The organism is Streptomyces sp. NPDC058335 (assembly GCF_042723915.1).
GTDB lineage: Bacteria > Actinomycetota > Actinomycetes > Streptomycetales > Streptomycetaceae > Streptomyces.
Window position 1 is genome coordinate 130,297 of record NZ_JBHXHX010000015.1, and the last position, 57,413, is coordinate 187,709.

Below are 57,413 nucleotides of genomic sequence, written 5' to 3' on the forward strand. Positions count from 1 at the left end.
AAGAGCTACGAGGGCCTCCACTCGGTCTCCACTCGGCTGCTGAGGGTGCTGGGGGTGGAGGGCAAGGTGGTCCGGGGCCGTCCGCTGGGCTCCTGGACCTCGTCCCAGTTCCGCTGGGCCCTGGCCCCCGAACATCCCGAACTCGACGCGGCCGCGGCCCAGGCGGAGCTGCTGCGCCACTGGCTCACCGCGTGCGGACCCGCGACCGAGGCCGACCTGAAGTGGTGGACGGGGTGGCGGGTGACGGACGTGCGGCGGGCGCTGGCGGCGATCGATGCGCGGGCGGTGTCGCTGGACGAGGGCACGGGGTACGTGGTCGAGGGCGACGTCGATCCCGTCGCCGCGCCGCCGGAGCCGTGGGCGGCGCTGCTGCCGGCCCTCGATCCCACGGCGATGGGGTGGCAGGCGCGGGACTGGTATCTCGCTCCGGAACTACGGCCCGCCCTGTTCGACAGAAGCGGGAACGTGGGGCCGACGGTGTGGTGGGACGGGCGGGTCGTGGGGACGTGGGCGCAGCGGGGGGACGGGGAGGTCGTGTGGCGGGTGCTGGAGAGTGGTGGTGTCGGGCGTGATGCGGAGGCCTTGATCGCGGGGGAGGCGGAGCGGCTGCGGGGGTGGCTGGGGGAGACGAGGGTGACTCCGCGGTTTCGGAGTGCGGGGGAGAAGGGCTTGGCGGGGTGAGGGTGGGTGGTTGGGGGGGCTGAGGTCGGCGTGGCTCGAGGGTGGCCGGGTCGGCGCTGCGGGGAGGTGGGTCGCGCAGCGCGACGCTGCCGGGATGCCGCCTGCGCCCACCCGCACCAGGCGGCACGGGTGGGCGCAGGCGGCGGGCCTACCTGCTGTAGCGCATCAGGGCCCGCACCATGTGACACGTCGTGTCCGACGGCGGGTGCACGCCGATGAGTTGGGCGGTGCTGCGGATCTTCTCGTTGCGGGCCTGGTTGGGCAGGTAGACGCCCAGGTCGAGGAGGGCTATCGCGAGGCGCATGGCCTTGAGACGGCGGTTGTGCGTGACGTACCAGTCGCGGGGTCGTCCGGGCGGCAGCGGCCGCTTCTCCACGGGCACGTAGGGAAGGTCGAGTTGGACAGGTCGCTTCGTCTTGAGTGCGGCAGCGGGCACGGGCATCCTCCTGTCGCGGTCAGGGCCCCGGCCGGCACCTCCGGCGGAACCCTCGAACACTGCTTCTATTCTACTGCCCCCCACTGACAATCGCCCCTGGCCAGAAGGGCTTTCAGGCCCCTTTCGAGCTACCGTGACCGGCATGGAGATCTGGATCAACCCCGCCTGTTCCAAGTGCCGCAGCGCCCTCACCCTCCTCGATGCCGAGGGCGCCGACTACACCGTCCGCCGCTACCTGGAGGACGTACCGAGCGAGGACGAGATCAGGGCCGTACTCGACCGGCTCGGGCTGGAGCCGTGGGACATCACACGTACTCAGGAGGCCGAGGCCAAGGAGCTGGGACTGAAGGAGTGGCCGCGGGACGACGCCGCGCGGGGGCGCTGGATCGCGGCGCTCGCCGGGCATCCGCGGCTCATCCAGCGCCCGATCATCACCGCCGAGGACGGCACGGCGGTCGTGGCCCGCACGGACGAGGCCGTACGGGACGCTCTGTCCCGTTAGTCCGGCTGTGGATGATTCGTCGGGCGGCGGGAGTTGGGGCGGCCGCGCTGTTACCCTCCGCCGCCATGACCTTCGGTGATCAAGGATTCGCGTACGGACCGCCCGATCCGTACGCCCAGTTCGCGGCCGAGCAGCATCGGATCGAGCAGGACCGAATACGCCGCCGCCGGCGCAACCGGCGCGTCGCGGTCGCCGGGACCGGCGCCGTCCTGGCGGCCGCCGTCGCGGCCGGAGTCGTGCTGGCGGCCGGCGGAGACGACGGTGGCGGTCCGGCCGCCGCTCCCCCGACGGCCACCACCACCCCGTCCGGCTCGGGCCCGGCCGTCCCGTCCGTCGACGCGAGCCTCCCCTCGGACGCTCCCAGCTCCCTGCCCTCGCTGCTGACCCGGCCGGCGATCCGGCCCGAGCAGGCGTTCCCGTCGAAGAGCGTCCGCGTCGAGGACGGCTCGCGGCACAGCCGCGTCGACCTCGCCACCACCACCGACTGCGCCAGAGGCATGTCGGCGGAGCTGGCCGAGCTGATCGAACAGGGCGAGAAGTGCTCACGGTTGACCGCGGCACTGTTCACGGACGCCGACCGGCGCTCACAGGTCACGGTGACCGTGCTGAGCTTCGCCCGCGTCGAGGACGCCTCGCGCGTGTTCATGATGGCCTCGATGGACCCGGTGACCTACCAGGTGGTCTCCCTCGACCCGCCGCCGGAGGCGGGCATGCCGACGGTGCCGCCTGGTTCGGCCGGGGTGTTCCGGCGCGTGATGACGGTCCGTTCCGTGGTGTTCGCCAACGGCCAGTGGGGCGACGGCGCGGAGACCGGTGAGGCGGAACTCACGGCCCAGACGGAGGGGTTGCTCGAGCGCGTCAGCGAGACGGTGGTGGCGTACGAGGACGGGGAGGCCGGGGAGAGCGGCTGAGGTGCCGAGCGGGAGCACTGAACACCCGTGTGACACACGCCACTTCCACTGGCTCCTGTAACCGCTGAGCAACCTCGTTCGGTATCTCGTACATAGCGGCGTACGCTCCCCTACCCCTCAGGAGGCGCGGATGTCGCGCAGGAGAACTCTCGGCACGAAGAAGAAGATCGCGCTGCTGGTGGGCGCCGCGACGGTGGCGGGATGTGGTGCCTTCGTCATGGCGGCCACCTCCAACGCCGCGCAGAGCCCGCAGACGGCGGCCGAGTCGACCGTCTGCCAGGGGCTCGCCACCGCCCTCGGCAACAACCAGCGGTTCATCGAGGACCAGCGGGCGAACCCGGACGCGCAGTCAGCGGCCCGGATCACCAACCGCGAAGCGGTCGTCGCGCAGATCAAGGTCCAGCAGGAGGCGTCGGGTTGCGTCGTTGGGGAGTCGGCTCAGGGCTCCCAGGCGACGCAGCCGGCGCAGAACGGCCAGCAGGGCGGCGGACAGCAGGCCACTCCGCCCGCCCAGCCGCCGCAGAGCGCCCCGGCCGACAACGCCGGGGACGCGGGAAACGGGGGCGGCGGCGCAGCGTCCGGCCGGCAGGTCTGCAACGGCTCGACCGTCACGCTCTCCGGTGAGGCGGGCGCCCCGGCCGCGTCCAGCAACCAGTTCCCGGTGGGGACGAAGCTGAAGGTGACCAACCTGGACAACAACAAGTCCACGACCGTCGAGGTGACCTCGGCCTCCGGCAGTTGCGCGCTGCTGAACAACGCTGCCTTCGAACAGGTCCGTGAGCCCGGCAAGTTCCTCATCCGCCGGGCCCTGATCGAGAAGGTGGGGTGACGCTCAGGAAAGGAACTCCCTGAGGCGGCGGCCCAGTTCGGAGGGTGCGCCGGGTGGCAGCGCGTGATGGGAGACGTCCGGCAGGACGACGGTCTCGACACGCGGCAGCAGCTCGCCGGCCCGGGTCGTCACCTGCCATGTGTCATGCGTCCTGCTGTTCGCGGCCACGAACAGCAGGACCGGCACGTCCAGGCCCCGCAGCCGCTCCGGCGACGGACGCGGCCCGGTGACCGGCTTCGCGGCCGGGAAGCCGGCGGCCGCCTCCTGGAGGCGCAGCCAGTCGGGGTCGAGGGCCGCTCCCCCGGTCTCCCAGGCGAGGAAGGCGCGGACCCGGCGCGGGGTGGGCCGCAGCAGCATCGGCAGCGCGTGGAGCAGGTACGCCGCCGTGTACCCGGCGAAGCACTGGGTCGGGTCGAGGAGGAACAGGCGGCGCACCCTTCCGGGCGCGCGCATGGCGTAGTGCAGGGCGATCCAGGCGCCGTAGGAATGGCCGCCCAGGGACACCTCCCGGACGCCCAGGCCGTCGAGCACCGCGTCCAGCCAGACCACCAGGTCTTCGACCGTGCGCGGGGCCGGTCCGCCGTCCGTGCCGCTGAGGCCGGCGGCGCCGACCAGGTCGACGGCGAGGACGCGCCGGTCCCGGCCCGGTTCCGCCGCCTGCGCGTACCAGGACGCCGAGGTCGCTCCCCCGCCGCCGGGCAGGAGAACCAGCGGGGGCGCGTCGCGCGGTCCGCAGGCGTTGACGTGGGCCGGCCCGAACGGGGTGGGGACGGTCACCGACTCCCGGTCGGCGGGCCACTTGGCCAGGACCTTGCCGTAGGCCGCGCGGAAGGCGTCGTGGTCGTACGTGTTCATCGAGCCCCCTATTATCTCGCCCAACGAGATGTCCGACGAGCGAGATAGTAACCCCGGAGGCCACCGCATGACCGACGAAGGCCCGGCGAGCGAAGAACCGAAAGGCGAAGGCCCCGCGAGCGGAGGCCCCGAGATGGAGATCGTCCATCTGCTGCGCGCGGTGACGGTCGAACTCGGCCTGCACAGCGCGCGGTTCGCGAATCGCAACGACATGCACCCGACCGACGTACGCGCGCTGATCGCCCTCATGGACGCCCGGCGGGCAGGCGAGGAGACGACCGCGGGGCGGCTCGGCGCGGCGCTCGGCCTGAACTCGGCGGGCACGACCTCCGTCATCGACCGGCTGGAGCGCGCCGGGCACGTGCGGCGGGAGCGCGGCCGGGCGGACCGGCGGCAGGTGGTCGTCGAGGTGGATGAGCGGGCCGTGGCGCTGGGCCAGGCCTTCTTCGGCCCGCTCATCGGGCGCGCGGTGGAGCTGCTGGCTGGCTACGACGAGGGGGAGCTGGCGGCGATCCGCGGCTTCCTGGCCGGCGTACGGGAGGCGGCCGCGACGGCGGACTGACCACGGGCATGCCCCGCGGCGGCCCGGTCATTCCCATCGCATACGAGTGCTCGCGCCCCCGCGGGCACGCCCGCGTCTGCGAGCGCGAACGGCAACTCCCGTCCGGGCCGTCGTCCTCACACCGTGAGACGCACCACAGAACCCCCAGGTAACACGGGGTTCACATTCGAGCAATGACCGGGAAATCGCCTGTTGACAGGCTGCCGGGCATCGAGTGCGGCGCCCCAGTGCCGCAGCGCCGCAGCACCCGCAAGTGCGTCTGACCCACCCCCGAAGGAAGTGGCCCGTGACCTTCAAGGCTGAGTACATCTGGATCGACGGCACCCAGCCGACGGCCAAGCTCCGTTCCAAGACCAAGATCATGACGGGTGAGCCCGTGGGTCTGGACGCGCTGCCGATCTGGGGCTTCGACGGGTCGTCCACGAACCAGGCCGAGGGCCACGCCTCGGACCGTGTCCTCAAGCCGGTCTTCACCTGCCCCGACCCGATCCGCGGTGGCGACGACATCCTCGTGCTGTGCGAGGTCCTCAACATCGACATGACGCCGCACGAGTCCAACACGCGTGCCGCGCTGGCCGAGGTCGCCGAGAGGTTCGCCGCGCAGGAGCCGATCTTCGGCATCGAGCAGGAGTACACGTTCTTCAAGGACGGTTACCCGCTCGGCTTCCCCAAGGGCGGCTTCCCCGCCCCGCAGGGCGGCTACTACTGCGGTGTCGGCGCCGACGAGATCTTCGGCCGAGACGTCGTCGAGGCGCACCTGGACAACTGCCTGAAGGCGGGCCTGGGCATCTCCGGCATCAACGCCGAGGTCATGCCCGGCCAGTGGGAGTTCCAGGTCGGCCCGCTCGCCCCGCTGGAGGTCTCCGACCAGCTGTGGGTGTCCCGCTGGCTGCTCTACCGCACCGCCGAGGACTTCGACATCGCCGCCACCCTCGACCCGAAGCCGGTCAAGGGCGACTGGAACGGCGCCGGCGCGCACACCAACTTCTCCACCAAGGCGATGCGCGAGACGTACGAGGCGATCATCACCGCGTGCGAGTCGCTCGGTGAGGGCTCCAAGCCGCTCGACCACGTCAAGCACTACGGCGCCGGCATCGACGACCGCCTGACCGGTCTGCACGAGACCGCCCCGTGGAACGAGTACTCCTACGGCGTCTCCAACCGTGGCGCCTCGGTCCGCATCCCGTGGCAGGTCGAGAAGGACGGCAAGGGTTACATCGAGGACCGCCGTCCGAACGCCAACGTGGACCCGTACCTGGTGACCCGCCTGATCGTGGACACCTGCTGTTCCGCGCTGGAGAAGGCCGACCAGGTCTGATCCCGGCCTGAGCCAGGCTTGATCCGGGGCTTCCCGGATCTGGTCCCGGACTCTTCCCGGAAGGGGCGCCCGCCGACTCGGTGGGCGCCCCTTCTGCGTATCGTGCGCTGTCATGGGGACCGACGGGGTGGCAGAGGCGAAGGCGTACGGCTCGGCGGGGGACGTGTCCGGGTTGCTGCGGGCGATGGAGTCCACGGACCCGGACGTCCGCGAGGAGGCGATGGACTGGCTGGCCTCCGCGACCTACAACGAAGACGACCTCGCCGTGGCGACCGCGGGCGCCGTGCCGGAGCTGACCCGGCTCGCCCTCGAGGGGCCCGGCCACCGGGTGGACCTGCTGCGGCTGCTCGCCGGCCTGGCGCAGAGAACCGACTGGCCCGACGAACAGGATCCGGCCGAGCGGGCGGTGGCGGACGCACTGCCACCCCTGCTGCCCTTCGCCGACGACGCCGACACGGACGTACGGGACGCGATGGTGCTGCTGATCGGCGCGGCCGGCCGGCCGGACACCCTGCCGCTGCTGTGGGCCCGGCTGGAGCGGGAGACCGACCCGCTGGTGCGGGCCCACCTGGTGACCGCGCTCGCGCTCCTCGAACCGGGCGACGGCGCGTGGCGGCACTCCCTGCTCACCGACCCCGAACCGCGCGTCGCGCTCGCCGCCGCCGAGGACCTGCTGCGCACCGCCGGACTGCCGCTGCCCGCACCGCTGGTCGACCACTGCGCGCGGGCCTTCAGGGCCGATCCGCACGAGCCGGACATCACCCTGTGGCCCCAGCCGCACCGGGTGTTCACCGAGCGGCTCCTGGACGACGCCGAGGCCGCCCTGCGGGCTCTCGCCGGGGGTGTGCCGATCGCCTACGAGATCACCGGGCGCTGGCGGGACCTGGAGGCGGACGTGCTGCCGTGGGCGCTGGCCGAGACGGGTGAGCACGAGGACCGGGGGCTGAACCAGCTGGCGCAGCTGACCTGCGCGCTGCCGGCGGAGCTGCACGCGCGTGTGCGTGACCATGTGCTGCCGTGCCTCGCGTCCGGGGCCCCGGACGTCAGGGCGGAGGCCGTCACCGTGCTGGCCCGCGCGCGCGTGCCGGTGGCCGTCGGGGAGACCGTGCGGCTGGTCGAGGAGATGCCGGGCTCGTACGGAACCGTGCGGGCCGCCGCCGCGGTGGCCGACGAGTTCGGCGCGGAGGCCGTGACCGTGGCGCGGGCGATAGCCCGGCGGATGCCGGACGGCCACCCGCATCTGGTCGAACTGCTGGCCAGGTTCCCGGAGGTGGCGCTGGAGGCGGTCGACGACCTCACCGCGCTGCTCGCCCGCGCGGGCACCGGGTACCCGCCGGTCGTGGTCGCCCTGCTCGACCGGCTCGGTCCGGCCGCCGGCAACGCGGCCGGGCGGGCACTGCTGGCCTGTGTGACCGAACGCGCCCACTCCTCGGTCTCGGCGGTAGCGGGGCTGGCGTACCACCGGGTCACCGGGGACCCCGGGCCGGCGCTGGACTTCTTCCGGGAGGAGATGACCGCCTTCGGCCCGTCCACGACGATGGAGTGGGCGAGCCGGCTCGGTCCCGCGGCCGCGCCCCTGCTGCCGTTCATCGAGCCGTGCCTCACCCGCGACGGCGGGGCCGTCGCCGCGCTGGCCGTCTGGCGCATCACCGGCCGCACCGAGGACACCCTGGAACCGCTGGCCCGGCAGGCGCTCGAGTGGGGAAGGATCTACGCCGGCCTGACCCACCCCGTTCACACGCTCACCGAGATGGGGCTGCTCCCCCGCTTCGCCGTGGAACCTCTGCGCCGTGGCGTCGAGTCACGGCGGCGGATCGTCCACGACTTCATGTCCGGGCCCGAACTCCACGCGGACTACGTCTCGCGGACCGCCGTCCGGAACCTGCTGGAGACCGCCCGCATCGTGGATTGACGTTCCTTTCACGCCACGGACACACCCAGGAGCGGTCCCGGAGTCGCCCGCGCGTCGTCCAAGCAGTGAGAGGAGGCTCCTGTCCGGGGCGGGTGTCTGCTTCAATGGGCGCATGGCCAGCTTCCAGCAGCACACCGCGACGGGTCGCCATGACCTCGAGCCGTTCTGGCCTTCCCGTCAGCACCACGACTTCGACCGGGTGTGTTGCCGCGCGACGAACGCGCCGGCCCTCTAAAGCCGTTACCCCCGGTCTTCGGCCGGCGCGAACGACGTACGTCCCCCGACGAGCCCGACCACGAATCGCGGCCGTCGCCTCCTGACGAACCTCTCGCGTGAAAGAGCTGACCTCTCATGGCGACCACTCGTTCCCTCTCCGACGCCCCCGCCCTCCCCGCCCCGGCCCGGCACCGCCTCCGTGCGGTGGACCGCGACGAGGTCGTGGACGTGACGGACCTCCTGCCGCCGGGTGCCACCTGGCTGCCCGCTCCGCAGCACACCCTGCCCATCCTGCCGGGACAGCCGCCGATGATCGGCTACCTGGTGCTCGTCCCGGCCGACCAGCAGCCGCCGTTCCCGCCGGTGGCGGTGCCCGACCGGCCGGTGGCCTCCCAGCCGGTGGACGGCGAGGCCGCGGCCGACGGGGAGGCGCTCGTGCGGATCGACTCCGTGCAGCGCACCGCCTGGGTGAGCGGGCGTGAACTCGAACTGACCTACCTGGAGTTCGAGCTGCTCGCGCATCTCGTCGCGCACCCGAACCGGGTGCACACCCGCGACCAGCTCGTCACCACCGTGTGGGGCTACGGACATGTGGGCGACGGCCGTACCGTCGACGTCCACATCGCCCGGCTGCGCCGCAAGCTGGGCGCGGAGCACCGCCGGGCGATCCAGACCGTGCGCCGGGTGGGTTACAAGTACACCCCGCCGACCGGCCGCTGATCCTCTGCTGACGGCAGAGGACGGTTCCCTCCCGCCGTCCGGCCGGGCAGAGTCACCGGCATGAGACTTCTGGTGCTGGGTGGTACGGAGTTCGCGGGACGGGCCGTCGTCGAGGCGGCCCTCGGGCGCGGCTGGGAGGTGACCGTCCTCAACCGGGGGCGGCACGCTCCCGTCCCCGGTGCGCGGACCCTGGTCGGCGACCGGACCGCGCCCGGCGGTCTCGACGCCCTGACGGACGGCGAGTGGGACGCCGTCGTCGACACCTGGTCGGCGGCGCCCCGCGCGGTGCACGAGGCGGCGCGGCTGCTGCGGGGCCGCGCCCGCCGGTATGTGTACGTGTCGAGCTGCTCGGTGTACGCCTGGGCCCCGCCCGCCGGGTACGCCGAGGACGCGCCGCTCGTCGAGGGCGCCGAGCCCGACGCGGAGCAGACCGACTACCCCCGCGACAAGCGGGGCGGCGAGCTGGCCGCCGTCGACGCGTTCGGGGCGGCGGACTCCGTTCTCGTACGGGCCGGGCTGATCCTCGGGCCGTACGAGAACGTCGGCCGGCTGCCCTGGTGGCTGACCCGGACGGCCCGCGGCGGTCCGGTCCTGGCACCGGGACCGCGCGAACTGCCCCTTCAGTACGTCGATGTCCGCGATCTCGCCGAGTGGATCCTCGGGGCGGTGGAGCAGGGGCTCAGCGGGCCGTTCAACCTCATCAGTCCCCAAGGACACGCCACCATGGGTGAGTTGCTGGAGGCATGTGTGCGGGTCACCGGCGGTCCGGCCGAACTGCGCTGGACCGCGCCGGAGACCGTCCTCGACGCGGGCATCGAACCGTGGACGCAACTGCCCGTGTGGGTGCCGCCGGGCAGCGACATGCACGACGCCCTGCACTCGGCGGACGTCTCACGGGCGGTGGCCACCGGACTGACCTGCCGGCCGGTCGGGGAGACCGTCGCCGACACCTGGCGGTGGCTCCAGGAGATCGGCGGGGAGGCACCCCGGCGTCCGGACCGGCCGCAGAAGGGTCTGGACCCGGAGGTGGAGGCGAAGGTCCTGGCAGCGGGTGCGGAGTAGCCGTTCGGCTACCCCGCGGCGGCTAGGACTACGGGACAAGCAGCCCGTACGGAGCAGCCCTTCGGCCTCCCCACGCCAGCCAGGACTCCCGGCCAAGCAACGCGTGCGGAGCAGCCCTTGGCCTCCCCACGGCAGCCAGGACTCCCGGCCGAGCAGCCCGTGCGGAGCAGCCCTTGGCCGCCCCACGCCAGCCAGGACTCCCGGCGCAGGTGTACCTGACACCACCTCCCGACCCGGGGGTTCGGCCCAGTGCCGCCGGCCCGCCGGTCGGCCAGACTGACGGGCATGAACACCAACACGAAGGGCGACGGCGGCGGTTCGAGGGCTCGGGGCATGCTGCGGGCCGCCGGGCGCGGGTTCGTGCTGGCCGTGGTCTCCCTCCCGCTGGCCGTCCTGTGCTTCACCCTCACCGCCGTGTCGATCGCCCTCATCCCCATCGGCGTCGGCATCGTCACCACGCCCTACGTCCTGACCGGTGTGCGCATGTTCGCGAACTGGCGGCGGGTGCTCGCCGCCGAGTGGGGCGGGGTGCGCATCCCGTCGGCGTACCGGCCGATACCCGAGGGCGCCAACCCCTGGACGCGCACCTTCGCGATGCTGCGCGACCCGGCGACCTGGCGGGACCTGCGGTGGCTGCCGGTGGACATGACGGCGGGGTTCCTGACGGCGCTGCTGCCGGCGGTCCTGGTCCTCTACCCGCTGGAGGGGTTCGCGCTGGCGTTCGGGCTGTGGCGGGTGTACGACGACGCCCCCTACTGGTACGGGTTCGTGCCCGTGTCCGACCAGACCTCCGCGCTGGGCGCCGCGGCCCTGGGCGCCGTCCTGCTGGTCGTCGCCCACCGGTACACGGTGAGCGCCTTCCAGGCCCACTTCCGCCTGACCCGGGCCGTACTCACCCCCAGCCAGGCCGAACTGGCCGAGCGCGTACGGGTGTTGACGGAGACGCGGCGGGACGCCGTGGACACCTCGGCCTCCGAGCTGCGGCGCATCGAGCGCGACCTGCACGACGGGGCCCAGGCCCGCCTGGTGGCGATGGGCATGGACCTCGGGACGGTCGAGATGCTCGTCGACAAGGACCCCGAGCAGGCCAAGCAACTCCTCGCCCAGGCCCGCCGGTCCTCCGCGGACGCCCTCGCCGAACTGCGCGACCTGGTGCGCGGCATCCACCCGCCGGTGCTCGCCGAACGCGGACTGGGCGACGCCGTACGGGCCTTGGCGCTACGGCTGCCGACGCCCAGCGAGGTGACCGTGGAGCTGCCCGGCCGGACCGACGCCCCCGTGGAGTCGGCAGCGTACTTCGCGGTCAGCGAGGTGCTCACCAACGCCGTCAAACACTCCGGCGCCGACCGCGTCTGGGTCGATCTGCATCACGCGGACGGCCATCTGCGGATCTCGGTCACCGACAACGGCAAGGGCGGCGCGGCGATCGGGGCCGGCTCGGGACTGGCCGGGGTCGAGCGGCGACTGGGTACATTCGACGGCGTCCTGGCCGTCAGCTCCCCGGCGGGCGGTCCCACCATGGTGACCATGGAGATTCCGTGCGTGTTGTCCTAGCCGAAGACCTGTTCCTGCTACGGGACGGACTCGTCCGGCTCCTGGAGGCGTTCGGCTTCGAGATAGCCGCCGCCGTCGAGAGCGGACCCGAGCTGGAGCGGGCCCTCGCCGAACTGAAGCCGGACGTCGCCGTGGTCGACGTCCGGCTTCCGCCGACCCACACCGACGAGGGTCTCCAGTGCGCGCTGCGGGCCCGTCGGGAGCGGCCGGGCCTGCCGGTGCTGGTCCTGTCCCAGCACGTGGAGCAGCTGTACGCGCGCGAGCTGCTCGCCGACGGCAGCGGCGGGGTGGGCTATCTGCTGAAGGACCGGGTCTTCGACGCGGAACAGTTCGTGGACGCCGTACGGCGGGTCGCGGCGGGCGGGACCGCGATGGACCCGCAGGTGATCCAGCAGCTGCTGGCCCGGCGCGGTGACGACCGGCCGTTGGCCCGGCTGACGCCTCGCGAGCGGGAGGTGATGGAGCTGATGGCGCAGGGACGGTCGAACGCGGCGATCGCCCAGAAGATGGTCGTCACCGAGCGGGCCGTGGCGAAACACACCGCGAATATCTTCGTCAAGCTGGGTCTGGAGGTCTCGGACGACGACAACCGGCGCGTCCTGGCCGTGCTGGCCTATCTGGACCGTGATCGGTGACCGTCACAACGGCCGTTCCCTGTGCGGCTGTTGAGGGGGAATTGTCCCACGGGCCTCTCATCAATTTCTGGGACGGCTGAACGCCTTCGGGGCGGCGTGCGTATGGAGAGTCGCCGCTTCACTCCTGTCGGGCGCCTCGATGCTGCCCCGCAAGGAAGTCAGAGGAGTTCCATGGGACGCAACACACGTAAACGCCGTTCGTCGATGGCCAACAAGGCCATAGCCGCGTCGGCGGCCCTAGCGCTCGGTGGGGGCGGGCTGATCTGGGCGAACTTCTACGCTTCTGCGCACGAGTCGAAGAACTCGTCGCAGAACCAGACCAAGGCCGCTGCCGCGCAGGTGGCCACCATCTCCTGCCCCGATGTCGGGCAGAAGTTGACGAACGTGCCCAGCGGGGCACGCTCGGGGGTCGACAGGGAGCTGGCGAACCTCGACAAGCAGATCACCGAGGCCTACGCCCGGCTCGCCTCCACGCGCCAGGCGCAGACCAATGACACCGGTTTCGTCCAGAACGCGATCGTCGGCCCCCTCAAGGACAAGAGGACCGCCACGATCGACCGGATCCGCATCAACATCCAGCGCGCGGGCGGCCAGGTCCAGGACCTGAGCCAGCTCTCCGCCTGCACGACGCAGGGCGCGCAGACCAATGCCGGCGAGGCCGGCGGCGACCAGAACGGTGGCCAGCAGGGCGGCGGCCAGCAGGGCGGTGGCGACCAGAACGGTGGCGAGCAGGGTGGCGGCCAGCAGGACGGCGGCCAGGGCAACGGTCAGCAGGGCAGCGGTGGCCAGGCCGGTAACGGCCCGGCGGCGGCGGACTTCGTCGACATCACCAAGGTCCAGCGGAACGCCCAGCTCGGCGTGGGCGCCAACGGTCTCGCCGCGAACGGCAACGGCGGATCGCGCGGCACCTTCACCAGCGTCTGCGGCACCAACGGCAACGACAACCACAACACGGACAACGTGATCGTCGCCCCCGGTGTCACCAACGGCGCGCACCACCTGCACGACTACGTCGGCAACCAGAACAACGACGCGTTCGCCAGCGACCAGGAGCTGGCGGCTGCCGAGACCAGCTGCCAGAACCAGGGCGACAAGTCGTCGTACTTCTGGCCGGTGCTGCGTCTCCAGGACGGTTCGCAGGACTTCGACCAGAACAACGACGGCGGCGGCAAGGAGGGCAACGTCGGCAAGATCCTCCAGCCGGCCCAGGCCCAGCTGAAGTTCGTCGGCAACAAGCGGGGCAAGGTCGTCGCGATGCCGACGGCGCTGCGCATCATCACCGGTGATGCCAAGGCCTTCGTCAACGGTGTCGGCAACGCCAACGTCAACTGGAGCTGCACCGGCTTCGAGAACAAGGTGCAGCTGGAGGACAAGTACCCGATCTGCCCGCAGGGCAGCCAGGTCGTCCGTACGACCAACTTCCAGAGCTGCTGGGACGGCCAGAACATCGACAGCGCCAACCACCGCACGCACGTCGCGTTCGTCCAGGCCAACGGAAGCTGTGCAAACGGTTTCAAGGCGATCCCGCAGCTCCAGGTCCGCCTGGTCTACAACGTCCCGGCGCCCAAGCTCCAGAACGGCACGGTGGTGAACCCGTACGCGGTCGACTCCTTCCCGGAGAACCTGCACAAGCCGATCACCGACCACAACGACTTCATCAACTTCTTCTCCCAGAACACGATGAACAAGATGGTCAACTGCATCAACACCGGCAAGAAGTGCAAGTAGGTCCAGGTCTGACAGCACACTGAAAGGCCGGCGGTGAGGATTCCTCACCGCCGGCCTTTCGGTATGCGTTTCCCGGTACGTTTCCGTATCCGTAAGCGTTTCCGTCCGTGTTTCCGTCCGCCTCTCCGGAAATTCAGTGTCCGGAGTGCGTCGCGCCCTCCGACGGCTCGTGCGCGGAGTGGTCCGTGCCCTCCTCGATGTCACCGCCGAGCGTGTCCCGCAGCGCCGTGACGGTGCTGGTCTCCTCGCCCACGGCCACCCACTTGCGGCCGACCAGGTAGTGACCGCCGTAGTCCTTGGCGCCGTTGATCCACTCGCGCTGGCCGCGGTCGGTGGCGAACGTCAGCAGGATGAACTTGCCGTCGGCGTTCTTGCAGAGCGCCTGACGGAGTTCGTCGGCGTCGGTCTGCATGTCGGGCGTGCACTTCACCTCGGCGGCCAGGTGCTCCAGGCTGCCGGTCGCGGTCACCGGGACGCTGTTCTCCGTGCTGCCGTCGGAACCACAGCCCGTCAGCACCAGCGCCGCCGCCGCGGCGGCCGCCGTCACCGCGAGCATCGGTCGGGTCACCTTCATCTGTTCCTCCCTGCGAGAGCCTCGCTCTGGATACGGCTCCCGCGCGCGGTGCGCTCAAAATACCCGGTGCGGCCTCCGGGGCGGCGGGGCGAGGGTGACCCGGTGACCCGAGACCGGGAAGACCGCCCGGCCGCCGCCTGGGCCACCTTCGACGACCGTCCGGACACGAACACGGCCGCCTTCCGGGCCGTGCTCGACGCGCTCGTCGCCGAGCCGCCGCCGGACAGCCCGCTCGCCCGTTCGAGCAGGGCGGCGCGTGGGACTCCACCGGCCACTCGGAGACTGCGGTCCCGCTGCACCGGGAGGCGCCGGCCCGCGGCCTCGACGGCTGCCGGTGCAGGCGGGCGAAGATCCAACTCGCCGGTTCGCTGCGGAACTCCGGCCGGGCGGAGCACGGAGTCAAGCTGCCGACCCCGAACGGAACGCTCCGTCCGACGAGTTGCACGACACTCTGCGCGCCTGTCCGGCCCTGTGCCTGCCCGGCCCGGGACGCGACCGCGAGGGCCTCTCGCTGGTCCTGGAAGTTCTGGCCCCCCATCTGCCGCGCTACCAGCGGCAGATGGGGGGCCACGCGCGAGCGCTGGTGGCGGAGTAGCCGCGAAGAAGCGCGAAGAGGCCCCCATGGGTCCCGGAGCGAGCGGCCCGGCCGGGGTGACCATCCCCCGGCTCGCTCGTTCTGCTGGACGTGCAGTCACAGGATGTCGCCCCGCGCCCCGCACCCGGTTCCCCCGCCGACCGGATCGTCGACGTCGAGCAGGCCGAGGCCGCGCTCGTCGAGCACTACCCGCGTCTGGTCCGGCTCGCCTATCTGGTGCTGCCACCCCGCCTCGGCCGCGGCAGGCGTGTCCTCACCGCCCACGCCCTCGTCCAGCGCGCGCTGCCCCGGCGCCGCACCTCGGCCCCGGTCATCCCCTCCCAGTCCACCGCCCGCGACGGCGACCCGGGCTACGCCTACGTCCGTCTCCAGGTCGTCCGTACGGCGCTGGAGGCGGGCCTGCCGCTGCGGCGCCGGGCCCTGCCCAGGCGCGCCCAACTGCCGCCGCTGCTGCCGCAGGTGTGGGGGTTGCGCCTCTTCCCGCGCTCCGGCGGCGCCGACGAACTCGCCCTGGACCAGCGGCTGTCCGCGCTGTCGGGCCCGGCCCGCGCCGCCTACGTCCTGCGCGGCCTGGAGAAACTCCCCGACGGCGACGTGCGCGAGGTGCTGACCGAGGCCGGCGTCGACGACGTGGACGCCGCCCTGCGGGGGGCCGACACGGTCGCCGCGCAGTACGCGCTGCTCGACTCCCCCGAGTTCGACCCCTGCTCGCTCCAGGCCCGCCCCACCGACCTGATGCGGCGCCGCCAGCACACCAGGGCGGCGCTCGCCGCGGCGGCCGCACTCGCCGTGTGCGGCGCCCTGGTCGCGCTGCCCGGCGGCGGCTGGGGACCCGACGGAGCGGCCGCCCCGGTGTACGCGCAGAACCCGGCGGCCGAGGCCGCCCTCGACCCCGGGCGGCTGGTGAAGATCCCCCCCGCCGCCTGGAAGACCTCCGCGCGCACCGACTTCTCCGTCTGGCCCGCGCGCGGCGACCTCACCGGCGACGACGCGCTGCTGCGCCGCGCCCTCGCCGTCTGGGCCCGCCCCGGCGAGCAGGTCCGCGTCTCGTCGACGCCCGGCACCCCGTCCGGCGGCCCCGCCGGCCCGCCCCAGCTGCTGTACGCGGGCGATGTCGACACGGCCCGCGTGGTCATCCTGTACGACGGTCTGCGCATCGCCCGCTACGCCGAGCCGAAGAACGGCACGGCGGGGGCGGCGCTGGACTTCGCGCGGGTGGACGGCGCGACCGGCGCCGAGGCGGCGGCGGTGGTCCTGGACCGGGCCGACGGCAACGTCCGCTATCTGACGGCCCCCTGGGTGTCGAAGGCGGCCGAGCGGGACCTGTCGAAGCCGGGCGCCGGAGTGATGGACCTGCCCCTGACCGAGGGCATCACCTCGCCGCTGTCCAGCCCCGCCACCCGCCCCGGCGCCTGCACCACGTGGAACGTGCTCCAGGTGACCGACGCCTCCGGGTCGTATCTGCTGAGCGACCTCGGTGAGCTGGTGCCCGCCCGGCTGACCGCGGGCCGGCCCACCGCGCCGAAGGAGGCCACGGGCGCGGAGGCGCTGCGCACCTGGGCGCCGTTCGCCTGCTCGCTGGGCGAGGTCCGTGCGCAGGGTGTGCGGTCGGTCAACGCCTGGGCGTATGCGCGCCAGCCGCTGCCCGACGCGGGCGGACAGGCCGGGTGGGTGTGCACGCGCGCCGACACCTGGCGGGGCGACGGGAGCCGGGTGCTGGCCCAGTTCCACACGCCGGGCGGGCTGTTCGGGGCGGTCACGGCGCAGGCCGGGGACGTGCCGGCCTGCGGTCCGCGGGACCCGCATGTGCTGGCCGGGGTGCTGTGGAAGTCCGAGGCGGGCACCTGGTACCTCCTCGCCGCCGGTGACAAGGACACCGAGTCGGTGCGGACGACGGGCGGGGTGCGCGCGTCCGGGAAGGGCAGCCTGCTGGCCGTACCGACGAAGCAGGGCGCGCAGGCCGGGCTGGAGGGGACGCTGGAGGGCGGGCGGTCGATCCGCGGGCTGCGCTGAGGAGTCGGCCGTGCCGTCCGTCGTGCCGTCGTCCGTGCCGTCGTCCGTGCCGTCGTCCGTGCCGTCGTCCGTGAAGCAGTCCCCGAAGCAGTCCGCGAAGTTGAGCGTGCACAGGGGTTCACCCTCGCGCTACCCGTCAGTACATTGACGCCATGTCTAACAAGAAGGGCGTCCGGACGCCCCAGCCGGTCAAGGACGAAGGCGTCGCGCTCAAGGCGCGGAAGGTGTCCTTCTCCTGGGAGGACACCCCGCTGCACTGGGTGCCGGGGGATCCCTTCGCCACGCACACCATCAACGTGCTGCACCTGCTGCTGCCGGCCGGTGAGCGGTGGTTCGTTCACGTGTACAAGCAGGTGCTGCCGTACATCCGGGACGAGCGGCTGCGCGAGGACGTCATCGGGTTCATCGGGCAGGAGGCCATGCACTCCCAGGCCCACGACGAGGTGCTGCCGCACCTGAGGGAGCTGGGGCTCGATCCGACGCCGTACACCGCGCAGGTCGACTGGTTCTTCGAGAAGCTGCTGGGGGACCGGACGCTGCCGCCGGGGCGGGCGCGCCGCTGGTGGCTGCTGGAGCGGGTGGCGCTGATCGCGGCCATCGAGCACTACACGGCGTTCCTCGGCGACTGGGTGCTCAACGCCGGGGAGCTGGACCGGCGGGGCGCCGATCCGACCATGCTGGACCTGCTGCGCTGGCACGGCGCGGAGGAGGTCGAGCACCGCTCGGTCGCCTTCGACCTGTTCACGCACGTCGACGGCGGCTACCGGCGGCGGGTGCGGACCTGGGCGATCGCGTTCGCCGCGCTGGTGTTCCTGTGGCAGCGCGGGGCCAGGTTCTTCATGGAGAACGATCCGACGCTGGTCGACGGCCGCGCCTCCTTCAGGGCGTTCTACGTGCGCGGCCGGCGGGGCACGCTGCCGGCGACCGGCGCGCTGCTGAGGTCGGTCCCGCGCTATCTGAGCCGCACGTACCACCCCTCCCAGGAGGCGTCGACGGCGCAGGCGGTGGCCTATCTGGCCTCCTCCCCCGCCGCGCTGGCCGCCGAGGCCGCCACCGCGACGGTCGACACCGACACCGACACCGACACCGACACCGACGGCAGGGGAGCCGCGTGATGCCGAAGCCGCTGACCGTCGTCGCCGTCGCGGGTGCCGCGCTGCTGGTGCGGCGGGCGCTGCGGCGCCGTGTCCAGGGATCGCCGCTGTGGCCGATGCCGGCCCTCGACGAGCCGGTGTCCGGGCGGCCCCGGTCGCGGGCACTGCGGCTGCTGCTGGCCTCGCACGAGACCGTCGCCGAGGGGGTCGTCCAACTCCGGCTGGAAGGGCGGGGTCTGCCGCGCTGGGAGCCGGGAGCGCATCTGGACCTCGTGCTGCCGTCGGGGCTGGTGCGGCAGTACTCGCTGTGCGGGGACCCGGCGGACGGTTCGTCGTACACCGTCGCCACCCGGCTCGTCGAGGACGGGCGGGGTGGTTCCCGGGAGGTGCACGAGCTGCTCCAGGCGGGCATGGAGATCGAGGTGCGAGGGCCGCGCAACCGCTTTCCGCTCGTCGACGCCCCCGCCTATGTGTTCGTGGCGGGCGGCATCGGCATCACGCCGATCCTGCCGATGCTGCGGGCCCTGCCGGACGGCGCCGAGTGGCGGCTGCTGTACGGCGGGCGGACGCGGGCCTCGATGCCGTATCTGGAGGAGGTCCGCGCGCTCGGGGCGGGGCGGGTGACCGTGGTCGCCGGGGACGAGGACGGGCGGCCCGACCTGGACGCGCTGTTCGCCGGCCTGCCCGAGAAGGCCGCGGTCTACTGCTGCGGGCCCGAAGGGCTCCTGGCGGCCGTGGCGGAACGGGTGCCGGACGTCCGGTTCGAGCGGTTCACCGCCGGGGTGGTCAGCGGCGGCGCCTTCGAGGTCGAACTGCACCGTGCCGGCCGGGTGTTGACGGTCCCGGCGGACTCCTCCGTGCTGGCCGCGGTGCGGGCCGAGCTGCCGGACACGGCGTACTCGTGCGAGCAGGGTTTCTGCGGGACCTGCCAGCAGCGGGTTCTGGAGGGCGAGGTGGAGCACCGGGACGAGTTGCTGACCGACGCGGAGCGTGGCGACTCGATGCTGATCTGTGTGTCCCGGTCCCGGAGTGACCGTCTGGTGCTCGACATGTGAGAACGCCGTGCGAACACCACGGCCGGTCCGGTCCGTTCACGTCCGGATTCGATCGGTAAGGTGTTCGTATGACTACCGGGGTTCGCCGCAGAATGGGAGTGGAGGAGCGGCGGCAGCAGCTGATCGGCGTCGCTCTCGAACTCTTCGCCCGTCGTTCCCCCGACGAGGTCTCCATCGACGAGATAGCGGCGGCCGCGGGCATCTCGCGGCCGCTCGTCTATCACTACTTCCCCGGCAAACTCAGCCTGTACGAGGCCGCGTTGAAGCGGGCCTCGGAGGATCTGGCGAGCCGGTTCGCCGAGCCGCACGAGGGGCCGCTGGGGGCCCGGCTGCTGCGGGTGATGCGCCGGTACTTCGACTTCGTCGACGCCCACGGCCCCGGCTTCTCGGCCCTGATGCGCGGCGGCCCGGCGGTCGGCTCCTCCACCACGAACGCGCTGATCGACTCCGTGCGCCAGGCCGCCTACGAGCAGATCCTGGCGCATCTGGAGGTCGCCGAGGCGCCCCCGCGGCTCGAACTGATCGTCCGCTCCTGGATCTCGCTCGCCGAGTCGACCGCGCTGATCTGGCTGGACGGGCGGCGCATCCCGCGCGAGGAGCTGGAGGTCAAGCTCGTGCGCGACTTCGCCGCCCTGACCGCCGTCACCGCCGCCTACGACGAGGAACTGCGCGCCCTGCTGCGGCCGGCCCTGGGCAAGGAACCGGCCGACGGCCCGTTCGGCGACCTGATGACCCGGCTGATCGCGCTGGCGTCGTAGGACCGGCCGGCTGCCCGCCGCCTACTCCTCGTACTTGCGGTACGACGGGTCGAGGTCGCGTACCTCGGCGGAGGCGTGCAGGGCCAGTTCCGCGGCCGGCTTCACGTGTTGCCGCAGCAGTTCCAGTACCGCCTCGGTGAGCTTGGCCTTGGTCTCCTCGGTGCGGCCGGCCAGCAGTGCGATGTGGACGTGCACGATGGCGTGGCCCTCGGTGTCGGGGCCGACGGTGGCGTCCTCGGTGCGGCGGAACCGCGTCTTGCAGGCCGGCGGCTTCGCGGCGGCGATCTCGACCACGGCACCGTGCAGCGCGGTGGCGAAGCCGGGCCGGTCGAAGTCGTCGGCGAGCCGGTCGGAGTAGTCGACGGTGATCTGCGGCATGGGCACCCCTTCTGGACGGCCCGGTGGTGGGCGACGGAGGTCAGCCTATTGCGCGAGCCGCAGCGCCAGCATGGCGATGTCGTCCTCACGTTCGTGGCCGAAGCAGTCGAGCAGGGTGTCGCACAGGGCGTCCAGTCCGGGCAGCGCGCCGGTGGCGGCGGCGCGCAGGTGTTCCATCGACACGGCGAGGTCGGTGCCCCTGGTCTCGATCAGGCCGTCGGTGACCATGAGGAGCCGGTCGGTGGGGTCGAGGACCAGTTCGGTGGGCGGCGGGTGGGGCACGCCGAGGCCGAGGAGCGGGCCGGAGGCCTTGGCGTAGTCGGCGCCCTCTCCGTCGCGGATGATCAGCGGCGGGATGTGGCCGGCGTTGGCGATGCGGACGCGGCCGGTGCCGGGGTCGATCAGTACCAGGCAGAGGGTGGCGGTGACCTCGGGGTGGTAGTGCTGGAGCATCCGGTCCAGGCGCTCGGCGAGCACGGCCGGGTCGCTCTCCTCGACGCAGTGGGCGCGCAGCGCGTGCCGGATCTCGACCATGACGGTGGCCGCCTCCAGCGAGTGCCCGACGACGTCGCCGACCGCGGCCAGGTGCCCCTCGGGGGTGCGCAGGGCGGCGTAGAAGTCGCCGCCGATCTCGGCCTCCCGTGAGGCGGGCACATAGCGGACGGCGACCTCGACGCCCGGCAGTTCGGGCAGCCGGTGCGGCTGGGGGAGGAAGCTGTGCTGGAGGGTGAGGGCGACGTGCCGCTCGACCTGGTACATGAGGAGCGGTTCGGCGGCGAGGACGGTGGCCTGGGCGAGCCGGGCCACCAGGGCCTCCTTCTCCGGGTCGACGCGGCGTACGCCCCGGGTGGGGGTGGCCAGGCACACCGCGGCCCGGCCGTCACCGGTGGGGATCAGTGCGAGGCGGGCGTCGTGCTCCACGCCGGGCCGGAAGAACCCGGCGGGCCACAGCGGTGCGGGCACGGTGGTGATCTGCACCCCGGTCTGGCCGCGGGTCAGCCGGCGGAGCAGGGCGGCGACGGTGCGGTGGGCACCGGTGTCGGGCGGCGCGAGCGAGGTGCGGTCGCGGGAGGTGCCGCGGTACAGCTCGTCGTCGGGGCCGAGGACGAAGACGGCGGCGGGGCCAGCGGTGAGCCGGGCGGTGCCGTCGGCGGCGGCGTCGGCGAGTTCCTGAGGGGAACGGGCCGCCTGGACGGCGACGATCGTCTCCGACAGCAGGGACAGCCGCCGGGCCAGCGCCTGGTCGTCGGCGCGCAGCCGGGCGGCACGTACGGCGGCCCGGACGACGGCGTCGACCTCCCCGGGCTCGGCGGGCATCGCCAGATGGGCATCGCCGCCCGCGTCCAGTCCCTGCCAGCGGTCCCCCGGGGCGAGGGCGGCGGCGGAGAAGTGCACGACGGGCAGCCCGGCCATGTGCGGGCGGGCCTTGATCCGGCGGCACAGGTCGAAACCGCTCATGTCGGGCAGGTCGACGTCAATGAGGGCCACGTCGGGCAGCGTGCCCTCGCGCAGCCGTACGTCGAGTTCGGCGAGTGCCGCCCGGCCGGTGGTGGCGGTGACGACCTGGTGGCCGGCCCTTCGCAACAGCTTGGCCATGGCGAACCGGCCGGCCGTGGTGTCGTCCACGACCAGTACGGTCACCTCGGTCCGCCTGCCGTTGGCGTCCATCCCTCGACTCCCGGACACACCGGTGGAGCAGACCCGGTTCCCGGTCTGCTCCACCAAGGTAATGCGATGTCAGGAAGTGCGGGTGAAAACGGCGACGGTTCGTGCCGGAACGGTGAAGGTGCCGGTCGGCGCCGCGTAGGCCGCGGTCCGGACGGTGGGGTCGGCTCCGGCGGCCTGCACCGGGTGCAGGCGGTATCCGGTCCCGGCCAGTGCGGCGACGCGCTGCTCCTGGGCGTCGGGCGTCGCGTTGAACACGACGACCAGGTCACCGAGTTCCATGGTGATCACGCCGGGTGTCTCGTCCTTGCCGGACAGCGGGAAGGAGAGGGCCGACTGCACCTGGGCGGCCGTGCCGAGGGAGAACGCCTTCTCCGTCGTACGGATCCTCAGCAGGTCCTGATAGGCGGCGGAGGTGCCGTCGATCTGGGCGCAGCCGACCGCGACCTTGGTCAACAGGGGTTTGGCGTACGGCCACTTGGCGGCGTTGTCGGCGGCCGGGGGCAGTCCGCGGGCGAAGCCGTTGCCGTCGGCGCAGTTCCAGTGGATCGCGTTGAACCAGTCGCCGCTGTCGTAGGAGTTGCGGTCCAGGGACTTCGAGCGCAGCAGGTCGGTGCCGGCCTGGGAGAGCGCCGGGCCCTGCGAGAGGGTGGCCGTGGCCATCGCCAGGACCTGCATGCGGGCCCGCTCGGCGGCGGAGGTGTCCGCCGGGAGCTTGAAGGCGAGGGCGTCGAACAGTGACTCGTTGTCGTGGGCGTCGGCGTAGGCGAGGGCGTCGCCGGGGGCGTCCGCGTAGCCGGCCGGGGCGCCGTTGTAGTCGACCTGGGCGCCGGTGACCTCCTTGCCGCCGGTGTCGGTGAACCGGTAGGCGGCGAGGTTGCCGCTCAGCCCGACCTTGATGAGGTCCTGGTAGTGCAGCAGGCGGGCCTTCTGCTCCGCCGGAGTGCCGTTGTCGCCGGCCGGGTTGGGGTCGGTGTAGAGGCCGGACGCGAAGCCCTGCACGCCCGGGTCCTCGTCGAAGGGGCCGCCGCCGCGGACGGCGTCTCGGGCCCGGTCGGAGAAGGTGGCGATGCCCGTCCCGGCCATGTTCTTCTGCGTGGCCTGGACGAAGCGGGCGTCGTCGGCGACCTCGCCGAAGTTCCAGCCCTCGCCGTACAGGATGATCTTCTTGCCGTCGACGCCGTCCTTGGCCGGGGTGAGCGCGTCGAGCGCCTTCCTGACGGCGAGGATGTTGGCCTTGGGGTGGTGGCCCATGAGGTCGAAGCGGAAGCCGTCGACCTTGTACTCCTTGGCCCAGGTGACGAGGGAGTCGACGACCAGCTTGCCCATCATGGCGTTCTCGGTGGCCGTGTTGGCGCAGCAGGTGCTGTTGGCGACCGAGCCGTCGGCGAGGAGGCGCTGGTAGTAGCCGGGCACGACCTTGTCGAGCACGCTGGTGGACGCCTGTCCGGCGGCGGCGGTGTGGTTGTAGACGACGTCCATGACGACGCGCAGGCCGTCCTGGTTCAGCGCCTTGACCATCTCGCGGAACTCGACGGTACGGGCCGTGCCGTCGGGGTCGCTCGCGTAGGAGCCCTCGGGGACCGTGTAGTGGTAGGGGTCGTACCCCCAGTTGTAGGCGTCCTTGGCGGCGGCCCCGGCCACGCACTCCTGCTGCTTGTCGGAGTCGGCCGGGTAGGAGGCGAGGTCGCAGTCGACGGTCGCCTGGTCGGCCTTCCTCTCGGGGATGGTGGCGATGTCGAAGGCGGGCAGGAGGTGGACGTACGAGGTGCCCGACTTCGCCAGTTCCCGCAGGTGCCTGGAGCCGTCGCTGTCCCGGTCGGTGAAGGCGAGGTAGGTGCCGGGGTCGGCGGCCGTCCGGTCGGCCACCGAGAAGTCCCGGACGTGCAGTTCCTGGATCTGGGCGTCCTGGAGGGGGACGGCCGCGGGCTTCGCAAGCTTCGACCAGCCCTTGGGCGCGAGGGACTTGTCGGCCAGGTCGACGACCAGGCTGCGCTCGGAGTTCGCGGTCAGGGCGACCGAGTAGGGGTCGGTGACCTTGTTGGTGACGACCTGGCGGACGCTGGGCGCCCACACCGTGACGGCGTACCGGTAGGGCTTGTTCTTCCAGGACTTCGGGCCGGTCACGGACCAGACGCCGGTGGTGTCGTTCCGCTTCATCCTGACGGTGGAGCCGTCGATCTCCAGGGTCACCTTCTGCGCGGTCGGCGCCCAGACGGCCAGGGTGGGACGGCCGTCGCGGAACGTGGGGCCGAGGTGGGCCTTCGTGGCGGCCGCGTAGAGGTCGTCGAGGGCCCCCGCGGTCTGCACGCCGGTGGCCGCGAGGACGGCGCCGTTCACGGCCCGCTGGGAGGCGACGACCTGGCCGCGGAGGGCCTCGCGGACGCGGTCGCGGTCACGGGGGTCGACGGTCCAGGCGGTGTGGTCCTTCAGGTGCGGGTACTTCGCCTTCTGGGCGTCGGTGAGCGTGCTCCTCGTCAGCCGCAGCCAGCGCTGGTCGGCGCCGGTGAGCGCGCCGTCCTGCACGGTGATCGAGCCGGTGCGGGAGTACGGCAACTGGGTGGAGGCGGCCGCGTCGGAGCCGTTCCAGGCGACGGTGTTCCGGTCGATCCACACCGCCTTCGACGTGGTCAGGTCGAGTGCGGCGGCGGAGCCGGCGGGCTGCGGCAGGAGGTACTTCTCCTGCCCGTTCAGGAGCCACACCTCGTGGCCGTCGGCCGTGAGGTCCAGCGACTGGTCGGTGGGGAGGTCCTTCTCGTCGCCGTTGTGGAGGATGTAGCTGAGGCTGGTGGCGCCCTCGGTGAGGGGCACCTCGAAGACCGCGCCGTAGCTGTCGGTCCGCACCGGCTTCAGCGGGTTCGACCACTCGGTGGGGTTCGCGGCGCCCGTCCAGGTGTGCAGGCCCCAGCCGTCGTAGGCGCCGTCGGCCCGGTGGTAGTGCAGGACGGCCTTGGTCCTGTCCTGCGCCGGCTGGTCGGGCCGTTCGGTGAGGACGGTCTCCTTGCCCTGTTCGATCCAGACCTCGCCGGTCCTGGTGACGTCGATGGTGCGGTCGGCGGAGACGTCCTTGTTGCCCTGCCCGTCGATGACGAGGAAGCCGACGCCGGTCGCGCCGGGCTTGAGCTTGACGTAGGCGAAGGCGCCGTACGCGTCACGGCCGGTGAAGGGGTGGCTGTCGGGCCAGTTCGTGGACTCGCCGTCGGCGAGGTCGCCCCAGGCGTACAGGCCCCAGTTCGCGTAGTCGCCGTCCGTGCGCTTGTAGTGGACGACCGCGTAGTCGCGGGAGGAGGCGGTGGGGGTCTCGGGCACGGGCGGGGTGCCGGTGGTGGAGGCGGCGGTCGCGCTCGCCGTGCGTCCGGCCGAGTCGATCACGACGGCCTTGTAGCGCAGGGCCGTCCGCGCCGGTACGTCCTTGCCGATGACCTGCGTGACCTTGTACGGGGCGTGATCGGCGGAACCCAGCGTCTTCCACGGGCCGTTGCCGGTCTGGGCGGCGAAGACGACGCGGTTGAGCTGTCCCCCGTCGACGTCGGCGCTCAGCTCGACGGTGCCGGTGGCTCCGGCGGCCGGGGCCTTCAGGGTGACGGTCGGCTCGGTGGCCGGCGGGGCGGGCCTTCCGGCCGCCTTGAGGACGATCGCCGAGCCCGCCGGGACGGTGACGGTGATCTTCTTGCCGGCGTCGGAGGTGACCTGGGTGTCCGTGCCGTAGACGCCGCCGAAGCGCATGCCCGCCGAACCGGTGGCGAAGGTCGCCGTCTCGGCCTCGCTCGCGTTGTTGAAGGCGACGACGTACTCGGTGCCGTTCTTCGCGTCGGTGCGGGAGAAGGCGTAGACGCCCGCGCCGTCGGCCGCGTACCGCTCGGTCTGGACGCCGTCGGTGAGGGCCGGGTTGGCCTTGCGGAGCTGGGAGAGGGCGCTGATCTGCCGGTAGAGCGGGGCTCCGGTGTCGTAGGCGTCGCTCGCGTGGGTGCGGTCGGTGCCGATCTCGTCGTCGTCGAGGTAGTCGGCGGTCTTCGACGCGAACATCGTCTGGCGGGCGTCCTTGTCGCCGCCCGCGCCGGTGAAGCCCTGCTCGTCGCCGTAGTAGACGACGGGGTTGCCGCGGCTGAGGAACATCAGCTCGTTGGCGAGCCGGTCCCTGGCGAGGAGTTCGGCGTCCGTGGCCTTCGGGTTGTCCTGGTGCAGGAAGTGGCCGACGCGGCCCATGTCGTGGTTGCCGAGGAAGGTCACCTGCTCGTAGGCGTTGGCCTTGTCGGTGGTGTACCGGTAGTCGTCACCGAAGACGGAGGCCAGCTTCTTCGCGCTGCCGCTCTGCGAGGCGTACTGGCGGGCCGCCTCCTGGAAGGGGAAGTCGAGGGTGGCGTCGAGGCGGCCCTGGGTGACGTACGGAGAGGTGACGGCGGTGTCTGCGGAGTAGACCTCGCCGAACATGAAGAAGTCGTCGCGGCCCCGCTTCGCCGCGTAGGCGTCGAGGGCGGTGGCCCACTGGGTCCAGAACTCCATGTTCACGTGCTTGACGGTGTCGATGCGGAAGCCGTCGACACCGAAGTCCCGCACCCAGCGCTGGTAGATCCTCTCCATGCCCCGGACGACCTCGGGGCGCTCGGTCCACAGGTCGTCGAGACCGGAGAAGTCGCCGTACGCCGAACTCTCGCCGGCGAAGGTGGAGTCGCCCCGGTTGTGGTACATCGTGGGGTCGTTGAGCCAGGAGGGAACCTTGAGGTCCTTCTTCGCCGACGGCACGGTGGGCGTGCGCGGGAACGAGTCGGCGTCGGCCTCGGGGAAGTCCTTCGTCCCCGCGTGGTCGGCGTCGTCGAAGGGCTCGCCGTCCTCGGTCAGGTACGGGAAGGCGCCCTTGGCGAGGTAGCCGTAGGACTTCTCCTCGTAGTCGACGACGTCGGCGGTGTGGTTGGTGATGACGTCGAAGAAGACCTTCATCCCCTTGGCGTGCGCCTTGTCGATGAGGGTCTCGAGGTCCTCGTTGGTGCCGAAGTGCGGGTCGACCTGGGTGAAGTCGGTGATCCAGTAACCGTGGTAACCGGCCGACGCGTCGTTTCCGGTGCCCTGCACGGGCTGGTTCTTGAAGATGGGCGCCATCCACAGGGCGGTGGTGCCGAGGCCCTTGATGTAGTCCAGGCGCTGGGTCAGGCCCTTGAGGTCGCCGCCCTGGTAGAAGCCCTTGTCGGTGGGGTCGTAGCCGGTGGCGAGGCGCGAACCGGTCAGTCCGCCCTTGTCGTTGGCCGTGTCGCCGTTGGCGAAACGGTCCGGCAGGACGAAGTAGAACTGCTCGCGGGTGAGGTCGTGCCGGGCGGCGGTCTTCGCCAGCGCCGCGTCGGAGGGCGGCGGGGGCGGGGTGGCGGCGCGGGCCGCGAGGGGCTGCACGAGGGCTGCCGCGAGGGCGGCCGCGGTGACCGCGGCGACCCGTCCGGCATGGGTGGTGCGGCGCGTCCCGGGCGCCGGCCATCTCGGTGTCACAGGTGTGAACTCCTTGCGATTACGGCTCATTGGGTCCGACCCCTGCGCCACGGGACGGCTGTGTCGCCGGGCGCCGGCGCGACCGTAACCCCGGCGAAAGGCTTACAGCAAGGGTCGTGAAAGTAACAGAAAGAAATTTCAACGACCCTTGCTGTCAGACGGTCAGCAGCTCGACTTGCCCGCGTAGATCGCCAGCGCGGTGTTCGCGCCCAGGGTGGCGGTGAACTGGCCGCTCGAACCGACCGTCACCGTGGTGTTGTTCTGCACGTTGCAGTACGTCCCGGCGGGCAGCGAGGTCTGGTAGGTCCGGCTCAGGGAACCGCTTTCGTGGTTGATCGCGACATAGCCCTTGGAGCCCCGGCCGAAGGCGATGGCGTCGCCGCCGTTGTCCCACCAGTTGGTGACCGACTGGCCGCGGGTGGCGTTGCGGAAGGCGACCATGCGCTGGATCTCCGGCCAGGCGTGCTGGCACTTCCAGCCGTTCTGCCAGCAGGCGCTCACCGAGCCGCCGTTCGGCGGGCCGGCGTCCGTGTCGGAGAACTCGTAGCCGGAGTTGACGTCCGGCGCGCCGTACGGCCAGGCCAGCATGAAGACGTTGGCCAGCGTGTAGGTGGCGCCGTCCTTGTAGCTCAGCGTGGAGCCGTTGCGCTCGGTGTCGTGGTTGTCGACGAAGACACCGGAGACGGAGCTGTTCATGTAGCCCCAGCCCTCGCCGTAGTTCTTCAGGTAGGCGAGGTTCTCGTTGTTGAAGACCCGCTTGAGGTCGTAGGCGTAGCGGAACTCCTGGACGTCTCCGTTGCCCGTGTACTCGGTGGGCTGGACGGCCTCGCCGCTGCCGTAGATGGCCTCCTGCTTCCAGTAGGCGTTCGGGTTCGTCAGCCGGGACTTGATGTTGGCGAGGTCGGCGGTGTCGATGTGCTTGGCCGCGTCGATGCGGAAGCCGTCGACGCCGAGGGTGAGCAGGTCGTTCAGGTACCCGGCGATCGCCCTGCGGACGTAGTCCTCGCCCGTGTCCAGGTCGGCGAGGCCGACCAGTTCGCAGCGCTGGACGTTCCAGCGGTCGCCGTAGTTGGTGATCTGCGAGGTGCAGTCGTCGAAGTCGTACGAGGAGTACAGGCCGGGGTAGTTGTACTTCGTGTACGACGAGCCGCCGGTGCCGGTGCCGCTGCCCGCGGACATGTGGTTGACGACGGTGTCCACGACGACCTTCACGCCCGCCGCGTGGCAGGTGTTCACCATGTTCTGGAAGGCCGTGCGGTCGCCGAGGCGTCCCGCGATCTTGTAGCTGACCGGCTGGTACGACGTCCACCACTGTGCGCCCTGTATGTGCTCGGCGGGCGGCGAGACCTGCACGTATCCGTAGCCCGCGGGGCCCAGGGTGTTGGTGCACTCCTTGGCGACGGAGGCGAAGTTCCACTCGAAGAGGACGGCGGTGACGTCCTTGGCGCCGGGCGGGGAGGCCTGCGCGAGCGACGGGGTCATGACAAGGGCGGCGGCCGCGAGGGCGAGCGCCCCGGAGAGGGTTCTGCGTGCCATGTGGGGTTCCTTCGACGTTGAAGGTTCTTGCTGAAAGATTCCCGCAATCTTGCGGTGACGCAGATGTTAAAGGCCCGCTGCCTGAAAAGGCAGCGGGCCGTGTGAAGTTGATGCAAGAAGTTTCGCGGGGCCGTCAGGCCGTGGTGAACCACACCGTCGTGTCCGCGGGCACCTTCGCCTCGCCGTCCGCCTCGGTCAGCTCACCGCTGGCGAGCAGAACCCGGCCGTACGCCGGGGTCGTCACCGACTCGCCCGACGTGTTGGCGACGCACACGAACTCACCGCGCCGGAACACCAGGACGCCCTCGGGGGCGCGCAGCCACTCCACCGAGTCGCCCGCGCCGAGGTCCGGCAGGGACCGGCGCAGTTCCAGCGCCGAGCGGTACAGCTCCAGCGTCGAGCCGGGCACGCCCTGCTGCGCCTGGACGCTCAGCTCGCCCCAGCCCTCGGGCTGCGGCAGCCAGCTGCCGCCACCGCCGAAGCCGTACGACGAGCCCTCGCGGGTCCACGGGATCGGGACCCGACAGCCGTCACGGAAGCCGTCCTGACCCGCGCCGCGGAAGTACGCCGGGTCCTGGCGCACCTCGTCGGGCAGGTCGACGACGTCCGGCAGACCCAGTTCCTCGCCCTGGTAGACGTACGCCGAGCCGGGCAGTGCCAGCATCAGCAGGCTGGCCGCGCGGGCGCGCCGCAGGCCCAGCGCGCGGTCGCCCGCCGTGCGGATCTGGGTGCCGAGGCCGGGCGGGTTGGCGAAGCGGGTGGCGTGCCGGGTGACGTCGTGGTTGGACAGCACCCAGGTGGCGGGGGCGCCGACCGGGCGCATGGCCTCCAGCGTGCGGTCGACGACCTGGCGCAGCTCCCTGGCGTCCCACTCGGTCGCCAGGTACTGGAAGTTGAAGGCCTGGTGCAGCTCGTCGGGGCGGACGTAGTTGGCGGTCCGCTCGACGGTCGGCGTCCACGCCTCGGCGACGAAGATGCGCTCGCCTGCGTACTCGTCGAGGACCAAGCGCCACTGCCGGTAGACCTCGTGCACGCCGTCCTGGTCGAAGAACGGCATGACATCGTTGCCCAGCAGCTTGAGCTGGTCATGGGATCCCAGGTCGGGCAGGCCATCCGCCTTCACCAGGCCGTGTGCCACGTCGATGCGGAAGCCGTCGACGCCGATGTCGAGCCAGAACCGCAGGATGGAGCGGAACTCGTCGCCGACCGCCGGGTGTTCCCAGTTGAAGTCGGGCTGCTCGGGCGCGAAGAGGTGCAGGTACCACTCGCCGGGCGTGCCGTCGGGCTCGGTGACCCGGGTCCAGGCCGGGCCGCCGAAGATGGACTCCCAGTCGTTGGGCGGGAGTTCGCCGTCCGCGCCCTTGCCCGGACGGAAGTGGTAGCGGTCGCGCAGCGGGGAGCCGGGGCCCTCGGCGAGCGCCCGCTTGAACCACTCGTGCTGGTCGGAGGAGTGGTTGGGGACCAGGTCGACGATGATCCTCAGTCCCAGCTCGTGGGCGTCGCGGATCAGCGCGTCGGCGTCCAGCAGGTTGCCGAACATGGGGTCGACGGCACGGTAGTCGGCGACGTCGTAGCCGGCGTCGGCCTGCGGCGAGGCGTAGAAGGGGCTGAGCCACACGGCGTCCACGCCGAGGTCGCGCAGGTACGGGAGACGGGAGCGTACGCCCTCCAGGTCACCCATGCCGTCGCCGTTGCTGTCGGCGAAACTGCGCGGGTACACCTGGTAGATGACCGCGTCCCGCCACCAGTCGCCGCGCTGCGCGACGGTGGCGACGGCCGGGTCGGGCCGGGTGGTCGGGGCCGGGGCGGCGGAGTGCTGCTGGCTCATGGCTTCCTTGATGCGGTGGGGGTCCCCCGCTCGCGTGAAGTCGAGAGTGGGGGACGAGTCATCGGGATCAGGCGTACATACGGCGGTGCTGACGAGGCGGCCGCGGTCACAGCGGGGTCGGATGGTGACCGCGGCCGTCTCGGGTCTTCGGGGGGTGTCGGCCCTCCCGGCGGAGGGTCACCCCTTCGTGCCGCCCGCGGTCAGACCGGTCACCAGGTTCTTCTGCACGAGGTAGAAGAACGCGGAAACCGGTATCGCGATCAGCACCGCGGTGGCGGCCATCAGGTTGCGCTGGGCGTCGTGCTCGCTGACGAAGCTCTGCAGTCCGACGGCGAGGGTGTACTTCTCGTCGTCCAGCAGGAACGTCGTGGCGAAGGCGACCTCGCCGAAGGCCGTGATGAAGCTGTAGAACGCGGCTACCGCGAGGCCCGGCTTGGCGAGCGGGAGGATCAGCCGCGCGAAGGTGCCGAAGGGGCTCAGTCCGTCGACCCGGCCGGCCTCGTCGATCTCGAACGGGATGGTGTCGAAGTACCCCTTGAGCAGCCAGGCGCAGTACGGCACCGCGGTCGAGCAGTAGACAAGGATCAGGCCGAGGTAGGTGTCGATCAGCTGGAGGTCCGAAAGGATCTGGTACATCGGCACCATCAGCACGGCGACCGGGAACATCTGGGTCACCAGCAGCACCCACATGAACTTGCGGTAGGCCGGGAAGCGCATACGGGACACCGCGTAACCGGTGGTGGCGGCGATCAGCACGCCGATCACCGTGGTGCCCAGCGACACGATCAGCGAACTCTTCAGCCAGTCGAAGAAGTTCGTGTTCTGCAGGACGAACGAGTAGTTGTCCAGGGTCATCTTCGACCAGATGCGCCCGGGGTGGAGGTAGTCGTCCTTGTCCGGGCCGAGGGAGAGGAAGACCAGCCAGGCGATCGGGAAGAGCGCGATCAGCGAGGCGGCGATCAGCACGCCGTGCGAGGCGAGCGAGGCGACGACACCGCGCTTGCCGCGCGCGGGGCCCCGGGCTGGGCCGGCCGGGGGCCGCTCGGTCACGTCGGCGGAGGTCTCGACGGTGGTGGTACTCATGGGAACTCCTGCCTCAGATCGCGAGCTGCTGCTCGTTGCGGTTCAGCCAGCGGCGGTAGAACGAGGTGAAGACGATCAGGATGGCCAGCAGCAGGATGCCGTAGGCCGCCGACTGGGCGAAGTCACGCGGCTGCTGTCCGAAGCCGAGGTAGTACGCCCAGGTGACAAGGATCTGGGCGTCCGGCGCGGTCGTGCCGAACAGCAGGAAGATCACGGCGAACTGGTTGAAGGTCCAGATGATGCCGAGGAGCACGACGGTGGAGCTGACCGACCGCAGGCCGGGCAGGGTGACGTAGCGGAAGCGCTGCCAGGCGTTGGCGCCGTCCATCTCCGCGGCCTCGTAGAGCGTGGAGTCGATGGACTGGAGGCCGCCGAGCAGGGAGACCATCATGAACGGCACACCGCACCAGGTGTTGACCATGATCGCGGCGAACCGCTGCCAGAAGGTGTCCTCCAGCCACAGCGGCGTCGGCAGGTGCAGGCTCTCCAGGGCGGAGTTGATGATGCCGCCGTCGGAGAGCATGAACCGCCAGCCGAAGACGGTGACGAAGGTCGGCACGGCCCAGGGCAGGACCAGCATCAGCCGGTAGAAGGTGCGTCCGCGCAGCTTCTGGTTGAGCAGGAGGGCGAGGCCGAGACCGATGGTGTAGTGCAGGGCGACGCAGGCTGCCGTCCAGACGATCGTCCAGATGAAGTGCGACCAGAAGCGGTCGTAAGCGGTTTCGCCCCACAGGATGTCGGCGTAGTTGTCCAGGCCGATGAACTTGTAGGTGGCCTCGATCTCGTTGACGCCGATCGTGCGGCCGGTGTTGAGGCTGTTGGCGTCGGTGAGGGTGAGGTACATGCCGTACCCGAGGGGGTACAGCACGAGAACGCCGAGGACGACCACCACGGGGGCGATCATGACGTAGGCGTACCAGTGCTTCTGGTAACCGTGCTTCAGGCGCTGACCCAGCCCGGGGCGCGGCGCGTCACCGCGGCGCTTGCCGGTCGCGCGGTCGATGGCGACTGTCATGGTTCGACACCTTCTGGAAATTCGAAGATCAGGGGCGGGCTGGCACAGGCCGGTGGCCGCCGGATCACTCCCCCACCGCGGGCGGGGTGATCCGGCGGCCACTCGGGGCTCACTTGCTGAAGTCCGGCACCAGCTTGGCGATGGCGGTCTCGGCGTTGCTCAGGCCCTTGTCGAGGGACTCCTTGCCGCCCGCGATCTTGGGCAGTTCGGTGTCCAGGGGGCCCCACAGGGAGCTGTACTCCGGCAGCGCGGGGCGCGGCTGGGCGGCGGACAGCACCGTCTGGTAGCCGGCGATGCCCGGGTCGGCCTTGACCTCGGCGGTGTAGGCGTCGTCGCGCGTCGGCAGCGTGGAGTTCTTCTGCGCGATGGCCGCCTGGGACTTCGCGGAGGTCATGAAGTTGACGAACTTCAGCGCGGCCTTCTGGTGGGCTGCGTCCGAGCCGGCGTAGACCGAGAGGTTGTGGCCGCCGGTCGGGGCGCCCGCCTTGCCGGAGGAGCCGGCCGGGACGGTGGCGATACCCAGGTTGTTCTTGTCCGTGAACGCCGAACCCTTGTAGAAGTTCGTGATCTCCCACGGGCCCTGGACGATCGCGGCGACCTTGCCGTTGACGAACGCGTCCTGGATGTGGGCGTAGGCGTCGGCGGTGGTGTCGGCCTTGTGCAGGCCCTTGCCGTCGAACATGCCGAGCCAGGTGGCGTACGCCTTCTTCGCCTCCGCCGAGTTGACGGTGATCTTCTTGCCCTCGGCGTCGACCGTGTCGGTGCCCTCGCCGTAGAGGAAGGACTGGGCGTAGTAGGCCTGGGTCGAGCCCCAGTAGCCGTCCACCCCGGTCTTGTCCTTGATCGTGGCGGCGGCCTTCTTCAGGTCGTCCCAGGTCTTGGGCGCCTCGGTGATGCCGGCCTTGGCGAAGAGCGCCTTGTTGTAGACCAGCGCGAGGGTGTCGGTGACCATCGGCACGCCGTAGGTCTTGCCCTCGTACTTCGCCTGCTCGATCAGGTTCGGCTTGAACTTGGCCTGGTCGGCGAGGGCCTCGGTGCCGTCCAGCGGCAGGAAGAAGCCCTTCTTGGCGAAGGCGGGGGTCCAGCCGACCTCCGAGCGCAGCACGTCCGGAGCGCCCTTGGAACCGGCGGCGGTGTCGAACTTGTTCTGCGCCTGGTCGAAGGGGACGTTGACGTACTTGACCTTGACGTCCTTGTTGGCGGCCTCGAACTCCTTGACCAAGGCCTGGTACGTCGGCGCCTCATTGGTGGCGTTGGAGGTGTCCCACCAGGTGAGGGTGACCGGACCGTCGGCCGAGTCGCCGCTGTCGTCACTTCCGCCGCAGGCCGTCGCCGCGAGAGCGAGGGACGCCACCAGCGCGGTGGCCGCTATGCCACGCCGCATTGAGTTCTCCTTGAGGGTGAAAGCCCGTGTAGCTCAGGAAACGGCCCCGTCCGCCGCCCCTGTCGACTTGCCGACTGCGCCTTTGCGGCCGCCGGGCGTCCAGAACGTAACAGCGATGTAAGCGTTGCGAAAGACCTTGCAGAAAAGAAGTGCAAGAGATCTCCGAAGTTATTCGTGCGTGACCTCTTGGCGACCGTCATGAGACGCTTGTTTCCAACGGTGGAGCGGTCAGAGACGGGTTGTGCAAGACTCTGCAAGCTCTTGCCATCACTTTCACGAGGGAGTGCGATGACGCAGCAGCCCGGCCGGGGCCGTCCAACAGGTCGCCCGCGGCGCCCGTTTGGTGTGCAAGGGGACACCTGGCCGGTACAGTCCACCCCTGTGACCACACGGCTTGCCGACATCGCTGCGCAGGCGGGGGTGAGCGAAGCGACCGTCAGCCGCGTCCTCAACGGGAAGCCCGGCGTCGCCGCCACCACCCGCCAGTCCGTGCTCGCCGCACTGGACGTCCTGGGCTACGAGCGCCCCGTCCGCCTGCGCCAGCGCAGCGCCGGCCTGGTCGGTCTGATCACGCCCGAGCTGGAGAACCCCATATTCCCGGCCCTGGCCCAGGTCATCGGCCAGGCGCTGACCCGCCAGGGCTACACCCCCGTCCTCGCCACCCAGACCCCGGGCGGCTCCACCGAGGACGAGCTGACCGAGATGCTGGTGGACCGCGGGGTCGCCGGCATCATCTACGTCTCCGGTCTGCACGCGGACACCACCGCCGACATGCAGCGCTACGAGCAGCTGCGCGCGCAGGGCGTTCCCTTCGTCCTCGTCGACGGCTTCTCCCCCAAGGTGCAGGCGCCGTTCATCTCCCCCGACGACCGGGCGGCGATGACCCTGGCGGTCACCCACCTCGCATCCCTGGGCCACACCCGGATCGGCCTGGCCCTCGGCCCCAAGCGCTTCGTCCCGGTCCAGCGCAAGATCGAGGGCTTCGTCCGCGCCATGCAGGACACCCTCGGGCTGAACGCGGAGACGGTCGAGCGGGACATGGTCCAGCACTCGCTCTACACACTGGAGGGCGGTCAGGCCGCCACCATGGCCCTCATCGACCGCGACTGCACGGCGGTGGTCTGCGCCAGCGACATGATGGCCCTCGGCGCGATAAGGGCGGCCCGCCAGCGCGGCCTGTCCGTCCCCCACGACATCTCCGTCGTCGGCTTCGACGACTCCCCCTTGATCGCGTTCACCGACCCGCCCCTGACGACGGTCCGCAAGCCGGTCCCCGCGATGGGCCAGGCCGCGGTGCGCACCCTGCTGGAGGAGATCGGCGGTACGCCGGCCCCGCACAGCGAGTTCGTGTTCATGCCGGAGCTGGTGGTCCGCGGCTCGACGGCCTCGGCGCCCGGTGACCGCAATCGTCCGTAGGGCGGAGAAGCCCGTTTTCGGGCAGTACGTTCGCCGTATCCCCCAGGGGTTCGCCGGTGGGAGAACATGCGGGCCGTATCGGACCAGGGGATGATCGGAGAAGAAGGCTTTTCTGGCAGACTCTGTGTCCATGGGTGAATCGACCGTGACATCACTGGAAGGCCGTGAACAGGCCGTTCCGGCGTCTGTCGCGGCCGCACAACGCCCCGGTCCGCTGCAGCGCCTGCGCACTCCGCGCCGCCCCCGCCTCTGGTTCGAGATCCTGCTGATCGCGGTGAGTTACTGGACGTACTCACTCATCCGCAACGCGGTCCCGGAGCAGCGCGCCGAGGCCCTGCGCAACGCCGACTGGATCTGGCGGATGGAACACCACCTCGGCATCGCCGTCGAGGAGTCCGTCAACCACGGCGTCAACGCGGTGACTTGGCTCATCGTCGGCATGAACTACTACTACGCCACGCTGCACTTCGTGCTGACCCTGGCCGTCCTGGTCTGGCTCTACCGCGCCCACCCCGGCCGCTACGGGGCGGCACGCCTGGCCCTGTTCGCCACCACAGCGGTGGCCCTGGTCGGTTACTACCTGTATCCACTGGCTCCCCCGCGCCTGATGAACGGCAACGACTTCATCGACACGGTGGTCGTCCACCAGACCTGGGGCTCGATGGCCTCGGGCGACCTCAAGAACATGTCGAACCAGTACGCCGCGATGCCCTCCATGCACATCGGCTGGTCCCTGTGGTGCGGCCTGACGATCTTCACCCTGGCCAAGCTCCCCTGGGTACGCATCCTCGGCCTCCTCTACCCCACGGCCACCCTGATCGTCATCGTCGCCACGGCCAACCACTTCTGGCTCGACGCCGTGGGCGGCATGATCTGCCTGGCCTTCGGCTACGCAGTGACCCGCACCTGGTCCGGAGCCCTCCCCCACGCCCTACCGAAACAGCCGCGACCAGGACCCTAGCCACGGGTGACCGTAAGGGATGGCCGCCATCCCACGGGAGCGGTGCGTCGAAAGTCCGTCGCGTAGCCCGTCTCTGCCCCGTAGACCACAGAAGGGACGGCAGTACGCCCAACTGGCGACGGACTCGACGCACCGCCACGGCCCGCGACCCACAACGCACGGTCGACGCGCCACAACGCCCCCGCCCCGTCCCGCCCCCGCACAAGCGGTCACGCCCCGTAGAACAGCGAGTCCACAACCCCCCGAGCCCGCCGCCCGGTCCGCCGGTAGTCGTCGAGCATGTCCCCCACATGACCGGGCCCGTACCCCAGATACCTCCCCACGGCGGCCAGCTCGCGAGGATCGGACGGGAACGTGTCCCCGGCCCGTCCCCGCACCAGCATCACCGCGTTCCGCACTCGAGTGGCCAGCACCCAGGCCTCGTCCAGCGTCGCCGCGTCCTCCTCCGACAACAGCCCGCACGCGCGGGCAGCGGCCAGCGCCCCCCGCGTACGCGTGGTCCGCAGCCCCGCCTCCCCGGCCCCGTACCGCAGTTGCAGGAGCTGCACGGTCCACTCGACGTCCGACAGCCCGCCCGGCCCCAGCTTGGTGTGCAGCTTGGGATCGGCCCCGCGAGGCATTCGCTCGGACTCCATCCGCGCCTTCAGCCGCCGGATCTCCCGCACCGCGTCGTCCCCGAGCCCGGCCCGCGGATACCGCAGCGGATCGATCAGCTCGACGAACCGCCGCCCCAGCTCCTCGTCCCCCGCGACCGGCTCGGCCCGCAGCAGCGCCTGCGACTCCCACCCCAGCGACCACCGCCGGTAGTACGCCTCGTACGACTTCAGCGTCCGCACCAGCGGCCCGGACTTCCCCTCCGGCCGCAGGTCGGCGTCGACGAGCAGCGGCGGATCGGCACTCGGCACCTGGAGCAGCCGCCGCATCTCGGAGACGACCGCGTTGGCGGCCCGACCGGCCTCGTGCTCGTCGACCCCGTCCCGGGGTTCGTGCACGAACAGCACGTCGGCGTCGGACCCGTAACCCAGCTCGTGCCCGCCGAACCGCCCCATGCCGATGATCGCGAACCGGGTGGGCAGCGTGTCGCCCCAGCCTTCCCGTACGACGGCCCGCAGGGTGCCGGCCAGGGTGGCCGCGGTGATGTCGGAGACGGCACCGCCGACCAGGTCGACGAGCGCGCCCTGGTCGGCCTCGACGGGCTGCGCCTCGGTGCCGTAGGAGGCGACGATGTCCGCGGCGGCCGTACGGAACAGCTCCCGCCGCCGTACGCCGCGCGCCGCGGTGACGCCCTGCGCGGCACCCTCCGCGCGGCCGACCGCGGCGAGGATCTCCTGCTCCAGGTGGACCCGTCCGCGCGGCGCCAGCCCGCCCGCGTCGCCGTCCCCGAGCAGCGCGACGGCCTCGGGCGCCCGCATCAGCAGGTCGGGCGCGAGCCGCCCGGCCGACAGGACGCGTGCGAGGTTCTCCGCGGCGGCGCCCTCGTCGCGGAGCAGCCGCAGGTACCAGGGCGTCCTGCCCAGCGCGTCCGACACCTTGCGGAAGTTGAGCAGTCCGGCGTCCGGGTCGGCGGAGTCGGCGAACCAGCCGAGCAGTACGGGCAGCAGCGTCCGCTGGATCGCCGCCTTGCGGGTCACTCCGGACGCCAGCGCCTCCAGGTGCCGCAGCGCCGCGGCCGGGTCGGCGTAGCCGAGGGCGACGAGCCGCTCGCGGGCGGCCTCGGTGCTCAACCGCACCTCGCCCGAGGGGAGCTGGGCCACCGCATCCAGCAGCGGCCGGTAGAACAGCTTCTCGTGCAGCCGCCGTACGACGGCGGCGTGCCGCTTCCACTCGCGGTTCAGCTCGGTCACCGGGTCGGTCCGCAGGCCGAGGGACCGTCCGAGCCGCCGCTGGTCGCCCTCCACCTCGGGGACGAGGTGGGTGCGCCGCAGCCGGTAGAGCTGGATCCGGTGTTCCATGGTCCGCAGGAACCGGTACGCCTCGTCGAGCTGTACGGCGTCGGTCCGCCCGACGTATCCGCCGGCGGCGAGCGCCTGCAAGGCGTCGAGCGTGGTGCCGCTGCGCAGCGACGCGTCGGCCCGCCCGTGCACCAGTTGCAGCAGCTGTACGGCGAACTCGACGTCCCGCAGTCCGCCGGGACCGAGCTTGAGTTCGCGCTCGACCTCGGCGACGGGGATGTTCTCGACGACCCGCCGCCGCATCTTCTGCACGTCGGCGACGAAGTTCTCCCGCTCGGCGGCCTGCCACACCAGCGGCGCGACGGCGTCGACGTACTCCGCGCCCAGCGCCAGGTCCCCGGCGACCGGCCGGGCCTTGAGCAGGGCCTGGAACTCCCAGGTCTTGGCCCAACGCTGGTAGTAGGCGAGATGGCTGCTGAGGGTCCGCACCAGCGGGCCGTTGCGCCCCTCGGGCCGCAGGTTGGCGTCGACGGGCCAGATGGACCCCTCGACGGTGGTCTCGGAGCAGATCCGCATCATGTGCGCGGCCAGCTTGGTGGCGGCGCGCAGGGCCTTGCCCTCGTCGGCACCGTCGGCGGCCTCGCCGACGAAGATGACGTCGACGTCGGAGACGTAGTTCAGCTCGTGTCCGCCGCACTTGCCCATCGCGATCACCGCGAGCCGGCACAGCGCGGCGTCGTCGGAGGCGGCGGCGCGAGCGAGTCCGAGGGCGGACCGGAGTGTGGCGGTGGCGAGATCGGCCAGCTCGGCGGCGGTCTCGGCGAGATCGGTGGTCCCGCACACGTCGCGGGCGGCGATGGACAGCAGGCAGCGCCGGTAGGCGACCCGCAGCGACACCGGATCGTCGGCCTCGGCGAGCCCGCGCTCGAACTCCTCCACCCCGGGGTGCAGGTCCCGCGGCTCGTAGGTGACCAGGGCCTCCCAGTCGCGGGGGTGCCGGGCGAGGTGATCGGCCAGGGCGGCGGACGCGCCGAGCACGCCGAGCAGCCGGTCGCGCAGCGGCTTCGCGGCTATCACCGTGTCGAGCAGCTCCCGCCGGGCGCTCGCGCCGGGCTGCGCCTCCAGCAGCCGGACGAGTCCCTGGAGGGCGAGGTCGGGGTCGGCGGTGCGGCCCAGGGCTTCGAGCAGCACCGGGTCGTTGCGCACGGGGGACAGCTCGGCGCCGTCCAGGAGGCGTTCGGCGGCGGAGGCATCGGTGAACCCGTGCCGCAGCAGTCGCGTGAAGGTGCTGCTTCTGCGCCCCGGCCCCGTCATCCCCGGCCTCCTCGACTCCGATCAAGGTCGTACGGGCTTGAGCGTAACCCGCGTCGCCACGGTGGCGCCCCGGCCGGGTTTCGGGTTGTGTGGGAGGCAGCCATGTGCCTCAGGGCTGCCCCGAGGCGGCCGTACGGCATGTATGACGGTCGCGACAAAGGAGTCACGCCATGGACATGACCCTCGAAGTCATCCTGCTGCCGGTGTCCGACGTGGACCGCGCCAAGGAGTTCTACCGGGACAAGGTCGGCTTCCATGTGGATCTCGACGGCGAGGTGATGGAAGGCGTACGGATCGTGCAGCTCACGCCGCCCGGCTCGGGCTGTTCGATCGCCCTGGCGGACGGCCTCCAGATGCCGACGGGCATGCCGGCCCCGGGGACGTACCACGGCCTGCAGCTCTGCGTGACGGACGCGAAGGCGGCCTACGAGGAGCTGACCGCCCGCGGCCTGGACGTCAGCGAGCCGCAGCAGTTCGCCCCGCAGGACGGCGCGACCTTCATGTACTTCAAGGACCCCGACGGCAACGGCTGGGCGATCCAGGAGTACCGCCGCCGCGCGACGGAACCCCTGCACCAGCTCCTCGCGGACCTCGCCGCGCGGCGCGACCAGGGCTAGACCCGGCCCCGCGCCCACGACCCGCCTGGCCGCTCGGCACCGGAGCTGCTCAGCCGCGGCCGGCCGGGTACCGGCCACGACCCGGAGGCGATCCGGCCTGGGCCCGCTCCACCGGCCTACGGCCTGGAGGCCCCGGCGCGCGGCCCGCTCCCCGAGCACGTCATCGACGCCCGTCGGACGACCCGGAACACCACCGCGGCCTGACCCACGCGCAGACGGCGAGGGGCCGACGGCTGATGACCAGCCGCCGGCCCCTCGCCGTGATGACGCGATGCACCGATGCACCGATGCACCGATGCACCGATGCGGTGGGTTACAGCACCGGCAGGTTCTTCCGCAGCTCGAAGGCGGTGACCTCGGAGCGGTACTCCTCCCACTCCTGGCGCTTGTTGCGCAGGAAGAAGTCGAAGACGTGCTCGCCGAGGGTCTCGGCGACGAGGTCGCTGCGCTCCATGAGGGTCAGGGCCTCGCCGAGGTTCTGCGGGAGGGGCTCGATGCCCATCGCGCGGCGCTCGGCGTCGGAGAGGGCCCACACGTCGTCCTCGGCGCCCGGCGGCAGCTCGTAGCCCTCCTCGACGCCCTTGAGGCCGGCGGCGAGCAGCATGGCGTACGCCAGGTAGGGGTTGGCGCCGGAGTCGAGGGAGCGGACCTCGATGCGGGCCGAGCCGGTCTTGCCGGGCTTGTACATCGGGACGCGGACCAGGGCCGAGCGGTTGTTGTGACCCCAGCAGATGTACGAGGGGGCCTCGCCGCCGGCGCCGGCGGTGCGCTCGGAGCCGCCCCAGATGCGCTTGTAGGAGTTGACCCACTGGTTGGTGACGGCGGAGATCTCCGCCGCGTGCTTGAGCAGGCCGGCGATGAAGGAGCGGCCGACCTTGGAGAGCTGGTACTCGGAGCCGGACTCGTAGAACGCGTTGCGGTCGCCCTCGAAGAGGGAGAGGTGCGTGTGCATGCCGGAGCCGGGGTGCTCGGAGAACGGCTTCGGCATGAAGGTCGCCTGGACGCCCTGCTCCAGCGCGACCTGCTTCATGACCAGGCGGAACGTCATGATGTTGTCCGCGGTGGAGAGCGCGTCGGCGTATCGCAGGTCGATCTCCTGCTGGCCGGGGGCGCCCTCGTGGTGGGAGAACTCGACCGAGATGCCCATCGACTCCAGCATGGTGATCGCCTGACGGCGGAAGTCCATGCCGATGTTCTGCGGGGTGTGGTCGAAGTAGCCGGAGTTGTCGGCGGGGGTGGGACGGGAGCCGTCGAGGGGGCGGTCCTTCAGCAGGAAGAACTCGATCTCGGGGTGCGTGTAGAAGGTGAAGCCCAGGTCGGAGGCGCGGGCGAGGGCGCGCTTGAGCACGTACCTCGGGTCGGCGAAGGACGGCGAGCCGTCCGGCATGAGGATGTCGCAGAACATCCGGGCGGTGCCGGGGGCCTCCGCGCGCCAGGGGAGGACCTGGAAGGTGGACGGGTCCGGCTTGGCGATCATGTCGGATTCGTACACCCGGGCGAAGCCCTCGATGGCGGAGCCGTCGAAACCGATGCCCTCGTCAAATGCCTGTTCGAGTTCCGCCGGGGCCACGGCGACGGACTTGAGGAAGCCCAGCACGTCCGTGAACCACAGGCGTACGAACCGGATGTCGCGCTCCTCCAACGTCCGGAGCACGAACTCCTGCTGCTTGTCCATCTTCCGCTTCCCCATCCTTGCTGGTCAGGCCGCCTGTCTCCCGCATCACGGGAGGCGGTCGGGCACCTGAGCATCCCACCACAACACCATTTCGTGCGCGTTGCGCACCTTGATCGTCAGGCCGACCTCAGGGTGAATGCCTCGCGTACGACAGATGTACCGCTCCCCGCCCATCTTGCCTGCTCGGACCGACATCCGTAATGCCCGGCCCCCTCCACCTCCCGATCCCTCTCGCGATCGACCGTTCAGCACGCCGCCGCCGGCCGGAGACGCGAGGACAATGTGCATCTCAGCCTCCATTTGTCCGGTCGCCTCCGCGCCACCCGCTCCCGGCCTTGGCTGTGACCTGTCTACGAGTTTGCCCAGTTCCCCCATTACGATCAGCGGAACCGAACGACTCGAACAACCCCGGACACCGCGCAAGCACCGCACCGCCCCGCACGCCCCGACCGTTCCGCCCCCTTTCCCCAGAAGGACAGGCCCCATGGGTTCCGCCAAGAAGAACACCAGCGCGGCGCGCAAGGCGCGCATAGAGGAGATGCGCCGTGCCGAGCAGTCGCGCGACCGGCGCAACCGGATCCTGACGATCACGGCCAGCGCCGTCGTGGTGGGCGCCCTCGTCGCCGGCACCGTGTTCCTGGTGCAGTCGCAGTCGGACGACGACCCCTCCGCCGACGCCAAGACCTCGGGCAGCTTCGTCACCGGCTCGGACGGCGTGAAGACGTGGAAGGGCACCCTGGGGCGCACCCACGTCACCAAGGCGGTGACCTACCCGATGGAGCCGCCGGTCGGCGGTGACCACAACCAGGCGTGGATGAACTGCAACGGCGACGTCTACACCAAGGCCCTCGACAACGTGAACGCGGTCCACTCGCTGGAGCACGGCGCGGTCTGGGTGACGTACAACAGCAAGGCCCCGAAGGCCGACGTGGACGCGCTGGCGGCGAAGGTGAAGAAGACGCCGTACACGCTGATGAGCCCGGACGACAAGCAGGCCGATCCGATCATGCTGACCGCATGGGGGCACCAGCGGACGGTGAGCGGGGCGAGCGACCCGAACATCGACAAGTTCTTCGAGAAGTACGTGCAGGGCGAGCAGACGCCGGAGCCGGGCGCCGCGTGCACGGGCGGTCTGTCGAAGTGAGGTACGCGGGAGTCGCCGTGGCCGTGGCCGGTGTTCTGGTCGCGGCCGGGGCGATCAGCTACTCCGTCGCCGGGGACAACGGTTCCGAGGTCCCCTCCGTGAACTCCGCGGACGCCGGCTTCGCCCGGGACATGGCGGTGCACCACCAGCAGGCCGTCGAGATGTCGTACATCGTGCGCGACCGCACGAAGGACGAGGAAGTGCGGCGGCTCGCGTACGACATCGCCCAGACGCAGGCCAACCAGCGCGGCATGCTGATCGGCTGGCTCGACCTGTGGGGCCTGCCCAAGGTGTCCTCGGACGAGCCGATGGCCTGGATGGGCATGTCCGGCATGGCCTCCGGTGAGGACGGCGAGCTGATGCCGGGCATGGCCACCAACACCGAGATGAAGAAGCTCGGCACACTGAACGGCAAGCAGGCCGAGATCTTCTACCTCCAGCTGATGACGACCCATCACAAGGGCGGCGTGCACATGGCCGAGGGCTGTGCCGACAAGTGCACGGTGGGCGTGGAGAAGCGGCTCGCGCAGGGCATGGTCGAGGCGCAGCAGTCGGAGATGCAGCTGATGGCGGACCTGCTCAAGTCGCGGGGTGCCGCGCCGAGTTCGTAGGTCCGGGGCCGCCTCGCACCGGACGCACCACCCAAATCGCCCTCCCGCAGGGCCCCTTGGCCGCTTCTTGGGGTGGGCAGGGTTCTTCTTGGTCTCCGCATTCCCCTGGCATGAACGGTTCATCGCCAGAGTGGCCACCGTCGGGTGATCCACTCGCGACGAACCACCTACCAGGGGGTCCCATGAGATCCACACGTGCCGCGCTGCGCGCCGGAGCGAGCATGGCAGCGACACTGCCGATGATCGCCGGCGCGCTGGCGCTCGGCATCCCCGCGGCGCACGCCGCGGACGGCCCGTCCCGCGACACGCTGGCCGGCACCAGGCCCGCGTGGGCCACGGCCGAAGCTGACCGGGGCGCCACCCCGGACGGCGCCGGCGTCTCCGCGCGCGTCTATCTGGCGGGCCGCGACGCCACGGGCCTGGCCGCGTACGCGAAAGCGGTTTCCGACCCGTCCTCCGCCGCGTACGGCAGGTATCTCTCCGCCGCCGAGACGCAGGCACGCTTCGGCGCGACCGCCGCGCAGGTGGCCGCGGTCAGGTCCTGGCTCACCGCGGCCGGGCTGAAGGTCACCGGCGTCACACGGCACTACGTCGCGGTCAGCGGTGACGTGGCCGCCACCGAGAAGGCGTTCGGCACCCAGCTGCACGACTACACCAAGGGCGCGAAGACCTACCGTGCCCCGTCGAGGGCGGCCTCCGTGCCGGCCGGCCTGGACGGCGCGGTCCTCACCGTCACCGGCCTGGACAACGCCCCGCACCGGGCCGATGCCAAGGATCAGCTCCCCGCGCCGGACGCGGTGTTCAAGAACGCCGGGCCGTTCTCCTCGTACTACGGCTCGAACGTGGCGGCCTCGCTGCCGGACGCGTACGGCACGAAGATCCCGTACGCCGTGCAGGGGTACACCGGCAGCCAGCTGCGGGCCGCGTACGGCGCGGGCAGCCGGACCGGCAAGGGGGTGCGCGTCGCCATCACCGACGCCTACGCCTCGCCGACCATCGCCTACGACGCGGCCGCCTACGCACGCGAGCACGGCGACGCGGCCTGGAAGACGGGGCAGCTCAGCCAGGTCCTGCCGAAGAACTACACGAGGACCGAGGAGTGCGGGGCGGCGGGCTGGTACGGCGAGGAGACCCTCGACGTCGAGGCCGTGCACGCGGTCGCGCCGGCCGCGAGCGTCACCTACGTGGGCGCGGCGTCCTGCTACGACGACGACCTGCTCGACTCGCTCGGCAAGGTCGTCGACAACCACCTGGCCGACATCGTCTCCAACTCCTGGGGCGACATCGAGGCCAACCAGACGCCGGACCTCGCGGCCGCCTACGACCAGGTCTTCCAGCTGGGCGCGGTGGAGGGAATCGGTTTCTACTTCTCCTCCGGCGACGACGGCGACGAGGTCGCGAACACCGGGACCAAGCAGGTCGACGTCCCGGCGGACTCGGCGTGGGTGACGGCGGTCGGCGGCACCTCGCTCGCGGTCGGCAAGAACGACACCTACCTGTGGGAGACCGGCTGGGGCACCGAGAAGGCGTCCCTGTCGGCGGACGGCACGAGCTGGACGGACTTCCCCGGCGTGTTCACCTCGGGCGCGGGCGGCGGCACCAGCAGGACCGTCGCCGAGCCGTACTACCAGAAGGGCGTCGTCCCGAACGCGCTCGCGACGGCCAACAGCGCCGCCGGCAACCGCGTCGTCCCGGACATCTCGGCGATCGCCGACCCCAACACGGGCTTCGAGGTCGGGCAGACGCAGACCTTCCCGGACGGCTCGCAGCGGTACAGCGAGTACCGCATCGGCGGCACCTCGCTGGCCGCGCCGGTCATCGCGGCCGTCCAGGCCCTTGCCCAGGAGGCCCGCGGCGGCAAGCCGATCGGCTTCGCCAACCCGGCGATCTACTCCAGGTCCGGCTCGCGGGTCTACCACGACGTCACGGACGACCCGACGGGCTCCCCTCTCGCCGTGGCGCGCGTCGACTTCACCAACTCCTACGACGCGGCGGGCGGCCTGCTGACCTCCGTCCGCAGCCTCGGCAAGGACAGTTCGCTGTCCGCGGTAAAGGGTTACGACGACGTCACCGGCGTGGGAACGCCGACAAGCGGTTACGTCGAGTCGTACCGACGGCGCTGAGGCGCTGACGTGTTGCGGCGCTGACGCGTTGCGGCACGGCCGATGACGGCGACCAGGGGGCGCGGGGCTGTTTCGCCCCGCGCCCCCTGCGCCGTACTCGCGCCGGGACCCGCACCTCCCGCCACCCATCGCGTCGCACTGACGATTACACTGCCCGTGTGAACTTCTGGTCGATCTATCAGCACGGCTTCGCACGCGTCGCCGCGTGCACGGGCCACACCGTCATCGCGGACCCGCACGCCAACGCCGAAGCGGTCCTGCGCCACGCCCGCCGGTGCGCCGAGGAGGGTGTCGCCGTCGCCGTGTTCCCGGAGATGGTGCTGTGCGGCTACTCGATCGAGGACCTGCTGCTCCAGGACGCGCTGCTCGACCAGGTCGAGGAGGCGCTCCAGGAGGTGGTGGCGGGCTCGTCGGAGCTGCTGCCGGTGCTGGTCGTCGGTGCCCCGCTGCGCCACCGCAACCGGGTCTACAACTGCGCGGTGATCGTGCACCGCGGCCGGGTCCTGGGCGTCGTCCCCAAGTCGTACCCGCCCAACTACCGTGAGTTCTACGAGCGTCGGCAGATCGCCGGGGGCGACGACGAGCGCGGCGGGACGATCGGGGTCGGCGGCAAGGCCGTACCGTTCGGCGTGGACCTGCTCTTCGAGGCGGCGGACGTCCCCGGGCTGGTGCTGCACGCGGAGGTCTGCGAGGACATGTGGGTCCCGGTGCCGCCGAGCGCCGAGGCCGCCCTGGCGGGCGCGACCGTCCTGGTCAACCTGTCGGGCAGCCCGATCACGGTCGGCAGGGCCGAGGACCGCAAGCTGCTGTGCCGCTCCGCGTCCTCCCGCTGCCTCGCAGCCTACGTCTACGCGGCGGCCGGCCTCGGTGAGTCGACCACCGACCTGTCCTGGGACGGGCAGACCCTGATCTACGAGAACGGGGTGCTGCTGGCGGAGTCCGACCGTTTCCCGCTCGACGAGCAGTACGCGGTGGCCGACGTGGACCTCGACCTGCTGCGGCAGGAGCGGATGCGGATGGGCACGTTCGACGACAACCGCCGTACGCACTCGGCGCGGACCGGGGACTTCAGGACGGTGTCGTTCGAACTCGCCCCGCCGGTCACCGAGCTGGGGCTGCGCCGCCGCGTCGAGCGGTTCCCGTTCGTGCCCGCCGACCCCGAGCGACTCGCCCTGGACTGCTACGAGGCGTACAACATCCAGGTCGCGGGACTGCAGCAGCGGCTGGCCTCCATCGGCGGCCCGAAGGTCGTCATCGGGGTGTCCGGCGGCCTCGACTCCACGCACGCGCTGATCGTCGCGGCGCGCGCGATGGACCGGGCGGGCCGTCCGCGCAGCGACATCCTGGCCTGGACCCTGCCCGGCTTCGCCACCAGCGACCACACCAAGGACAACGCGCACAAGCTGATGCGTGCCCTCGGCGTCACCGCGGCCGAGCTGGACATCACGCCGACCGCGCGGCTGATGCTGAAGGAGATGGGCCACCCGTTCGCCTCCGGTGAGCCGGTGTACGACGTCACCTTCGAGAACGTGCAGGCGGGACTCCGCACCGACTACCTGTTCCGGCTCGCCAACCAGCGCGGCGGCATCGTGCTGGGCACCGGCGATCTGTCGGAGCTGGCGCTCGGCTGGTCCACGTACGGCGTGGGCGACCAGATGAGTCACTACAACGTCAACTCCGGTGTGCCGAAGACGCTGATCCAGCACCTGATCCGCTGGATCATCGGCAGCGGCCAGTTCGACGAGGAGACCGGCAAGATCCTCGCCGCCATCCTCGACACCGAGATCAGCCCGGAACTCGTACCCGGCGAGGAGATGCAGTCCACCGAGTCCCGGATCGGGCCGTACGCGCTGCACGACTTCACCCTGTTCCACGTGCTGCGCTACGGCTTCCGGCCGTCGAAGATCGCCTTCCTCGCCTGGCACGCCTGGCACGACGCGGAGAGCGGCGCCTGGCCGCCGAACTTCCCCCAGGCCAAGCGGGTGGCGTACGACCTGCCGGAGATCCGGCAGTGGCTGGAGGTGTTCTGCCGTCGCTTCTTCGCGTTCGCGCAGTTCAAGCGCTCGGCCATGCCGAACGGGCCGAAGGTCTCGGCCGGGGGCTCGCTCTCCCCGCGCGGCGACTGGCGCGCACCGTCCGACAGCACGGCCGAGGCATGGCTGCGCGACCTCGCCCGGATCGACGCGGCGGTGGCGGAACGCTGACCGCGCCCTGGTGAGGGGCCGGGGCGCCGGGGACTCCTCCCCGGCGCCCCGGTTCAGCCCTTGAGCGACGCGACGAAGGGCGCCCAGGCGGCGGCGCCGAGGATGACGGCGGGGCCGTCGGGGACCTTGGAGTCCCGGACGGGGACGAGGCCGGGGACGTTGTCGGCGACCTCGACGCAGTTGCCGCCGCTTTCGTTGCTGTAGCTGGATTTCCGCCAGAGGGCGGCGCCGGGGAAGTCGGTGGCGATCTCGACGCATTCCCCGCCGTCACCGTTGCTGTAGCTGCTCCTGCACCAGAGCGCGTCACTCAAGTCGATCCGGTCGCTTGTCATTTCGGTAATCCTCTGCGGCTGCCCTGATCATGGCCAGGGACGTCTCTGGTGACAGCGCAACGGCCCTGAGCCGATCGTATGCCTTGCGGTACTGCTTCACGAGGGCCGGATCGTCGATGGTGTCACCGCTGTAAGACGCCTCGGTGTAGATCAGTGGAGGCGCGTCCGGAAAGGTCATGACCATGATGGAGGCCGTCATCAGAGGATACGCCCCGCACGTTCGCGGAATGATTTGCGGAGTGATCCGGCGTCGCTCTGCCAACTCCACTACCCGATCAAGTTGTTCGGCCATCTCCAGCGGCGGAAGAACCGAGTCCGTGACCAACGACTCGTGCAGGACTACCCAGTACTCCGGGGTGGAGTGGTCCTCCTCGAAGAGGCGGGCGCGAGCGAGCCGAGCCATCACTTTCTCCTCTACCCACTCATCGGAAGCCGCCGGGTGCGCCGACCGGACGAGTGTCCGAGCATAAGGAGCGGTCTGAAGCAGCCCCGGAAAAATGATGGGGGACCACAGCTCAATGGACTCCGCCTGTTTTTCCGCCTCAAGAGCCTTCTCGAAGTACGCGGCGTGCGGCCCCCGCCGCGCCTTCCGCACATCCTCACAGTGCCGTTCGAAGAACCCGTCGGTCCCCAGCACCTGGTCCACGTGCCGTGCCAGGTCCAACGGCATCCGGCGCTCGCCGCGTTCGATGTCGCTGAGGTAGGTCTTGCCGTAGAAGCTGCCCTGGAGCAGTCCCTCCAGTGAGAGTCCCGCCGCCTCCCGCTTCCACCTCAACTCCTTGCCGTAGAACGTCGGAACGCTCATCGAGCCGTCGATGTCCTTGCGCCGTGCCACTCGCACACCTTCCGCCGTACCGGCCGCGAACGCGAAACCTGTTCCACCGTAGCCAGCACGGCGACATTCTGTGAGGCATTCGTCACACACCGCACAGAAGGTGGCCGCCCCCATGTCCGACCGCTCCCCCACCGCCTACGACGTCACCCTCTGCGTCGAGAACCTCCGCACCGCCCTCGCCCTGCACGGCATCACGCTGCCCTCCCTGCGCGCGGACCTGCCGAGCTTCGCCGGTACGTACGCGCCGCCCGCCGGTCTCGTCGCGCTCGGGAACTGCAACACCGTCACGGCCCACGCGCTCGCGACCGCCCTCCGCGGGACGGCGACCGGGCGATGACCTTCGAACTCGACCTGCTCGCCACCCCGAAGTCCGTACCCGAACTGCGCCACCACCTGCGCGCACTCGACGTCGATGTCCTCCTGTGCGCCACGGAGTTGCTGACGAACGTCATCGACCACCTCGGCGAGGGCACTCCGGTGACGGTCCGCGTCACCGGGACGCCCCACGGGCACACCCGCGTCGAGGTCACCGACCCCGACGCACGCGCCCTCCCCGTGCTCCTGTCGGCCACCGGCACCGCCGAGTCCGGCCGCGGCCTGGCCCTGATCGACGCGCTGGCCCGGCGTTGGGGCGTGGATCAGGGAGCGGACCACAAGACGGTCTGGTGCGAACTGGCCGTACCGGGGCGTCGGCCGGAGGCGCCGTCCCTGTAGGGCTCCGCCGGGGCTGCGGCTTCGGCAGGGCCCGAGGGTTCCCGGAATTGTGGCTTCCACCATGGCGAACACCCGCTTCACCTGGTGAGATCACCGGATGCTCGGTCTACTCCTGCGTGTTCTGCCCTTCTGGGTGCGTGAGCCCCTGCTCATCGCCCTCGGGTCCGTCCTCGGCGTACGCATCGCGTACCTCGCCGTCCACGATCACGACCTGGTCGCGGCCGGTCTCGCCGCGGTGTTCCTCCTGTTCACCGCGGTACGCGTCGGTGTGGTGGTCCGGGCGCTGCGTGCGCGCCGGAACCCCGCTCCGGCGGCCTCCGTGGACGGGACACCGGGCGACGCCGTCACTCGGGCCTGGGCACAGGCACAGGTACTGACGGCACCGGGAACGGCATCGGCACAGGTACCGGTGCCGCCACCGGCCGGAGCGGGCTCGCCCCCCGGCCCGACCGCCGTGGAGAAGGAGCCCAACCCGTGGGGTCAGGCCGTCGCGGCCGTGGCCGTGTTCGGAGCACTCGCGGCCGCGCTGTGGCTGGCCCCCCGCGTGCTGCCGGACGACGACAACACAGCGCCGTCGGCATCGTGTTCGGACACGGAGGACGAGGCGCTGCCGGCGGTCTACGAGAAGACGCCCCGGCCCGTGACCGGTGACGAGCTGTGCGAGGCCCTCAACCGAGCCGACCTGGCGCGGCTTCTCGGAACGCCCGCGGAGATCGCGACCTCGGCCTCCGGCACCAGCAACACCGCCGCCCTGACCGACGGGAAGGTCGCGGAGCCCCAGGCCGAGGTCACGTTCGACACGTACACCGTGAACCTGTCGGCCACTTACAACAGGCTGTCGACCGCCCAGTACGTGAATCTGGTGAAGATCGCGGGTGACGAGGACGAGAAGGACCTCAGGACGCTCACGGTCCTCGGCCGGCCCGCGCTCCTCTCCTCGGAGCACACCATGAAGTTCGAGATCGGTTTCGGGGGCGAGGGATCCAGCGGGCCGGTGCAACAAGGTCCCCTGGCCAGGACGCTCTCCGTGGCGCTCGACAGCAAGGACCGGGGCGGCTACTACGACATCACCGTGTGGAGCGAGTCCGGAGCCCTCCCGGACGACGGGGTCCTCCTCGGCATCGCCGAGAAGGTCCTTCCGACGATCCCCGAACGGAGCGTCCGCTGAGACGCCCAAGACCTCTGAAGCGTCCGAGGCATGTGAGGCTCTGAGGCGTATCGCCGCCGGCCCCGGCCGGTCCCGGTGAGGACGCGGGCGCGGGCGCGGAGAAGCCGAACGAGGCCCGGCGACCACGCGTCACGAGGGTCCGGGGGGCGCCCCCCTCTGGCTCAATGAGCCTTTCGTGCTCGCGAGGTACACCGGCGCCACCAATCGCGCGCTCCCGGTCAACAGCCCGGAGGGACCCCACTCGTTGCGCTTCATGGTCCGTCACCTGATCGGGGGGGCGACTCGGAGAAGCTCAGTGATGCAGCACGCCCGACCGCTCAGGCGTGTGAGCGGCGACCACGTGGCCCGCCCGGGACGACTCCCGCCGCCGGTCCACCACGGCCGCCACGGCGGCGACGCCCAGTCCGAGCACCGCGAGCCCCGCCCCCGCCACCGCCGGGGACGTCACGCCGAGGCCTGCGGTCAGGGCCAGGCCGCCGATCCAGGCGCCGCCGGCGTTCGCGAGGTTGAAGGCCGCCTGGTTGGCGGAGGACGCCAGGGAGGGGGCCGAGGACGCCTTCTCCATGACCATCAGGTTGAGCGGGCTGCCCGCGACGAAGGCCGCGACGCCGAGGAGGACCACCGCCAGGGCCCCGCTCCACTGCGTGCGCATCAGCAGCGGGAAGAGGGCCAGGACGGCCACCAGGGACGTCAGGCCCCCGAACAGCGTGCGCCGCATCGCGACGTCCGCCAGACGTCCCCCGAGCAGGTTGCCGATCGTCGCGCCCACACCGAACAGCGCCAGCAGCAGCGTCACGCTGGAGTCGGCGTACCCGGCGGAGTCCGTCAGCATCGGCGTGACGTAGCTGTACGCGGAGAAGAGGGCTCCGAAGCCGGCGACCGTCGTGCCGAGCGCCAGCCAGACCGGGAGGGAGCGGAGTGCGACCAGTTCGCCGCGCAGGCCGCTGGTGGGGGCGGCGTGGGTGTGGTCGGCCGGGATCAGCAGGGCCAGCGCCCCGATCGCCGCCAGCCCGATCACGCTGACGCCGAGGAACGTGGCCCGCCAGCCCAGGTGCTGGCCGACGAGCGTGGCGACCGGGACTCCCGCGATGTTGGCGACCGTCAGGCCGAGGAACATCAGCGAGACCGAGCGGGCCTTGCGGTCCGGCGCGACCAGGTTCGTGGCCACCACCGCGCCCACGCCGAAGAAGGCGCCGTGCGGGAGGCCGCTGAGGAAGCGGGCGGCCAGGAGCGAGTCGTAGCCGGGGGCGAAGGCGGACACGGCGTTGCCCGCGACGAACAGCACCATGAGGGAGATCAGGACCGTACGGCGGGACATCCGCGCGGTGACGGCGGCGAGCAGCGGGGCGCCGATGACGACGCCGAGCGCGTAGGCCGAGACCAGGTGTCCGGCGGTGGGGATGGAGATGTCGAGGTCGTCGGCGACTTCGGGCAGCAGGCCCATCATCACGAACTCGGTGGTGCCGATGCCGAAGGCACCCACGGCGAGGGCGAGCAGGGCCAAGGGCATGGTGGGGCCTGTGCCTTTCAGAGAGAGTTCCGTCATCGTATGTTCAATTACGGAACAAAGACTCTCCGGCCCGGTATTCCGGGAGGTTACGGTGTGGTGACCTTCACACGAGCCGCGACCGGCAGGTGGTCGCTGCTCGTCTGCGGCAGCGTCCAGGAGGTGACCGGCTCCACACCCGTCACCATGATCTGGTCGATCCGCGCCATCGGGAACGACGCCGGCCAGGTGAAGCCGAACCCGCTGCCGGCGGCGCCCTGCGCGGAGCGCATCTGGGAGGTGACGGCGTTGAGCGAGCGGTCGTTCATCGTGCCGTTGAGGTCGCCGAGCAGGATCTTGCGGCTCAGCGGGTCGGCGGCGATCGCCTCGCCCAGCGCGTCGGCGCTCTTGTCGCGCTGATGGGCCGTGAACCCGGCCTGGAGCTTCACGCGGACCGAGGGCAGGTGGGCGACGTAGAAACCGACCGGCCCCTGCGGGGTGGTCACGGTCGCGCGCATCGCGCGGACCCAGCCCAGCTTGATGTCGACGGCCGCCACATCGGTCAGCGGGTACTTGCTCCACAGCCCGACCGTGCCCTGCACGGAGTGGTACCGGTACGTCGCCGCCAGCGCCTTCTCGTACACCGGCGCCGCCGTCTCGGTCAGCTCCTCCAGGGCCAGGACGTCCGCGCCGGAGGCGGCCACTTCCTGCGCGGTGCCGGAGGGGTCGGCGTTGTCGGCGTTGACGTTGTGCGTGGCGACGGTGAGGTCGCCGCCGCTGCCGGTCTTGTCGCCGAGCAGCCCGCCGAAGAGGTTCAGCCAGACCACGGCCGGCAGCAGCAGGGCGATCAGCGCGGTCGCCGACCTGCGCACGAACGCCAGCACCAGGAACACCGGAATGAAGACGCCGAGCCACGGCAGGAACGTCTCCGTGAGGCTGCCGAGGTTGCCGAAGCGGTTGGGGATGCGCGAGTGCAGCAGCATCACCAGCGCGAGCAGCAGAGCGAGCGCGGCGACGACGAGGCCGCGGCGCCAGATCCGCGGATCACCGCGCCAGCCGGCCGACAGGCGTCCGGCCAGTCGTACGAGCAGGCTCCGGAGCCGGGCTCTCCGCGGCTCGGGACCCGAGCCGCCGTTGTCCGTCTCCGTCACATACGCCTGCTGCGCCATACCGTCGCCTCACTACCTGCCGTGCATACCGTCTCTCCCCCGTGCGTACGACCCTAGGGGATGATCGGCTCGGATCCCGCCGTCCCATGACGGCCCAACGGGCACGAGGACGAGCGGACAGCCGCCGGGGGTTCCGATCGGAGGCCGTCAGGGATGGTCTGTGACGGAACGCGCACATTCGGGCGGGCCCGCCGGGGAACTGACGGACCGTGGGGCGGTGGCCCCGCCGACCGGCTGCGCACCGGTGGGCCGTAGACCGTCGAGCAGGGTGTCCACGATCGTTTCCGCGAGGCCCTCGGGGAGGTCGGCGTCGGGCCGCAGGACGGCGCGGACCAGCATCGGGCCCATGAACAGGTCGTTGACCAGCGAGATGTCGAGGCCGGCGCGGAGTTCACCGTCGCGCTCGCCGCGTCGCAGGACCTCGATGCCCAGTTTCCGCCGGGGTGCGATGACCGTGTTGTGGTACGCCTCCCAGATCTTGGGGCTGCTCTTCATCTGGGCGTGCGCCGCGCGCAGGATCGCCGAGGAGCGGCTGGCCAGTCCGCGCCGGCGCTGCCACTCCAGCAGCGCCACGAGGTCGTCGCGCATGGAGGTGCCGGGGAGTTCGGGGTCGTCCGGCTCGGCGGTGCGCAGGACGTCGACGAACAGTTCCTCCTTGCCCTTCCAGCGGCGGTAGATGGCCGCCTTGCCGACCCCGGCGGTGCGGGCGATCCGCTCGATGGACAGCTCACCCAGCGGCACCCCCTCCTCCAGCAGCCTCATCGTCCCCTCGACGATGGCCTGTTCCACGGCCTCGCTGCGGGGCCGCCCCCGGACGGGCTGCGCGGGCCGCTCGGCGGCGGTCCCACTGTCGGCAGAGGTCACGGCCGTCCTTTCGTCGTACTCGGGGCATTCTCGCCCGCGGGGCTGCCGGGGGCGGCGGCGCCCCGTGCCGGCCGCCTCGGGTCTACGAGTCGGTGCGCACCAACTCGCCGTCCTTCGCCGCCTCCTCGGGCTCCTTCGGCCGGCCCGGCAGGAACAGGGCCACGACCACCGCGCCGACGAGGGCGACACCGGCCCCGCACAGTGCGGTGACGTGCATGGCGTGCAGGAACGCGTCGTTGGCCGGGCCGACGAGGGACTCGCCGCGCGGGCCGAGCTTCGCCGCGACACCGAGCGTCGCCTCGATCGACTCCCCCGCCGTGTGGCGCAGCCCGGCCGGTACCGCGCCGAGCTTGTCCTCGATGCCGGTGCGGTACGCCGCCGACAGCACGGAGCCGAGTACGGCGATGCCGAGCGCGCCGCCGACCTGGCGGAAGGTGTTGCTGAGCGCGGACGCGGAGCCGGCCTTCTCGCGGGGCAGCGCCTGCATGATGACGACACTGGTCGGGGTCATGATGTGGGCCATTCCGGCGCCCATGAAGAAGAAGACGACCTCCAGCAGCCAGATCGGCGTGTCCTCGTCCAGCGTGGCGAACGCGACCAGCGTCGCCGCGATGACGAGCATGCCGCCCGTGGTCGTGGCCTTGTTGCCGAAGCGGTCCACGACCAGCCGGGCGCGCGGCGCGAAGACCAGCTGGGCGACGGCCAGCGGCAGCATCAGCAGGCCGGTCTGGAGCGGCGAGTAGCCGCGCACGCTCTGGGTGTAGAAGACGGAGAAGAAGGTCACGCCCATCAGCGCGAAGAAGACCAGCGCGATGACGCCGATCGCGGCCGAGAAGACCTTGTTCCGGAAGTGGCCGACGTCGACGGACGGATGGTCGCTGCGCTTCTCGAACACCACGAACGCGGCGAGGACCACCAGTCCCCCGCCGATCGTCGCCAGCACGGTCGGATCGGTGAAGTCGGCCAGCTCGCCGCCCTTGATGATGCCGTAGACGAGCAGGACCAGGCCGACGACGGACAGGACGACGCCGATGGGGTCGGTCCTGCCGGGGGCGGGGTCGCGCGAGTCCGGCACCAGCCACACCATCAGCACGATGGCGGTGATCACGATCGGCACGTTGACGAGGAAGACCGAGCCCCACCAGAAGTGGTCGAGGAGCAGGCCGCCGGTGATGGGCCCGATGGCGATGGCCAGGCCGACGCCGCCGGCCCAGATGCCGATCGCCTTGGGCTGCTCCTCGCGCTCGAAGACGTTCATCAGGACGGCGAGGGTCGCGGGCATCACGAACGCGGCGCCGAGGGCCATCAGCGCGCGGAACGCGATGAGCTGGGTGGGTGAGCCGGACTCGGCGGCGAGCGCGGAGCCGATGCCGAAGACCGCGAGGCCGCCGAGCAGGACCTTCTTGCGGCCCAGCCGGTCGCCCAGCAGTCCGGCGGAGAACAGCAGGCCCGCGAAGACGAGCGTGTAGGAGTTGATGGCCCACTCCAGCTCGCTCTGGGTGGCGCCGAGGCCGACGGGGGCCGGGGTGGAGATGGTCTTGACGGCGACGTTCAGGATCGAGTTGTCGAGCACCACGATCAGCAGGCTCAGCATCAGCACGCCGAGGATCGCCCAGCGACGCCGATGCACGGCTTCCGGTATGCGGGGGGTCGCGGGAACGGCGGGAGTGGTCATGCCTTCGAGCGTAGGCCCATTGCGATACGAGACCGTCTCGTATCGAATTCTCTTACTGAGGTTTTACCCACAGGGGGTGCTCTGGCCCTCCCTGGCACGAAGTGCCACCATGGATGTGGTCCGGGGACGCCGTGAGGGCGCCTCGAGATGACGAAGGAGCCGTTGCAATGACGCAGCTTTCGGCTGCCCAGACGAAGTCCTCCGACGGCAGCAAGGCGCTGTACGGAGGAAAGGGCACACGCCGTATCACCGTCCGCGACATCGCCGCCGCCAAGGAGCGGGGCGAGAAGTGGCCCATGCTCACCGCGTACGACGCGATGACCGCGTCCGTCTTCGACGAGGCCGGGATCCCCGTGATGCTCGTCGGTGACTCGGCGGGCAACTGCCACCTCGGGTACGAGACCACCGTGCCGGTCACCCTCGACGAGATGACCATGCTCTCGGCGGCCGTCGTGCGCGGCACCCAGCGTGCCCTCATCGTCGGCGACCTGCCCTTCGGGTCCTACCAGGAAGGTCCCGTGCAGGCGCTGCGCAGCGCGACCCGGCTGGTCAAGGAGGCCGGGGTGGGGGCCGTGAAGCTGGAGGGCGGCGAGCGGTCGCACCGGCAGATCGAGCTGCTCGTCGAGTCCGGCATCCCGGTCATGGCCCACATCGGGCTCACCCCGCAGTCCGTGAACGCCATGGGGTACCGCGTGCAGGGGCGTGGCGAGGAGGCTGCCGCGCAGTTGCTGCGGGACGCGAAGGCCGTCCAGGACGCGGGGGCGTTCGCGGTCGTCCTTGAGCTGGTGCCGGCGGAGCTGGCGGCCGAGGTGACGCGGGTGCTGCACATCCCCACCGTC

The 57,413-nt window shown here is 71.2% G+C and carries 46 protein-coding genes and 1 pseudogene (2 of these 47 only partly in view); 28 read left to right on the forward strand and 19 right to left on the reverse strand.

What is annotated here, in order from left to right; genetic code table 11:
* Positions 1–681: the 3' portion of a winged helix DNA-binding domain-containing protein gene (locus tag ACFWJX_RS27780; RefSeq protein ID WP_383248444.1), read on the forward strand. 516 nt of this gene lie to the left of the window's left edge; 681 of the gene's 1,197 nt are visible here — the last part of the coding sequence; its start codon lies off the left edge, out of view; it ends in the stop codon at positions 679–681.
* A 148-nt stretch (positions 682–829) separates the two neighbouring features.
* Here ACFWJX_RS27780 and ACFWJX_RS27785 read toward each other — a convergent pair whose 3' ends face one another.
* Positions 830–1,117: a hypothetical protein gene (locus tag ACFWJX_RS27785; RefSeq protein WP_383248446.1), complete on the reverse strand. Its 288-nt coding sequence runs from the start codon at positions 1,115–1,117 to the stop codon at positions 830–832.
* A 142-nt stretch (positions 1,118–1,259) separates the two neighbouring features.
* Here ACFWJX_RS27785 and ACFWJX_RS27790 point away from each other — a divergent pair, with 142 nt between their 5' ends.
* The 3 genes from ACFWJX_RS27790 to ACFWJX_RS27800 all read left to right on the forward strand — a co-directional run bounded on the left by ACFWJX_RS27790 (position 1,260) and on the right by ACFWJX_RS27800 (position 3,359).
* Positions 1,260–1,619, forward strand: a complete 360-nt coding sequence (locus tag ACFWJX_RS27790) for an arsenate reductase family protein (protein WP_150470643.1) — start codon at positions 1,260–1,262, stop codon at positions 1,617–1,619.
* Between the two features lie 65 nt (positions 1,620–1,684).
* Entirely contained in the window at positions 1,685–2,530 is an 846-nt protein-coding gene (locus ACFWJX_RS27795) for a hypothetical protein (RefSeq protein ID WP_383248448.1), read from the forward strand.
* 130 nt (positions 2,531–2,660) lie between these two features.
* Positions 2,661–3,359, forward strand: coding sequence for a hypothetical protein (locus ACFWJX_RS27800; RefSeq protein WP_383248450.1), 699 nt, complete (start codon positions 2,661–2,663; stop codon positions 3,357–3,359).
* A 3-nt stretch (positions 3,360–3,362) separates the two neighbouring features.
* On the opposite strand, the gene ACFWJX_RS27805 is transcribed toward ACFWJX_RS27800, so the two are convergent.
* A complete protein-coding gene (locus ACFWJX_RS27805; RefSeq protein WP_383248452.1) occupies positions 3,363–4,214 on the reverse strand; it encodes an alpha/beta fold hydrolase in 852 nt (283 codons plus the stop codon).
* A 67-nt stretch (positions 4,215–4,281) separates the two neighbouring features.
* Between ACFWJX_RS27805 and ACFWJX_RS27810 the strand changes: the two genes are divergently transcribed.
* From ACFWJX_RS27810 to ACFWJX_RS27845, 8 genes are all read left to right on the forward strand, one after another.
* On the forward strand, positions 4,282–4,776 hold the full coding sequence (locus tag ACFWJX_RS27810) for a MarR family winged helix-turn-helix transcriptional regulator (RefSeq protein ID WP_383248454.1): 495 nt from the start codon (positions 4,282–4,284) through the stop codon (positions 4,774–4,776).
* A 286-nt stretch (positions 4,777–5,062) separates the two neighbouring features.
* Positions 5,063–6,094 (forward strand): glutamine synthetase, encoded by a 1,032-nt coding sequence (gene glnII, locus ACFWJX_RS27815; protein ID WP_383248456.1) that lies wholly within the window; start codon positions 5,063–5,065, stop codon positions 6,092–6,094.
* Between the two features lie 112 nt (positions 6,095–6,206).
* A complete protein-coding gene (locus ACFWJX_RS27820) occupies positions 6,207–8,006 on the forward strand; it encodes a HEAT repeat domain-containing protein (protein ID WP_383248458.1) in 1,800 nt (599 codons plus the stop codon).
* Between the two features lie 351 nt (positions 8,007–8,357).
* Complete coding sequence (locus ACFWJX_RS27825) at positions 8,358–8,942, forward strand: winged helix-turn-helix domain-containing protein (protein ID WP_383248460.1); 585 nt, start codon at positions 8,358–8,360, stop codon at positions 8,940–8,942.
* Positions 8,943–9,002: 60 nt separating this feature from the next.
* Positions 9,003–10,004 (forward strand): NAD-dependent epimerase/dehydratase family protein, encoded by a 1,002-nt coding sequence (locus ACFWJX_RS27830; protein ID WP_383248462.1) that lies wholly within the window; start codon positions 9,003–9,005, stop codon positions 10,002–10,004.
* Positions 10,005–10,289: 285 nt separating this feature from the next.
* Entirely contained in the window at positions 10,290–11,558 is a 1,269-nt protein-coding gene (locus tag ACFWJX_RS27835; protein WP_383248464.1) for a sensor histidine kinase, read from the forward strand.
* The gene (locus tag ACFWJX_RS27840) at positions 11,543–12,193 is read left to right on the forward strand and encodes a response regulator transcription factor (RefSeq protein ID WP_073496128.1); all 651 of its coding nucleotides are present in this window, start codon (positions 11,543–11,545) and stop codon (positions 12,191–12,193) included. Before ACFWJX_RS27835 ends, ACFWJX_RS27840 begins: the two co-directional genes overlap by 16 nt.
* A 171-nt stretch (positions 12,194–12,364) precedes the next feature.
* On the forward strand, positions 12,365–13,921 hold the full coding sequence (locus tag ACFWJX_RS27845; RefSeq protein WP_383248466.1) for a DUF1996 domain-containing protein: 1,557 nt from the start codon (positions 12,365–12,367) through the stop codon (positions 13,919–13,921).
* Between the two features lie 133 nt (positions 13,922–14,054).
* Here the strand turns inward: ACFWJX_RS27845 and ACFWJX_RS27850 are convergent, their stop codons facing one another.
* The gene (locus ACFWJX_RS27850; RefSeq protein ID WP_383248468.1) at positions 14,055–14,495 is read right to left on the reverse strand and encodes a hypothetical protein; all 441 of its coding nucleotides are present in this window, start codon (positions 14,493–14,495) and stop codon (positions 14,055–14,057) included.
* 102 nt (positions 14,496–14,597) lie between these two features.
* Here ACFWJX_RS27850 and ACFWJX_RS27855 point away from each other — a divergent pair.
* The 5 genes and pseudogenes from ACFWJX_RS27855 to ACFWJX_RS27875 all read left to right on the forward strand — a co-directional run bounded on the left by ACFWJX_RS27855 (position 14,598) and on the right by ACFWJX_RS27875 (position 20,010).
* Positions 14,598–15,090 (forward strand): annotated as a pseudogene (locus ACFWJX_RS27855) (tetratricopeptide repeat protein).
* A 90-nt stretch (positions 15,091–15,180) separates the two neighbouring features.
* Positions 15,181–17,103: a hypothetical protein gene (locus ACFWJX_RS27860; protein ID WP_383248470.1), complete on the forward strand. Its 1,923-nt coding sequence runs from the start codon at positions 15,181–15,183 to the stop codon at positions 17,101–17,103.
* A 152-nt stretch (positions 17,104–17,255) separates the two neighbouring features.
* Positions 17,256–18,218 carry a metal-dependent hydrolase gene (locus ACFWJX_RS27865; protein ID WP_383248472.1) on the forward strand — a complete coding sequence of 321 codons (963 nt, stop codon included), beginning with the start codon at positions 17,256–17,258 and terminating at the stop codon, positions 18,216–18,218.
* A complete protein-coding gene (locus ACFWJX_RS27870) occupies positions 18,218–19,252 on the forward strand; it encodes a PDR/VanB family oxidoreductase (protein WP_383248474.1) in 1,035 nt (344 codons plus the stop codon). Before ACFWJX_RS27865 ends, ACFWJX_RS27870 begins: the two co-directional genes overlap by 1 nt.
* A 68-nt stretch (positions 19,253–19,320) precedes the next feature.
* Positions 19,321–20,010, forward strand: coding sequence for a TetR/AcrR family transcriptional regulator (locus ACFWJX_RS27875; RefSeq protein WP_383248476.1), 690 nt, complete (start codon positions 19,321–19,323; stop codon positions 20,008–20,010).
* 21 nt (positions 20,011–20,031) lie between these two features.
* Here the strand turns inward: ACFWJX_RS27875 and ACFWJX_RS27880 are convergent, their stop codons facing one another.
* From ACFWJX_RS27880 to ACFWJX_RS27915, 8 genes are all read right to left on the reverse strand, one after another.
* Complete coding sequence (locus tag ACFWJX_RS27880; RefSeq protein ID WP_383248478.1) at positions 20,032–20,388, reverse strand: 5-carboxymethyl-2-hydroxymuconate Delta-isomerase; 357 nt, start codon at positions 20,386–20,388, stop codon at positions 20,032–20,034.
* 45 nt (positions 20,389–20,433) lie between these two features.
* Positions 20,434–22,056, reverse strand: coding sequence for a SpoIIE family protein phosphatase (locus ACFWJX_RS27885; RefSeq protein WP_383248480.1), 1,623 nt, complete (start codon positions 22,054–22,056; stop codon positions 20,434–20,436).
* A 69-nt stretch (positions 22,057–22,125) separates the two neighbouring features.
* Positions 22,126–27,528, reverse strand: a complete 5,403-nt coding sequence (gene pulA / locus ACFWJX_RS27890) for a pullulanase-type alpha-1,6-glucosidase (RefSeq protein WP_383248482.1) — start codon at positions 27,526–27,528, stop codon at positions 22,126–22,128.
* A gap of 162 nt (positions 27,529–27,690) precedes the next feature.
* Positions 27,691–29,064 (reverse strand): alpha-amylase family protein, encoded by a 1,374-nt coding sequence (locus ACFWJX_RS27895; protein ID WP_383248484.1) that lies wholly within the window; start codon positions 29,062–29,064, stop codon positions 27,691–27,693.
* 133 nt (positions 29,065–29,197) lie between these two features.
* Positions 29,198–30,892 carry a glycoside hydrolase family 13 protein gene (locus tag ACFWJX_RS27900; RefSeq protein WP_383248486.1) on the reverse strand — a complete coding sequence of 565 codons (1,695 nt, stop codon included), beginning with the start codon at positions 30,890–30,892 and terminating at the stop codon, positions 29,198–29,200.
* A gap of 177 nt (positions 30,893–31,069) precedes the next feature.
* Positions 31,070–31,975: a sugar ABC transporter permease gene (locus ACFWJX_RS27905; RefSeq protein WP_383248488.1), complete on the reverse strand. Its 906-nt coding sequence runs from the start codon at positions 31,973–31,975 to the stop codon at positions 31,070–31,072.
* 13 nt (positions 31,976–31,988) lie between these two features.
* A complete protein-coding gene (locus tag ACFWJX_RS27910) occupies positions 31,989–32,990 on the reverse strand; it encodes a carbohydrate ABC transporter permease (protein WP_383248490.1) in 1,002 nt (333 codons plus the stop codon).
* 109 nt (positions 32,991–33,099) lie between these two features.
* Positions 33,100–34,374 (reverse strand): extracellular solute-binding protein, encoded by a 1,275-nt coding sequence (locus tag ACFWJX_RS27915; protein WP_383248492.1) that lies wholly within the window; start codon positions 34,372–34,374, stop codon positions 33,100–33,102.
* 381 nt (positions 34,375–34,755) lie between these two features.
* On the opposite strand from ACFWJX_RS27915, the gene ACFWJX_RS27920 reads away from it, so the two are divergent.
* Together ACFWJX_RS27920 and ACFWJX_RS27925 are read left to right on the forward strand one after the other, a co-directional pair.
* Positions 34,756–35,790 (forward strand): LacI family DNA-binding transcriptional regulator, encoded by a 1,035-nt coding sequence (locus ACFWJX_RS27920; protein ID WP_383248494.1) that lies wholly within the window; start codon positions 34,756–34,758, stop codon positions 35,788–35,790.
* A 130-nt stretch (positions 35,791–35,920) separates the two neighbouring features.
* Positions 35,921–36,751 carry a phosphatase PAP2 family protein gene (locus tag ACFWJX_RS27925; protein WP_383248496.1) on the forward strand — a complete coding sequence of 277 codons (831 nt, stop codon included), beginning with the start codon at positions 35,921–35,923 and terminating at the stop codon, positions 36,749–36,751.
* A 209-nt stretch (positions 36,752–36,960) separates the two neighbouring features.
* On the opposite strand, the gene ACFWJX_RS27930 is transcribed toward ACFWJX_RS27925, so the two are convergent.
* Complete coding sequence (locus ACFWJX_RS27930; RefSeq protein ID WP_383248498.1) at positions 36,961–39,957, reverse strand: bifunctional [glutamine synthetase] adenylyltransferase/[glutamine synthetase]-adenylyl-L-tyrosine phosphorylase; 2,997 nt, start codon at positions 39,955–39,957, stop codon at positions 36,961–36,963.
* 170 nt (positions 39,958–40,127) lie between these two features.
* On the opposite strand from ACFWJX_RS27930, the gene ACFWJX_RS27935 reads away from it, so the two are divergent.
* Positions 40,128–40,574, forward strand: a complete 447-nt coding sequence (locus tag ACFWJX_RS27935) for a VOC family protein (protein WP_383248500.1) — start codon at positions 40,128–40,130, stop codon at positions 40,572–40,574.
* A 313-nt stretch (positions 40,575–40,887) separates the two neighbouring features.
* Here ACFWJX_RS27935 and glnA read toward each other — a convergent pair whose 3' ends face one another.
* Positions 40,888–42,249: a type I glutamate--ammonia ligase gene (glnA, locus tag ACFWJX_RS27940; RefSeq protein ID WP_383248502.1), complete on the reverse strand. Its 1,362-nt coding sequence runs from the start codon at positions 42,247–42,249 to the stop codon at positions 40,888–40,890.
* 484 nt (positions 42,250–42,733) lie between these two features.
* Here glnA and ACFWJX_RS27945 point away from each other — a divergent pair, with 484 nt between their 5' ends.
* The 4 genes from ACFWJX_RS27945 (at position 42,734) to ACFWJX_RS27960 (ending at position 48,331) form a co-directional block, all read left to right on the forward strand.
* Complete coding sequence (locus ACFWJX_RS27945; RefSeq protein ID WP_383248504.1) at positions 42,734–43,393, forward strand: DUF3105 domain-containing protein; 660 nt, start codon at positions 42,734–42,736, stop codon at positions 43,391–43,393.
* Positions 43,390–44,004, forward strand: a complete 615-nt coding sequence (locus ACFWJX_RS27950; RefSeq protein WP_383248506.1) for a DUF305 domain-containing protein — start codon at positions 43,390–43,392, stop codon at positions 44,002–44,004. The genes ACFWJX_RS27945 and ACFWJX_RS27950 overlap by 4 nt, the downstream gene beginning before the upstream one ends.
* 182 nt (positions 44,005–44,186) lie before the next feature.
* On the forward strand, positions 44,187–46,127 hold the full coding sequence (locus ACFWJX_RS27955) for a protease pro-enzyme activation domain-containing protein (protein ID WP_383248508.1): 1,941 nt from the start codon (positions 44,187–44,189) through the stop codon (positions 46,125–46,127).
* A 158-nt stretch (positions 46,128–46,285) separates the two neighbouring features.
* On the forward strand, positions 46,286–48,331 hold the full coding sequence (locus ACFWJX_RS27960) for an NAD(+) synthase (RefSeq protein WP_383248510.1): 2,046 nt from the start codon (positions 46,286–46,288) through the stop codon (positions 48,329–48,331).
* 53 nt (positions 48,332–48,384) lie between these two features.
* Here the strand turns inward: ACFWJX_RS27960 and ACFWJX_RS27965 are convergent, their stop codons facing one another.
* A complete protein-coding gene (locus ACFWJX_RS27965) occupies positions 48,385–48,663 on the reverse strand; it encodes a DUF397 domain-containing protein (RefSeq protein WP_383248512.1) in 279 nt (92 codons plus the stop codon).
* Positions 48,635–49,498, reverse strand: coding sequence for a Scr1 family TA system antitoxin-like transcriptional regulator (locus ACFWJX_RS27970; RefSeq protein ID WP_383248514.1), 864 nt, complete (start codon positions 49,496–49,498; stop codon positions 48,635–48,637). The genes ACFWJX_RS27965 and ACFWJX_RS27970 overlap by 29 nt, the downstream gene beginning before the upstream one ends.
* A gap of 112 nt (positions 49,499–49,610) precedes the next feature.
* Between ACFWJX_RS27970 and ACFWJX_RS27975 the strand changes: the two genes are divergently transcribed.
* The 3 genes from ACFWJX_RS27975 (at position 49,611) to ACFWJX_RS27985 (ending at position 51,380) form a co-directional block, all read left to right on the forward strand.
* Positions 49,611–49,835: a hypothetical protein gene (locus tag ACFWJX_RS27975; protein ID WP_383248516.1), complete on the forward strand. Its 225-nt coding sequence runs from the start codon at positions 49,611–49,613 to the stop codon at positions 49,833–49,835.
* Positions 49,832–50,212 carry an ATP-binding protein gene (locus ACFWJX_RS27980; protein WP_383248518.1) on the forward strand — a complete coding sequence of 127 codons (381 nt, stop codon included), beginning with the start codon at positions 49,832–49,834 and terminating at the stop codon, positions 50,210–50,212. Before ACFWJX_RS27975 ends, ACFWJX_RS27980 begins: the two co-directional genes overlap by 4 nt.
* A gap of 97 nt (positions 50,213–50,309) precedes the next feature.
* A complete protein-coding gene (locus ACFWJX_RS27985; protein WP_383248520.1) occupies positions 50,310–51,380 on the forward strand; it encodes a DUF6215 domain-containing protein in 1,071 nt (356 codons plus the stop codon).
* Positions 51,381–51,672: 292 nt separating this feature from the next.
* Here the strand turns inward: ACFWJX_RS27985 and ACFWJX_RS27990 are convergent, their stop codons facing one another.
* The 4 genes from ACFWJX_RS27990 to ACFWJX_RS28005 form a co-directional block, all read right to left on the reverse strand.
* Complete coding sequence (locus tag ACFWJX_RS27990) at positions 51,673–52,890, reverse strand: MFS transporter (protein ID WP_383248522.1); 1,218 nt, start codon at positions 52,888–52,890, stop codon at positions 51,673–51,675.
* An 86-nt stretch (positions 52,891–52,976) separates the two neighbouring features.
* Positions 52,977–54,035: an endonuclease/exonuclease/phosphatase family protein gene (locus ACFWJX_RS27995; RefSeq protein ID WP_383248524.1), complete on the reverse strand. Its 1,059-nt coding sequence runs from the start codon at positions 54,033–54,035 to the stop codon at positions 52,977–52,979.
* Positions 54,036–54,182: 147 nt separating this feature from the next.
* Positions 54,183–54,899, reverse strand: a complete 717-nt coding sequence (locus ACFWJX_RS28000) for a TetR/AcrR family transcriptional regulator (protein ID WP_383248526.1) — start codon at positions 54,897–54,899, stop codon at positions 54,183–54,185.
* A gap of 82 nt (positions 54,900–54,981) precedes the next feature.
* Positions 54,982–56,574 carry an MFS transporter gene (locus ACFWJX_RS28005; protein WP_383248528.1) on the reverse strand — a complete coding sequence of 531 codons (1,593 nt, stop codon included), beginning with the start codon at positions 56,572–56,574 and terminating at the stop codon, positions 54,982–54,984.
* A 167-nt stretch (positions 56,575–56,741) separates the two neighbouring features.
* Here ACFWJX_RS28005 and panB point away from each other — a divergent pair, with 167 nt between their 5' ends.
* On the forward strand, positions 56,742–57,413 hold the 5' portion of the coding sequence (gene panB, locus ACFWJX_RS28010) for a 3-methyl-2-oxobutanoate hydroxymethyltransferase (protein ID WP_383248530.1). Its footprint extends 195 nt past the window's final position; the window shows 672 of its 867 coding nt (coding positions 1–672); the start codon lies at positions 56,742–56,744; the stop codon falls past the right edge of the window.

Bases quoted from the DNA above. Each gene is read 5' to 3' on its own strand.
- ACFWJX_RS27905 (WP_383248488.1), bottom strand. From the start codon at position 31,975: ATGAGTACCACCACCGTCGAGACCTCCGCCGACGTGACCGAGCGGCCC.
- ACFWJX_RS27830 (WP_383248462.1), top strand. From the start codon at position 9,003: ATGAGACTTCTGGTGCTGGGTGGTACGGAGTTCGCGGGACGGGCCGTC.
- ACFWJX_RS27935 (WP_383248500.1), top strand. From the start codon at position 40,128: ATGGACATGACCCTCGAAGTCATCCTGCTGCCGGTGTCCGACGTGGAC.
- ACFWJX_RS27955 (WP_383248508.1), top strand. From the start codon at position 44,187: ATGAGATCCACACGTGCCGCGCTGCGCGCCGGAGCGAGCATGGCAGCG.
- ACFWJX_RS27885 (WP_383248480.1), bottom strand. From the start codon at position 22,056: ATGGACGCCAACGGCAGGCGGACCGAGGTGACCGTACTGGTCGTGGAC.
- ACFWJX_RS27870 (WP_383248474.1), top strand. From the start codon at position 18,218: ATGCCGAAGCCGCTGACCGTCGTCGCCGTCGCGGGTGCCGCGCTGCTG.
- glnA (WP_383248502.1), bottom strand. From the start codon at position 42,249: ATGGACAAGCAGCAGGAGTTCGTGCTCCGGACGTTGGAGGAGCGCGAC.
- ACFWJX_RS27805 (WP_383248452.1), bottom strand. From the start codon at position 4,214: ATGAACACGTACGACCACGACGCCTTCCGCGCGGCCTACGGCAAGGTC.
- ACFWJX_RS27985 (WP_383248520.1), top strand. From the start codon at position 50,310: ATGCTCGGTCTACTCCTGCGTGTTCTGCCCTTCTGGGTGCGTGAGCCC.
- ACFWJX_RS27835 (WP_383248464.1), top strand. From the start codon at position 10,290: ATGAACACCAACACGAAGGGCGACGGCGGCGGTTCGAGGGCTCGGGGC.
- ACFWJX_RS27995 (WP_383248524.1), bottom strand. From the start codon at position 54,035: ATGGCGCAGCAGGCGTATGTGACGGAGACGGACAACGGCGGCTCGGGT.
- ACFWJX_RS27975 (WP_383248516.1), top strand. From the start codon at position 49,611: ATGTCCGACCGCTCCCCCACCGCCTACGACGTCACCCTCTGCGTCGAG.
- ACFWJX_RS27790 (WP_150470643.1), top strand. From the start codon at position 1,260: ATGGAGATCTGGATCAACCCCGCCTGTTCCAAGTGCCGCAGCGCCCTC.
- ACFWJX_RS27850 (WP_383248468.1), bottom strand. From the start codon at position 14,495: ATGAAGGTGACCCGACCGATGCTCGCGGTGACGGCGGCCGCCGCGGCG.
- ACFWJX_RS27880 (WP_383248478.1), bottom strand. From the start codon at position 20,388: ATGCCGCAGATCACCGTCGACTACTCCGACCGGCTCGCCGACGACTTC.
- ACFWJX_RS27965 (WP_383248512.1), bottom strand. From the start codon at position 48,663: ATGACAAGCGACCGGATCGACTTGAGTGACGCGCTCTGGTGCAGGAGC.
- ACFWJX_RS27825 (WP_383248460.1), top strand. From the start codon at position 8,358: ATGGCGACCACTCGTTCCCTCTCCGACGCCCCCGCCCTCCCCGCCCCG.
- ACFWJX_RS27875 (WP_383248476.1), top strand. From the start codon at position 19,321: ATGACTACCGGGGTTCGCCGCAGAATGGGAGTGGAGGAGCGGCGGCAG.
- ACFWJX_RS27910 (WP_383248490.1), bottom strand. From the start codon at position 32,990: ATGACAGTCGCCATCGACCGCGCGACCGGCAAGCGCCGCGGTGACGCG.
- ACFWJX_RS27865 (WP_383248472.1), top strand. From the start codon at position 17,256: ATGTCTAACAAGAAGGGCGTCCGGACGCCCCAGCCGGTCAAGGACGAA.
- ACFWJX_RS28005 (WP_383248528.1), bottom strand. From the start codon at position 56,574: ATGACCACTCCCGCCGTTCCCGCGACCCCCCGCATACCGGAAGCCGTG.
- ACFWJX_RS27895 (WP_383248484.1), bottom strand. From the start codon at position 29,064: ATGGCACGCAGAACCCTCTCCGGGGCGCTCGCCCTCGCGGCCGCCGCC.
- ACFWJX_RS27795 (WP_383248448.1), top strand. From the start codon at position 1,685: ATGACCTTCGGTGATCAAGGATTCGCGTACGGACCGCCCGATCCGTAC.
- ACFWJX_RS27900 (WP_383248486.1), bottom strand. From the start codon at position 30,892: ATGAGCCAGCAGCACTCCGCCGCCCCGGCCCCGACCACCCGGCCCGAC.
- ACFWJX_RS27800 (WP_383248450.1), top strand. From the start codon at position 2,661: ATGTCGCGCAGGAGAACTCTCGGCACGAAGAAGAAGATCGCGCTGCTG.
- ACFWJX_RS27810 (WP_383248454.1), top strand. From the start codon at position 4,282: ATGACCGACGAAGGCCCGGCGAGCGAAGAACCGAAAGGCGAAGGCCCC.
- ACFWJX_RS27820 (WP_383248458.1), top strand. From the start codon at position 6,207: ATGGGGACCGACGGGGTGGCAGAGGCGAAGGCGTACGGCTCGGCGGGG.
- ACFWJX_RS27980 (WP_383248518.1), top strand. From the start codon at position 49,832: ATGACCTTCGAACTCGACCTGCTCGCCACCCCGAAGTCCGTACCCGAA.
- ACFWJX_RS27945 (WP_383248504.1), top strand. From the start codon at position 42,734: ATGGGTTCCGCCAAGAAGAACACCAGCGCGGCGCGCAAGGCGCGCATA.
- ACFWJX_RS27925 (WP_383248496.1), top strand. From the start codon at position 35,921: ATGGGTGAATCGACCGTGACATCACTGGAAGGCCGTGAACAGGCCGTT.
- ACFWJX_RS27990 (WP_383248522.1), bottom strand. From the start codon at position 52,890: ATGCCCTTGGCCCTGCTCGCCCTCGCCGTGGGTGCCTTCGGCATCGGC.
- ACFWJX_RS27845 (WP_383248466.1), top strand. From the start codon at position 12,365: ATGGGACGCAACACACGTAAACGCCGTTCGTCGATGGCCAACAAGGCC.
- ACFWJX_RS27915 (WP_383248492.1), bottom strand. From the start codon at position 34,374: ATGCGGCGTGGCATAGCGGCCACCGCGCTGGTGGCGTCCCTCGCTCTC.
- ACFWJX_RS27930 (WP_383248498.1), bottom strand. From the start codon at position 39,957: ATGACGGGGCCGGGGCGCAGAAGCAGCACCTTCACGCGACTGCTGCGG.